The sequence below is a fragment of the Synechococcus sp. R5-13 genome, assembly GCF_047462015.1.
In the GTDB taxonomy this organism is placed as follows: Bacteria; Cyanobacteriota; Cyanobacteriia; order Thermostichales; family Thermostichaceae; genus Thermostichus.
Genome location: NZ_JANSIL010000119.1, coordinates 1 through 51,467 on the forward strand (window position 1 = coordinate 1; position 51,467 = coordinate 51,467).

43 protein-coding genes, 1 tRNA gene and 1 pseudogene are annotated in these 51,467 nt (G+C 59.0%); 20 read left to right on the plus strand and 25 right to left on the minus strand.

The window, feature by feature from the left end; all coding sequences use genetic code 11:
* The first annotated feature begins 236 nt into the window (after positions 1-236).
* Positions 237-1,679, plus strand: a complete 1,443-nt coding sequence (gene murD, locus NW840_RS09410) for a UDP-N-acetylmuramoyl-L-alanine--D-glutamate ligase (RefSeq protein ID WP_414343847.1) — start codon at positions 237-239, stop codon at positions 1,677-1,679.
* The gene (locus NW840_RS09415; RefSeq protein ID WP_414343848.1) at positions 1,624-2,748 is read left to right on the plus strand and encodes an FtsW/RodA/SpoVE family cell cycle protein; all 1,125 of its coding nucleotides are present in this window, start codon (positions 1,624-1,626) and stop codon (positions 2,746-2,748) included. Before murD ends, NW840_RS09415 begins: the two co-directional genes overlap by 56 nt.
* A gap of 457 nt (positions 2,749-3,205) precedes the next feature.
* Here NW840_RS09415 and NW840_RS09420 read toward each other — a convergent pair whose 3' ends face one another.
* A complete protein-coding gene (locus NW840_RS09420) occupies positions 3,206-3,817 on the minus strand; it encodes a hypothetical protein (RefSeq protein ID WP_414343849.1) in 612 nt (203 codons plus the stop codon).
* Between the two features lie 331 nt (positions 3,818-4,148).
* On the opposite strand from NW840_RS09420, the gene NW840_RS09425 reads away from it, so the two are divergent.
* The gene (locus NW840_RS09425) at positions 4,149-4,328 is read left to right on the plus strand and encodes a hypothetical protein (protein WP_011431964.1); all 180 of its coding nucleotides are present in this window, start codon (positions 4,149-4,151) and stop codon (positions 4,326-4,328) included.
* 204 nt (positions 4,329-4,532) lie between these two features.
* Here NW840_RS09425 and NW840_RS09430 read toward each other — a convergent pair whose 3' ends face one another.
* Positions 4,533-6,119: an NAD(P)H-quinone oxidoreductase subunit 4 gene (locus NW840_RS09430; protein ID WP_414343851.1), complete on the minus strand. Its 1,587-nt coding sequence runs from the start codon at positions 6,117-6,119 to the stop codon at positions 4,533-4,535.
* A gap of 253 nt (positions 6,120-6,372) precedes the next feature.
* Positions 6,373-7,374 carry a pyruvate dehydrogenase (acetyl-transferring) E1 component subunit alpha gene (pdhA, locus tag NW840_RS09435; RefSeq protein WP_414329458.1) on the minus strand — a complete coding sequence of 334 codons (1,002 nt, stop codon included), beginning with the start codon at positions 7,372-7,374 and terminating at the stop codon, positions 6,373-6,375.
* A 326-nt stretch (positions 7,375-7,700) separates the two neighbouring features.
* Between pdhA and NW840_RS09440 the strand changes: the two genes are divergently transcribed.
* The gene (locus NW840_RS09440; protein ID WP_414329457.1) at positions 7,701-8,513 is read left to right on the plus strand and encodes a phosphatidate cytidylyltransferase; all 813 of its coding nucleotides are present in this window, start codon (positions 7,701-7,703) and stop codon (positions 8,511-8,513) included.
* A gap of 60 nt (positions 8,514-8,573) precedes the next feature.
* On the opposite strand, the gene NW840_RS09445 is transcribed toward NW840_RS09440, so the two are convergent.
* A complete protein-coding gene (locus tag NW840_RS09445) occupies positions 8,574-8,828 on the minus strand; it encodes a hypothetical protein (protein WP_414343852.1) in 255 nt (84 codons plus the stop codon).
* 501 nt (positions 8,829-9,329) lie between these two features.
* Here NW840_RS09445 and NW840_RS09450 point away from each other — a divergent pair.
* Complete coding sequence (locus NW840_RS09450; protein ID WP_414343853.1) at positions 9,330-12,068, plus strand: valine--tRNA ligase; 2,739 nt, start codon at positions 9,330-9,332, stop codon at positions 12,066-12,068.
* A 246-nt stretch (positions 12,069-12,314) separates the two neighbouring features.
* Positions 12,315-12,638: an RNA recognition motif domain-containing protein gene (locus NW840_RS09455; RefSeq protein WP_011431969.1), complete on the plus strand. Its 324-nt coding sequence runs from the start codon at positions 12,315-12,317 to the stop codon at positions 12,636-12,638.
* Positions 12,639-12,869: 231 nt separating this feature from the next.
* Here NW840_RS09455 and cobN read toward each other — a convergent pair whose 3' ends face one another.
* From cobN to NW840_RS09500, 9 genes are all read right to left on the minus strand, one after another.
* A complete protein-coding gene (gene cobN, locus NW840_RS09460; RefSeq protein ID WP_414343855.1) occupies positions 12,870-15,083 on the minus strand; it encodes a cobaltochelatase subunit CobN in 2,214 nt (737 codons plus the stop codon).
* 11 nt (positions 15,084-15,094) lie between these two features.
* Positions 15,095-15,601: a GNAT family N-acetyltransferase gene (locus NW840_RS09465; protein ID WP_414343856.1), complete on the minus strand. Its 507-nt coding sequence runs from the start codon at positions 15,599-15,601 to the stop codon at positions 15,095-15,097.
* Positions 15,602-15,819: 218 nt separating this feature from the next.
* Positions 15,820-16,596, minus strand: a complete 777-nt coding sequence (locus NW840_RS09470; RefSeq protein WP_414343858.1) for a gamma-glutamyl-gamma-aminobutyrate hydrolase family protein — start codon at positions 16,594-16,596, stop codon at positions 15,820-15,822.
* 167 nt (positions 16,597-16,763) lie between these two features.
* Positions 16,764-17,828 carry an ABC transporter permease gene (locus NW840_RS09475; protein WP_011431976.1) on the minus strand — a complete coding sequence of 355 codons (1,065 nt, stop codon included), beginning with the start codon at positions 17,826-17,828 and terminating at the stop codon, positions 16,764-16,766.
* A 43-nt stretch (positions 17,829-17,871) separates the two neighbouring features.
* On the minus strand, positions 17,872-19,665 hold the full coding sequence (locus NW840_RS09480; protein ID WP_414343859.1) for an ArnT family glycosyltransferase: 1,794 nt from the start codon (positions 19,663-19,665) through the stop codon (positions 17,872-17,874).
* A gap of 61 nt (positions 19,666-19,726) precedes the next feature.
* Positions 19,727-21,454: a DUF2254 family protein gene (locus NW840_RS09485; RefSeq protein ID WP_414343861.1), complete on the minus strand. Its 1,728-nt coding sequence runs from the start codon at positions 21,452-21,454 to the stop codon at positions 19,727-19,729.
* Between the two features lie 27 nt (positions 21,455-21,481).
* On the minus strand, positions 21,482-22,975 hold the full coding sequence (gene ftsY / locus NW840_RS09490) for a signal recognition particle-docking protein FtsY (RefSeq protein ID WP_414343863.1): 1,494 nt from the start codon (positions 22,973-22,975) through the stop codon (positions 21,482-21,484).
* Between the two features lie 103 nt (positions 22,976-23,078).
* A complete protein-coding gene (locus tag NW840_RS09495; RefSeq protein WP_414343865.1) occupies positions 23,079-23,906 on the minus strand; it encodes a DUF2993 domain-containing protein in 828 nt (275 codons plus the stop codon).
* Positions 23,907-23,974: 68 nt separating this feature from the next.
* The gene (locus NW840_RS09500; protein ID WP_011431981.1) at positions 23,975-24,442 is read right to left on the minus strand and encodes a hypothetical protein; all 468 of its coding nucleotides are present in this window, start codon (positions 24,440-24,442) and stop codon (positions 23,975-23,977) included.
* Positions 24,443-24,769: 327 nt separating this feature from the next.
* On the opposite strand from NW840_RS09500, the gene NW840_RS09505 reads away from it, so the two are divergent.
* The gene (locus NW840_RS09505; RefSeq protein WP_414343867.1) at positions 24,770-25,135 is read left to right on the plus strand and encodes a hypothetical protein; all 366 of its coding nucleotides are present in this window, start codon (positions 24,770-24,772) and stop codon (positions 25,133-25,135) included.
* A gap of 119 nt (positions 25,136-25,254) precedes the next feature.
* On the opposite strand, the gene NW840_RS09510 is transcribed toward NW840_RS09505, so the two are convergent.
* Positions 25,255-25,899, minus strand: coding sequence for a M48 family metallopeptidase (locus NW840_RS09510; RefSeq protein ID WP_414343869.1), 645 nt, complete (start codon positions 25,897-25,899; stop codon positions 25,255-25,257).
* A 215-nt stretch (positions 25,900-26,114) separates the two neighbouring features.
* Positions 26,115-26,420, minus strand: coding sequence for a hypothetical protein (locus NW840_RS09515; RefSeq protein WP_414343871.1), 306 nt, complete (start codon positions 26,418-26,420; stop codon positions 26,115-26,117).
* 172 nt (positions 26,421-26,592) lie between these two features.
* Between NW840_RS09515 and minC the strand changes: the two genes are divergently transcribed.
* From minC to NW840_RS09535, 4 genes are all read left to right on the plus strand, one after another.
* The gene (minC, locus tag NW840_RS09520; RefSeq protein ID WP_414343873.1) at positions 26,593-27,327 is read left to right on the plus strand and encodes a septum site-determining protein MinC; all 735 of its coding nucleotides are present in this window, start codon (positions 26,593-26,595) and stop codon (positions 27,325-27,327) included.
* Complete coding sequence (gene minD / locus NW840_RS09525; protein WP_414343874.1) at positions 27,324-28,130, plus strand: septum site-determining protein MinD; 807 nt, start codon at positions 27,324-27,326, stop codon at positions 28,128-28,130. Before minC ends, minD begins: the two co-directional genes overlap by 4 nt.
* An 89-nt stretch (positions 28,131-28,219) precedes the next feature.
* Positions 28,220-28,522, plus strand: coding sequence for a cell division topological specificity factor MinE (gene minE, locus NW840_RS09530; RefSeq protein WP_011431985.1), 303 nt, complete (start codon positions 28,220-28,222; stop codon positions 28,520-28,522).
* Between the two features lie 397 nt (positions 28,523-28,919).
* Entirely contained in the window at positions 28,920-31,268 is a 2,349-nt protein-coding gene (locus NW840_RS09535; RefSeq protein WP_414343875.1) for a cation:proton antiporter, read from the plus strand.
* Here NW840_RS09535 and NW840_RS09540 read toward each other — a convergent pair.
* The 5 genes from NW840_RS09540 to NW840_RS09560 all read right to left on the minus strand — a co-directional run bounded on the left by NW840_RS09540 (position 31,246) and on the right by NW840_RS09560 (position 36,138).
* Complete coding sequence (locus NW840_RS09540; protein ID WP_414329655.1) at positions 31,246-31,614, minus strand: gamma-glutamylcyclotransferase; 369 nt, start codon at positions 31,612-31,614, stop codon at positions 31,246-31,248. The two genes, NW840_RS09535 and NW840_RS09540, sit on opposite strands and share 23 nt — an antisense overlap.
* A gap of 42 nt (positions 31,615-31,656) precedes the next feature.
* Positions 31,657-32,268 carry a glycerol-3-phosphate 1-O-acyltransferase PlsY gene (gene plsY, locus NW840_RS09545; RefSeq protein ID WP_414343876.1) on the minus strand — a complete coding sequence of 204 codons (612 nt, stop codon included), beginning with the start codon at positions 32,266-32,268 and terminating at the stop codon, positions 31,657-31,659.
* Positions 32,269-32,490: 222 nt separating this feature from the next.
* Complete coding sequence (gyrB, locus tag NW840_RS09550; protein WP_414343877.1) at positions 32,491-34,419, minus strand: DNA topoisomerase (ATP-hydrolyzing) subunit B; 1,929 nt, start codon at positions 34,417-34,419, stop codon at positions 32,491-32,493.
* Between the two features lie 201 nt (positions 34,420-34,620).
* On the minus strand, positions 34,621-35,160 hold the full coding sequence (gene rimM, locus NW840_RS09555) for a ribosome maturation factor RimM (RefSeq protein WP_011431990.1): 540 nt from the start codon (positions 35,158-35,160) through the stop codon (positions 34,621-34,623).
* Positions 35,161-35,172: 12 nt separating this feature from the next.
* Entirely contained in the window at positions 35,173-36,138 is a 966-nt protein-coding gene (locus NW840_RS09560) for an SPFH domain-containing protein (protein WP_414343879.1), read from the minus strand.
* A gap of 206 nt (positions 36,139-36,344) precedes the next feature.
* On the opposite strand from NW840_RS09560, the gene NW840_RS09565 reads away from it, so the two are divergent.
* The 3 genes from NW840_RS09565 (at position 36,345) to leuC (ending at position 40,128) form a co-directional block, all read left to right on the plus strand.
* Positions 36,345-37,379 carry an NAD(P)/FAD-dependent oxidoreductase gene (locus NW840_RS09565; RefSeq protein ID WP_414343880.1) on the plus strand — a complete coding sequence of 345 codons (1,035 nt, stop codon included), beginning with the start codon at positions 36,345-36,347 and terminating at the stop codon, positions 37,377-37,379.
* A gap of 64 nt (positions 37,380-37,443) precedes the next feature.
* The gene (locus tag NW840_RS09570) at positions 37,444-38,535 is read left to right on the plus strand and encodes a polysaccharide deacetylase family protein (RefSeq protein ID WP_414343882.1); all 1,092 of its coding nucleotides are present in this window, start codon (positions 37,444-37,446) and stop codon (positions 38,533-38,535) included.
* A gap of 189 nt (positions 38,536-38,724) precedes the next feature.
* Entirely contained in the window at positions 38,725-40,128 is a 1,404-nt protein-coding gene (gene leuC / locus NW840_RS09575; RefSeq protein WP_414343883.1) for a 3-isopropylmalate dehydratase large subunit, read from the plus strand.
* Between the two features lie 18 nt (positions 40,129-40,146).
* On the opposite strand, the gene NW840_RS09580 is transcribed toward leuC, so the two are convergent.
* The 3 genes from NW840_RS09580 to NW840_RS09590 form a co-directional block, all read right to left on the minus strand.
* Positions 40,147-40,220, minus strand: a tRNA-Met gene (locus NW840_RS09580).
* Positions 40,221-40,233: 13 nt separating this feature from the next.
* A complete protein-coding gene (locus NW840_RS09585) occupies positions 40,234-41,313 on the minus strand; it encodes an XdhC family protein (protein ID WP_414343884.1) in 1,080 nt (359 codons plus the stop codon).
* A 55-nt stretch (positions 41,314-41,368) separates the two neighbouring features.
* Positions 41,369-42,520, minus strand: a complete 1,152-nt coding sequence (locus NW840_RS09590; protein WP_414343886.1) for a serine hydrolase domain-containing protein — start codon at positions 42,518-42,520, stop codon at positions 41,369-41,371.
* Positions 42,521-42,644: 124 nt separating this feature from the next.
* Here NW840_RS09590 and NW840_RS09595 point away from each other — a divergent pair, with 124 nt between their 5' ends.
* Positions 42,645-43,607 (plus strand): LysR family transcriptional regulator, encoded by a 963-nt coding sequence (locus tag NW840_RS09595; RefSeq protein WP_414343887.1) that lies wholly within the window; start codon positions 42,645-42,647, stop codon positions 43,605-43,607.
* A 108-nt stretch (positions 43,608-43,715) separates the two neighbouring features.
* A complete protein-coding gene (locus NW840_RS09600) occupies positions 43,716-44,747 on the plus strand; it encodes an anthranilate phosphoribosyltransferase family protein (RefSeq protein WP_414343889.1) in 1,032 nt (343 codons plus the stop codon).
* 102 nt (positions 44,748-44,849) lie between these two features.
* Here NW840_RS09600 and NW840_RS09605 read toward each other — a convergent pair whose 3' ends face one another.
* On the minus strand, positions 44,850-46,130 hold the full coding sequence (locus tag NW840_RS09605; protein ID WP_414343890.1) for a DUF4912 domain-containing protein: 1,281 nt from the start codon (positions 46,128-46,130) through the stop codon (positions 44,850-44,852).
* A 454-nt stretch (positions 46,131-46,584) separates the two neighbouring features.
* Here NW840_RS09605 and NW840_RS09610 point away from each other — a divergent pair, with 454 nt between their 5' ends.
* From NW840_RS09610 to NW840_RS09620, 3 genes are all read left to right on the plus strand, one after another.
* Positions 46,585-47,391 carry a hypothetical protein gene (locus NW840_RS09610; protein ID WP_414343891.1) on the plus strand — a complete coding sequence of 269 codons (807 nt, stop codon included), beginning with the start codon at positions 46,585-46,587 and terminating at the stop codon, positions 47,389-47,391.
* Between the two features lie 127 nt (positions 47,392-47,518).
* Positions 47,519-48,640 (plus strand): glycosyltransferase family 9 protein, encoded by a 1,122-nt coding sequence (locus tag NW840_RS09615; RefSeq protein WP_414343892.1) that lies wholly within the window; start codon positions 47,519-47,521, stop codon positions 48,638-48,640.
* 248 nt (positions 48,641-48,888) lie between these two features.
* A complete protein-coding gene (locus NW840_RS09620; protein ID WP_238376852.1) occupies positions 48,889-49,830 on the plus strand; it encodes a DMT family transporter in 942 nt (313 codons plus the stop codon).
* Positions 49,831-49,854: 24 nt separating this feature from the next.
* On the opposite strand, the gene NW840_RS09625 is transcribed toward NW840_RS09620, so the two are convergent.
* A complete protein-coding gene (locus tag NW840_RS09625) occupies positions 49,855-50,982 on the minus strand; it encodes an iron-containing alcohol dehydrogenase family protein (RefSeq protein ID WP_414343894.1) in 1,128 nt (375 codons plus the stop codon).
* A 223-nt stretch (positions 50,983-51,205) separates the two neighbouring features.
* Between NW840_RS09625 and NW840_RS09630 the strand changes: the two are divergent.
* Positions 51,206-51,467 (plus strand): annotated as a pseudogene (locus NW840_RS09630) (hypothetical protein); the annotation flags it as partial.

Sequence of the window (51,467 nt, forward strand, 5' to 3'; positions counted from 1 at the left end):
TCCGTACTGAACATATTATACATTATTTTCAGTATAGTTGAGCTTATTATTGACTAGAGTCATGCTCCAACCTATTCCCAAGTTAGCCATCCAGGCGGCCAAGAAAACTCCACCCACGCCACCAACTGGCCACCCCCGTAAGCAAGGGGAATGTCGAACAAAAACATGCGGGTCAAGGACGTGACCGGTAAGATCCAAGCAGGGATCCCCAAATAAAGAAAGAAGTAGAAACCAACGTGCAACATCAAGTTTTGGGGTTAGGCATTGCGGGGCTGGCGGCAGCGCGACTGTTGCGGGCCCAGGGCTATGAAGTGCTGGTTTGGGATGAGCAAGATTCCCCTCTTCTCAGACAGCGGCAGGCCGAGCTCAATCAGGAAGGGATCCCGGTTCGGCTGGGGCAGCCTTTTCAACTGGCCGAAGGGGTGAAGCAGGTGGTGGTCAGTCCGGGCATTGCCTGGGATCACCCGCTGCTGCAGGCGGTGCGTCAACAGGGAATCCCGGTGGTGGGAGAGGCGGAGCTGGCCTGGATCTATCTTGACCACCTACCCTGGGTGGGGATCACCGGCACCAACGGCAAAAGCACCACCACGGCTCTGGTGGCGGAAATGTTCAAGGCGGCGGGGTTGCAAGGGATCCCCTGCGGCAACATCGGCCTGCCCCTGTCGCAGGTGGCTTTGGAAACGCTCCAGAGAACGCTAGAGCCGGACTGGATCGTGGCGGAGCTGAGCAGCTATCAGTTGGAAGCCAGCAGCCGCCTCATGAGCAGTACTCCTGGAGGGCCGCCGCGCATTGGGGTGTGGACCACCTTCACTCCCGATCACTTAGAACGGCACGGGACGCTGGAGCGCTATGCCAGCTTTAAGGCTCGCCTTTTGGATCGGGCCCAGTGGCGGGTGCTCAACGGCGAGGATCCCTACCTGTGCCGCCGCCGGCAGGACTGGGAAAAGACCTATTGGATCTCCCTTGCTGCCCCGCAACTCTGTTGCGATCAGGATCCCACCGCAACCGTTGACCTGCGGGAAAACCGCCTCTACATCCAGGGGGAGATGGTGGCGGAGCTGGAGGACTTTGCAGAACGCTGCCCTGGCCAACACAATCTGCAAAACCTGCTCTTGGCGGCAGCAGCAGCGCGTCTGGCCGGGATCCCCAACGTTGCCATTCAAAAAGCCATCCGATCTTTTGCCGGCATGCCCCATCGACTGGAGCGGGTGGCGCAAATCCAGGTGGGAGCCACCCCCATCCGCTTTGTCAACGACAGCAAGGCCACCAACTACGAGGCCGGCTGGGTGGCGCTCAACGCCCTTTCCCCACCCATTATTCTGATTGCCGGAGGAAGGGCTAAGCAGGGGGATCCCGGCGCCTGGTTGCGGTTGATTCGGGCCAAGGTGGCCCGCGTGGTGCTGATGGGGGAGTCTGCCCCAGCCCTGGCGGAGGCCCTTCAGGGGATCCACTATACTGACGTTGAGCTGGTGCCAACCCTAGATGTAGCGGTGGAAAGAGCCTTTGCAGCGGCTTGTTCCCTTTCGCGTCAAGCTCAGAGCTTGGGGAAGCCCGCTCAACCCATCACCATTTTGCTGTCCCCCGCCTGTGCCAGTTTTGACCAGTACTCCAGCTTTGAACACCGTGGCAACCATTTCCGAGCCTGCTGCCAAGCCCTCCAGGGATCCCTGGAATGCTGAAGCTCGCTGGCTGCGCTGGCTCACCTTGATCTGGCTGGTGCTGGGGCTGCTGATGCTGTTTTCCGCTTCCTACCCGGTGGCTCAGCGGATCACCGGCGATGGCCTCTACTTTTTCAAGCGCCAATTGCTCTGGGCCGGGCTGGGTCTGGGCTGTTTCTGGGCTCTGGTGCAGATCCCGCTGCGGCGCTGGTTCCCCTGGGCCGGGATCCTCTGCTTGCTGGGAGTTGGCTTGGTGTGGGCCACCCAGGTGCCGGGGTTGGGGGTTTCCCGCCTGGAAGCCAGCCGCTGGCTGGATTTGAAGGTGATCCCTGTTATCCAGCCCTCGGAATTGCTCAAGCCCCTGTTGGTCTTGCAGGGATCCTGGATCTTTGGCCGCTGGTTTCACCATCCTCCCTGGTTCCGCATCCTCTGGGTGGTTATCTTCGCCTTTGCGCTCTTGGGGATCCTCGCCCAGCCCAACCTGGGCACCACGGCCATCTGCGGCCTCACCCTCTGGGCTATGGCTTGGACCGCCGGGATCCCAGCTTTCACCCTTTTGGCCACAGCGGGGCTGGGGATTCTGGCGGCTGTGGTGAGCATTCTCAGCAAAGATTACCAACGGCGGCGCATCTTGGCCTTTTTGGATCCCTGGGGTAACGCCCAAGGGGATGGCTACCAGCTGGTGCAAAGTCTGTTGGCTATTGGCTCTGGCGGCCTGTGGGGCAAGGGATATGGCCTCTCCCAGCAAAAGCTGTTCTACCTGCCCATCCAATACACCGACTTCATCTTCTCGGTGTATGCAGAAGAGTTTGGCTTGGCCGGATCCCTGTTCTTTCTGGGGTTGCTGACCTTCTACACTCTGCTGGGCTGGCGGGTGATGGGGCGCTGTCGAGAGCTGACCATTCGCTTAGTAGCCTGCGGCTGCCTGATGTTTCTGGTGGGTCAGTCACTGATGAACATCGGCGTGGTCACCGGGGTTCTGCCCACCACAGGTGTGCCCCTGCCTTTGTTCAGCCATGGGGGTAGCTCCATTCTGGCAGGGCTGATCACAGCAGGATTGTTGGTGCGGGCAGCCCGCGAAGCAGGGTAAAGTAAGGCTGCATGTTGCCAACCCAGCAAAGGGATCCTTTCACCCAAGCAGCAAACCCAGAGGGCCAGGGATCCCTATCGGATTGGTTAGTCTCTGCTTTAGAGCGGCTTCTTATGCAGCAAAACCAAAGCTGAAGTTGAAACCGAGCCTAGATCCAGCCCATTTCATCCAAAACGAGGGTAAACACCGTCGCGCAACAGGCCACCAACAGCGACACATAAGCCGGCTGACCGTGGGCAATGCAAACACCGGCTGCCACCGAAGCGCCCGCAGCTGCAGAAAAGGTACGACCTGCCCAATTGCCTTTGGAGGGTTTGTCAGAAGGATTGAATTTGTTAAACATTTTTACAGCAGAAAGAGGATTCAAAGGGAATCAATTCCATAGGAAACGGCCTCAGGTTATCACCCCCCGACTCGATTCCAGAGGGATCCAAGGCCATTCTCAATATTTCTTCGCTTAGGCTTCAATCTTTCGTAAAATTGCGCTGAGATGCTCATAATCACCCCGCAACAGACAGCTCAACTGCCGACCTGCCTGTAAAAGCCAGTTGCGATCTCGGTTCAGGATTCGGTAAGTCTGGCGGATCACGGCAGCCACCAGCTCATCGGTTGGGATCCCGTTGACCCGTAGCAGGGTGCGCAAAAACTCGAAAGAGCGGCAAAATTCCCTCACTTCCGTATCGGAGCAGAGATAAACCGGCTGGTGAATCTGGGGAGGCCGTGGCGGCAAGTACTGGTAGACTCGTCCCCCGCTGACAAAGCCGACAATGGCCGCGCGAAAATCGGTGCGCAACATGGCAAAAATCTGGGGCTGTTGCTCCCGCAGCTCCTGAGGGGAGAGGCCCAAAGCCCTGGCGCGGTGGACGGTGTCGATGGGGGCGATGGCGGCATAGCAAACCACGCCATAGATCAGGTTGCCGGTCTCTTCGTCTTGGGAGCGCGTCCAACTGCCGAGAGCAGGCATGGGCGGGAAGGTCAGGCGTTCCGGCTCGAAGCACTGGGCCACAAAGGTTGTGGTGTCGGCCTCCACCACTTCTCCAAAAGCAGAGGCAGGCTGGGGGGCTCTCATCGGGATCTCAGACTTCTCAAGGGTTGCTGCTGCAAAGGCCGACGGAGGGAGACAGAGGAGTCAGGAGAAAATGGAATTTTTCCAGGTTTTAAGACTTGTGAAGATAGGGGCATCCCCTTGCCCAACATTTTGCCCCTTTTGCAACGTTTTGTCCGATCCCCGGACGGCAACTCAGCAACTCAACGGCTTATGAGATCCTCATTGCTAAGAAAGTTAGCCGACTCTGGGGATCCCTGCGTAATATATTTTTTCACACGCTCCCGTGCAAATTCGCCATCCTAAATATTAGCCATTCTAAGTATTGAGCAGTTGGCGAGCGGAGGGAGAAACAATGAATGCTCAGCAACGCGGCCAAATCATCGCTTCTGAGTGGATGATCGACAGCCAAAACCCAGTACACTCCATTTCTCGGCTCAAGCGTCGGGCGACCTACTCCGATGTAACCCTCTGGTGGTTGGTGGTGCAACTCAACCTGATGGAACAAAACTCTATCCACACCGATCACCGATAGGATGGACGGCACAAGAACAATCGGCTGCACGAAAATCCCAGCCCAGGAACATCCCGGATCCTAAATCCAATCTTAAAACTTAAAAAAAACAAAAGAAGAGCTGAAAGTTGAGTCGGGTTGCTCCTCAAACACCAGCTCTTCTGGACAGAGAAGAAGTAGATAGAGAAAGACCGAACAAAGGGAAGCCGAGCCCTCGACCTCCTTTCAATCCTCCAGGGGCAGAGCTGCCACCTGGGCCGGTTGCACTGGCGAGGGGAAGAAAGGCCGCTGCACGATTTCAGTTGCCAACACACTGCGCAACTGGGCAGCTACCGCCACCGTTGTGACATCGTAGGTTTGGGTAGCCAGGCGCGGGTAGAAGCCAATGCCGAGAATCGGCAACAGCAGACAGAGGGCCACCGCCATTTCCCGCGGGCGCATATCCCCCAGGTAATCTTCCAAAACCAAGCCGGGATCCTGAGCCCCGTAGAACACCTGACGCAGCATGGAGAGCAAGTAAATGGGCGTCAAAATGATACCCACTGCCGCCAGCAGGGCAATTCCCGCTTTGAAGGTCGGCGCATAGGCATCGCTGGTGGTCAAGCCCAAGAACACCGTCAGCTCACCCACAAATCCGCTCATCCCCGGCAGCGCCAGAGAGGCCAGGGATCCCGCTGTAAACAGGGCAAAAGCCTTTGGCATCTGCTTGGCCAACCCTCCCAACTTGTCGAGGGCAAGGGTGTGGGTGCGCTCGTAGGTGATCCCCGTCAGGAAGAACAGAACCGCGGCAATCAGACCGTGGGAGATCATCTGCAGCACTGCCCCATTGATGCCCAGCTCCGTGAAGGCGGAGATCCCGATCAACACAAAGCCCATGTGGGCAATGGACGAATAGGCCAAGCGCCGCTTGAGATGGTTCTGACCAAAGGCCGCCAACGCCCCGTAAATGATGTTCACCACACCCAACACCGCCAGCACCGGGGCGAAGTACACGTGGGCTTCCGACAACATGCCCACATTCATGCGGATCAGGCCATAGCCCCCCATCTTGAGCAGAACTCCCGCCAAGATCATGGAAATGGGAGCAGAGGCTTCGCTGTGGGCATCCGGCAGCCAGGTGTGCAGCGGAAAAATCGGCAGCTTCACCCCAAAGGCAATCAGCAAAGCCGCATAGGCCAACAGCTCCAAGGCCAGTGGGTAAGACTTAGCGCTCAGCTCTGCCATCTCCAGGCTGAAGCCCTCGCCGTAGAAGGCCATTGCCAGGGATCCCACCAGGATAAAAATAGAGGCGGCAGCGGTGTAGAGGATGAACTTGGTGGCGGCGTACTGGCGCTTCGGCCCACCCCAGATGGAGATGAGCAGATAGACCGGCACCAGCTCGATCTCCCACATCAGGAAGAATAGAAGCATGTCCTGCGCCAGAAACACGCCCACCTGGGCACCGTACATCAGCAGCAGCAAGAAGAAAAACAAACGCGGCTTATGGGTGAGATTCCAAGCCGCTACAATCGACAGGGTAGTGATCAAACCCGACAGCAACACCAGCGGGAAGGAGAGGCCGTCCACCGCCAGCGACCAGTGGAACCCAATTTGGGGCACCCAGGCGTAGCGCTCCGCCAGTTGCAGAGAAAAGTCCTGCAGGTCATAGTGCCGCGCAAAGACATAGGCCATCAGGCCCAAATCAAAAGCCCCCACAGCGAGGGCATACCAACGCACCCAACGGCTCTGGGGGATCAAGGGGATCCCGAAGGCTGCCAGCAGAGGCAAGAGCACCAGCACCGACAGCCAGGGAAACTCAAGAGGATTGCTCATGACCGGGAATAAATACTCATGCTCGATACCTCAATGATATGAAGCTGTGTAAACAAATGGGAAGCGATATTTACAAAAAAATCTGCGCAATAGCGCAGATCTCGAGAAGGTTTCTCCAATGCCAATCATCGAGGATCCTCAAGGGATCCGGCGCGATAGCGCTCCGTCGGGTGGATAGGCCGCCCGAGCTGGCCAGGGATCCTCCGGCCAAGCAAGATCTCGGCTCCTGAACTCCCCCGGTACCTGGGGGGGTCTACTCATCTTCGGCAAAGACAAAGCGGTGCAGCTCGTCCAGGGTTGGCTCTGGGCTTTCCAGAGCAAAAAGAACCGCGTCCTCAATCACGGCGCTGACCTCCGCGTGGATGGCTTGGAAGTCTGCCTCGGTCATTAGGTTGTGCTCCAGGGCATAGCGTTCCAGTTGCTTGATGGGATCCCGCTGCCGCCAGAACTCTTTTTCCTCAGGACTGCGCAGCTCGTCAGGGTCGGCCAGAGAATGGCCCCGGAAACGATAGGTGATGCACTCCAGCAAGGTGGGGCCTTCTCCGGCACGGGCGCGGGCGATGGCCTGTTGGGCGGCCTCTCGCACTGCTAGCACATCCATCCCATCCACCTGGTAGCCGGGCATGCCAAAAGCCGGGCCTTTGCGGTAAATATCGGTGTCGGAAGTGGCGCGTTCATGGGCCATGCCAATAGCCCAGAAGTTATTTTCCACCACATAGACGATGGGCAACTTCCAGAGGGCGGCCATGTTGAGGCACTCGTAAAACTGGCCGTTGTTGCAGGCTCCATCCCCAAAGAAGCAGGCGGTTACCTGGTCAGTGCCCCGGTATTTGGCAGAAAAAGCAGCCCCCGTCGCCACTGGGATCCCTTCGGCCACAAAGGCATAGCCCCCCAAGAAATTGTGCTCCGCCGAGAAGAGGTGCATGGAACCACCCCGACCCTTGCTGCAGCCGGTGGCCTTGCCGAACAACTCTGCCATGACCGCCCGCGGCGGGATCCCGGTGCTGAGGGCATGCACATGATCGCGGTAGGTGCTGCACACGTAGTCGGTGGGCTTGAGCGCCTTGATCACCCCCGTAGAGACGGCCTCTTGGCCGTTGTACAGATGCACAAAGCCGAACATCTTGCCCTTGTAGTACATTTCGGCGCACTTGTCTTCAAACAGGCGGCCCAGCACCATGTCTTCATAGAGAAGACGAGCCTCTTCGGCAGAAATGCGAGCAGTTGTGGAGCGCGAAGTAAGTTCTTGAACCATGCTGCGGTGCAACGAATCAGAGGTATCTTAGGTGGTCAGCAGTGAGCTTTGCGGTTTGCCCATTATCTCATGCTCCAGTCTGTCTGCCACCTTACCTGGAAATCCCATCCTGCAGGGCCGAAAGCGGTTGTTTCGAGGCCAAGGGAGTTAAACTGAAAGGCTAGGGCAAGAGGCGTTTCCATTGCAGCAGCCGCATCAGGACTCCGTCCCGCAAACGCGAATCTTGAACACCAGAGGGGGGGTTTCTTCTGCTCTCGGCTTGGACGTCGATCTGCTGGAGCCGGGGGCAAGAGGTATCTGGCCAGCCAACGTGACGGGGTGCGCCCATGGGAGCCCGTTGGGTTAGCGGTTTTGCGGCGGTGTTGTTTGCGTTGGCGGTCACCCTGCTAGGGGGCTGGTATTTTACTGCAGCCATTGGGCTAATCATTTTTTTGGCCCAGTTGGAGTTTTTTCGCTTGGTGCAAGCCAAAGGCAATGCGCCGGCCATGCGCACCACCATGTTTTCCAGCCAGGTGCTGGTGATTTTGCAGCAGGTGAGGCCGGAGTGGACCAGCCCTGCCTTTATCGTGGCGGGATCGATCATCTGTTTTTATTTGCTCTTTAAGCCCAAGGTGGCCACCATTGCCGATATTGCCACCTCGATTTTGGGGTTGTTCTACTGTGCGTTGCTGCCCAGCTTCTGGATTCGGGTCAGGGCCTTGTCTTTTGCGCAAGGGCTGGGCGAAGGGCTATGGATTACGCTGTTGGCCATTGGCTGCGTGATCGCCGCAGATGTAGGGGCCTACCTGTGTGGTCGGGCCTTTGGGCGCACCAAGCTCTCCATCCTCAGCCCGAAAAAGACGGTGGAAGGGGCGGTAGCCGGGATTGCCGCCAGCATGACCCTTGCGGTGGTTGGAGCCTATTACCTGGGCTGGCCGTGGAGCTGGTTGAGTGGGGGCATTCTGGGGTTTTTGATTGGGTTAACCAGCCTGCTGGGAGATCTCACAGAATCTCTGATGAAACGGGATGCAGGGGTGAAAGATTCCGGGGATCTAATCCCGGGCCACGGTGGCATCTTGGATCGGGGAGACAGCTATGTGTTCACCGCGCCACTGGTGTTTTACTTCATGGAATGGCTCAACGCTTACTCTGGGCTCTAGAGCCATCTCGTAAGCCTGCCAAAACCCAAGAACGCACACCAGTTACAAGTGGAGGAGTCCTCAATTCAAAATGGCTTGGCACTGGGGAGCCTCTAAAGACTCGTCCGGCAAAATGAGGTATCCTGGAGGCGCAGTCACAGGCACGAACCCCTCCAAGTTCAACTCGGTTTCGTCGTAAACCACCAGTTGGCTGAAACCGGCAACAGGATCCCCAGGATCCCCCTCCACCTCGAGAATGCGGGCCTTCTGCCGGATAATCTGGGGGGTTTCTACTTCTAGTTCAGAAGGGGCCAGAGGGCGATCTAGGCCAAACACGAACTCTCCACTTCGACCGACGAGAATTGCCTCCAGGCTACCGGGCTTTCCTGCACCTACAAAGCAAAAAGAGTAGTCAGAGTGCGGGGTAAAATACAGGCCTATCAGGGGTAGTAGAGGCGGCCAGGATTGTTCATCCGGATGAAGGCGAGCACTGAAGCAAGCTTCATAACCTGCCAGAGAGCCTGGTTCAAAAGGCTCCCCACGACAAAGTAGGATGTCTCTCTCTGATCTCTTCCAGTCCTGTTGCGCCAAGGCAGGGATCCCAGGGGATAGAGCCATCAGAGCCATCAGGACCGTTGCCGTCAATGATCTGGACATAACGCCGTACCCAAACGCTGAGGATGTCAGTACCCTAGCTCGGAATCCCTCTCTAGCTGTGTTGATCGGGGTCAAGACCGATGGGCCACTCTACCCCGAAGGGCAAAGGGTTGAACTGCTACTCTATAAAGTGATTCATCAAAGTGATTCATCCTTCTCAGCCGTTGGCCTATTCTCCCCATGACTGCTGCAATTTCCTCTGTCAACCTGCCCAGCCAGTACAACCCCTTCGAGACCGAGCCGAAGTGGCAGCGCTTTTGGGAGGAGAAGGGCTTTTACGTGGCGGATCCCAAGGCGCCGGGAGAGGCCTTTAGCATGGTGCTGCCCCCGCCCAATGTGACGGGCAACCTGCACATGGGCCATGCTTTTGCCTTTACCCTGCCGGATGTGGTGACGCGCTACAAGCGCATGCGCGGCTACAACGTGCTCTGGCTGCCCGGCACAGACCATGCCAGCATCGCCGTGCACACCATCCTGGAAAACCAACTGCGCCAAGAGGGCAAGACCCGCTTCGATCTGGGCCGCGAGGCTTTTCTGGAGCGAGCTTGGGCTTGGAAGGAGCAGTCGCAGGGAGCTATCAAGAGCCAGTTGCGGCGGCTGGGCCTATCCCTAGACTGGACGCGGGATCGCTTTACCCTCGACGAGGGGCTGAGCCGGGCGGTAACCGAGGCGTTTGTGCGGCTATACGAGGCGGGGTTGATTTACCGGGGCGAGTATTTGGTGAACTGGTGCCCGGCCACCCAGTCGGCGGTGTCAGACATTGAGCTAGACGACAAAGAGGTCAAGGGCCATTTGTGGCATTTTCGTTATCCCTTGGCCGAGGATCCCAGCCAGTATCTGGTGGTGGCCACTACCCGGCCCGAGACGATGCTGGGGGATACGGCGGTGGCGGTGAACCCCCAAGACGAGCGCTATTGCCATCTCATCGGCCAGTTCATTCGCCTGCCCATCAAAAATCGCCTCATCCCCATCATTGCGGATGAGTATGTGGATCCCTCCTTTGGCTCCGGGTGTGTGAAAATTACCCCGGCCCACGACCCCAACGACTTTGAAATCGGCAAACGGCACCAATTGCCCTTCATCAACATCCTCAATAAAGACGGCACCCTCAACGAAAACGGGGATCCTTTCACCGGCCTAGATCGCTTTGTGGCCCGAGAAAAGGTGGTGCAGTGGTTTGCCGAACATGGCCTGCTGGAGAAGGTGGAGGACTACACCCACACCGTTCCCCACAGCGACCGCGGCGGCGTGCCCATCGAGCCTTTGCTTTCCATTCAGTGGTTTTGCGATGTCTCGGGGATGGGGGCTCGCTGTTTGGAAGAGGAATACCAACGAAATAGCCCCCGCTTTATCCCTGAGCGCTGGACCAAGGTTTATACCGGCTGGCTGGAAAAGCTGCGCCCCTGGTGCATTTCTCGGCAGTTGTGGTGGGGCCATCAGATCCCAGCTTGGTATCCAGTCCTCAATGGCCAGCTTCTCGAGGATCCCCAAGCTTTTGTGGTGGCCCGCAACGGCGAGGAAGCGCTGCTCAAGGCACGGGAAAAGTTTGGCCCAGAAGTTGAGCGGGTGGAACAGGATCCCGATGTGCTGGATACCTGGTTTAGCTCTGCTCTGTGGCCCTTTTCAACCCTGGGCTGGCCGGAAGAGACCGAGGATTTCAAACGCTACTATCCCAACTCCCTGATGTCCACGGGCTTTGACATCATTTTCTTCTGGGTGGCCCGCATGGCCATGATGGGATCCCAATTTACCGGCCAGATCCCCTTCAAAGATGTGTACATCAATGGCCTGGTGCGGGATGAGCACGGCGCCAAAATGTCCAAGACCAAGGGGAATGGTATCGATCCCCTGGAGCTGCTGGACAAATACGGCACCGACGCCCTGCGCTATGCCCTGGTCAAGGAGGTGGTGGGGGCAGGGCAAGACATCCGCCTGGCCTATGACCGCAAGACCGGCGAGAGCGCCAGCGTAGAGGCCGCCCGCAACTTTGCCAATAAGATCTGGAACGCCTCCCGCTTTGTGTTGATGAACTTGGAGGGGCAAACCCCTGCCCAACTGGGATCCCCTGCCCCCGAAGCGCTGGAGCTGGCCGATCGCTGGATCCTGTCGCGGCTGCACTCCACGGCCACCCAAGTTATCGCCGAGCTGGAAGCCTATGGCCTGGGCGAGGGGGCGCGCCTGCTCTACTCTCTCATTTGGGATGACTTTTGCGACTGGTACATCGAGCTGGTCAAGCCCCGGCTGCGGGGAGAAGACCTGGCTTCCAAGCGCACAGCGCAGCAGGTGCTGGCCACCGTTTTGGAAACCATTCTCAAGCTGCTGCACCCCTGGATGCCCCACATCACCGAGGAGATCTGGCAGCTGCTCACCCAGGTCAATCAAACCACTTCCATCTCTGTGCAGCCCTATCCCACCCCGGATCCCAGTTGGATCGACCCTCAACTGGAGCGGGAGTTTGGCTTGGTGATCCAAACCATTACCAGCCTGCGCAACCTGCGGGCAGAAGCCGGCCTCAAGCCCCAGCAGGCCGTCACCGCCCTCCTGGTTACCGACGATCCCACCCAGCAGCAAATTCTCAGGGCTGCCCAAGCCTACATCCGGGATCTGGTTAAGGCTGAGGCTTTGGAGATTACGGGATCCCTGGCCACGGAGCCCAAACAGGTGGCGGCTGCAGTGGTGGGCACGGTGCAGGTGCTGATGCCCTTGGCAGGACTGGTGGATGTGGAAGCGCTGCGGGCCAAGCTGCAAAAAGACCTGGCCAAGCTGGAAAAAGAGGCCCAAGGGATCCGCGCTCGCCTAGAGAACCCCAATTTTCTCAACCGGGCCAACCCTGAAGTGGTGCAAGCCAGTCAGGAGCAACTGGCGGAGCTGGAAGCCCAGATGAGGTTACTGGGATCCAGGCTGGAGAAGCTGGGCTGAGGTGGCGTCAGCGCAGGTAGGGCAGCGGAGTGTTTGGGCCGGGCCAGTTGGGGTGTGAAGGCAATGTCCCCAGAATTTCGCGAAATCGAAGTGGTGAACCCCTGCTTCTGTGTTAGGATAGAAGCTGAGATTGTTATCGGTTGTAGTGCTCGTTTCTTCTGGTCTTGACGGATTTTCACGTTTTGTATTGGCAGACGGCTCTCCGAACATCTCACCCTTTGTTACTCTCTCTTTCGGAGATCGTCTATGTCGATTTATGTTGGCAACCTTTCCTTTAAGGTGACAGAAGCGGATTTGACCGCTGTTTTTGCTGAGTACGGTTCTGTCAAGCGGGTGCAAATCCCCACTGACCGCGAGACAGGCCGCATTCGGGGCTTCGGGTTTGTGGAAATGAGCTCTGAAGCAGAGGAGCAAGCTGCCATTGCTGCGCTGGATGGGGCGGAATGGATGGGGCGCGACCTCAAGGTGAACAAAGCTCGCCCGCGAGAAGAACGCCCCACCTCAGGTTTCCGCTCTGGTAACGCGAACAGTGGCGGTGAGCGGCGGCGGAGTTTTCAATCTCGCTATTGAAACGCCTGCTGAGGCTTCCCGGTGCTGGGCAAGGGATTCTCAGTTGAGCTTGTTTTGAAGCGCAGCACCAGGATCCAGCCGTCTCTCTAGGTTGCTTCAATTTTTGTTCAAGTGGTAGCTCAGGAGGAGTTGAGAGGGGATCCCAATCAACTCCTTTTGAATCTCTCACCGCCGACCTCTCTCTCAGAGGGAGAGGGGAGCTAAGGCAAACCGTATTTGAAACTGGAATAGCTACTGGGCTGGCGGTTTGTCTGGCCAGGGATCCGTTAGATCGGCGGTCAAGGGATCCCAGTCCCATCCCCAATCGCGGGCAATGGCCTGAGTAATCCCCAGTTGCCCGTGGCCAGGGTAGCGGGCCAGGGCTACCACCAGATCAACAAGCTGCTCACCGGCAGGGATTCGACCAAAGATGTGCAGCCCATCGCGAATCTGGGATTCTTTTAGCTCGCAAAGATAGCCATCCAGGCGATTCCAATCTTCTTCTTTTTCCAGGTTGAACTGTTGGTCTAGATGCTCTGCTCGAACCAGCTCCTGAATCTGGGCGCGAATCAGGGGACAACGACTGGGATCCAACTGTTGGGCCTGCACGTACTCATCCATCAGCCGTTCCAAATCCGCCAGGGGGCCGTACAGCTCGGCGCGGGTAAGGGGCGGGGTGAGGTGGTCGATAATCACTGCCTGGGCTCGCCGCTTGGCCTGGGATCCCTCTCCTGGGTCGTTGACGATGAAGGGGTAGAAGTGGGGCATTGGCCCCAGAGCAACCTCCGGGTAGCAGATGGCGGAAAGAGCGGATCCCTTGCCGGGCAGCCATTCCAAGTTGCCGTGCTTGCCCACATGCACCACCGCTTGAACGGCGAAGACCTGCCGCAGCCACAGGTAAAAAGCCAGGTACTCATGGGGGGGCACCAGATCCGGGGCATGGTAGTTCAAGGACGGATCCCGGTCATAGCCTCGCGGGGGCTGAATGCCTACAAACACCTGCCCTAACTGCAGTCCCACCACGGGAATATCTCGAGAGGGCGGATCCCCCCACTGCCGGACGAGGTCGGTCTGGATGGGCTCAGGCAAGCGGGCAAACCACTCTCGATAAAGGGCAGCAGAAAGGCATTGCCGAGCCGGGCGCAGGGATCCCAAGGGGTCGTAGGTCTGGCCTTCGGTTAGCCAATGGATGAGTTCATCTCCAGTCTGGGGCAGGGGATCTACTGAGTAGCCAGCTCCCGCCAAAGCTTTGAGAATTTCCACACAACTGGCAGGGGTATCCAGACCCACCCCATTGGCCAGTCGCCCGTCCCGACTGGGGTAGTTGGCCAGGATCAAAGCCAGTCGCCGCTGGGAAGGGGGGGTGCGCCGCAATTTCACCCAGTTGGCCGCCAAATCGGCTACAAACTCCACCCGATCCGGCACAGCCACGTAGGCCACCACCTCCGTTTGCAAGTGGGGATCCCGCTGTTGAACCGCCTTGAAGGAAACGGCGCGGCTGATGATGCGCCCATCCACCTCCGGCAAAGCCACATTCATGGCCAGATCCCGCGCCCCCAATCCCCGCGTGGAGTTCTCCCAGCTCTGGCGGGATCCGCTGCTAAGGATTACCTGCAAAACAGGCACATCCAATTCCTGCCACAGGCTTACATCGGGCTGGTGGCTGTCCAACCGCGCCAGAGAAAAGCTGGTGGTGTTGAGCAACAGGTCAATCTGGCTGCCAAAGTGATCCCGAATGGCCTGGGGCAAGTCGGGATCTTGAAGGCTGTAGGTGTAAAGGCACAGAGGCTGCAGCCCCCGCTCCACCAAGGCTTTTGCCAATTGATCCACCGGCTCTGTATTCCCCGCCAGAACATGGGCCCGGTAGAGTAAAATCCCCACCTTGGGAGCTTGGGGATCCGTCGGCGAGGCTACGGGAGGTTGGTAGATCCCAAGACGAGGCAACCCTTGTGGATCCGGCGCCGAATATTGGCCCCCTAGGAACTCCCCAGCCAGCAACAGCAGACAGGCAGCCACATTCTCCGCTCCCCCCTCCAGCCAGTACCGCCACACCCGATCCGCCACCGCCAGGGGCACAGTGGAATGGCTCACCAAATCCCAGTCGGGGCGATCGTCCCCAGGAATGACGATCAGGGTGGATCCCTCCTCGGCGGCCACCTGCTTGGCTACCTCCAGGCCATAGCTCCAGTAGGCCCTTCCCCCCAACAGGCGAAGGAGCACCACCTGCGCCCGCCGCAGCACCCTCTCGGCATAGTCATCCAGGCTTAGGGGCTGTTGCAACTGCAACAAATTGGCCGCCCGCACCGCCGGAAAATCCTCAGGCAACAGGCGCATAGCCGCGCTCAAAGCCGTAAGATCTGTATCGGCTGCCGAAAGGACAACAATAGGAGCGGGATCCTGTTCTAGGAAAATGACCCCCGATTGGGTGGGATCCCATCCCCCTGGCAAAGCTGCTATTCGGTGCATAAAATCCTAGCCTAGTTCACCCAATCCGCTCGCTCCAGACGATACACCATACAATCATCCTGGCCAAACTGACGACGTTCCACAGGCTTAAATCCAAGTCGCTCATAAAATCGTCGGGCACGGGTATTGCTCACCAAGGGATCCACCAAGACCGCCTCAACCTCTGAGGCAGCAAAGCATTTACTCAAAGCTAATCGCATCATTTCGGTTCCATATCCCTTACCCAGATAGGATCCCTCTCCGATCCAAATGTCGATAGCGCGCAGATGAGGAGATACCTCGCCCCAGTAGTGACTTTCCTCTTGGGCAGGATCGATGATCTCCACATAGCCAATCGGGACACCATCCACCTCGGCAATCAGTTGCTCCCTCCAGGAACAGCTCTTGCCCAACTCTGTTTCCCAGCCCCAATCATCATTGGGATTAGAGGCAACAACATGAGGTTCTTGATCCCAGCCCTGTAACAGTGCCAAATCTTCGAGGGTGGCAAGGCGGAACTTTACAACAACAGACGACATTTCGCTGACAGTCTCGTAAGGTTTTTGTGGAGCTGGAGAATCCATGAGAGAAGCGTACCTTTGGCAATAATGGTTTTTACAACAATAATGGTTTTTACAATCGGATGCAACAGACCCAACAGCAAAGCCAGCCCCACCGCTGCCCCTGCTACCCAACGACCAGCCTTTACGTGTTCTTGTCCCACTAAACAAAAGAATGGGTTTGAGCTAGCAACCGATTAAGCTACTTGTGCCCTAGGTTCTGCACCCGAAAGAGTCGCTGCAAAACGCGGGGAAAAACGCAGGGCTGCCTGCACAAACTCTTGAAAAAGGCGAAAATGCTCGGCTTCTTCAAAGGTGAACTCGGGGTGCCACTGCACGGCAACAGCCCAGGGGTGGGTTTCGTGTTCAATGGCCTCGATCAGCTCATCTCGAGAACGGGCAGCCAAACGCCAACCTGAGGGCACATCGCGGATGGCCTGATGGTGCCAAGAGACCACAGAGATTTCTTCTGCGCCGACGATTTGGTGTAGCCGTGTGGAGCGGATCAGGCTGACATTGTGGCGAATGGGCTTGCGATCAGCGGGGTTGAAGTGATCCAGCTCGTCGTACACATCAGGCACATGGGGGATCAGCTTACCGCCACTCACCACATTCAGCAACTGCATCCCTCGACAAATGCCCAAAACAGGGATCCCCTGGGCCAGCACGGCCTGAGCCAAGGCCACCTCAAATCGATCCCGCTCCGCGTTCACATAGCGCACCTGGGGATGTTGCGGATCTTCTCCGTAGGTGCTGGGGCAGAGGTCGCCGCCACCGGTCAACACCAGGCCATCCACCCAAGACAGCAAAACCTGGGGCTCGCTTTCGCCTGGGGGAAAAAGAACAGGGATCCCTCCGGCAGCACGAATGGCATCCACATAGCGGCCTGGCGCTACAAAGTCTCCCTCGTCATTGCGGTTGCGGGTGGTAACGCCGATGAGCGGTCGATTTGAAAAAGGGGATGTCCGATTCATCCTTCTACGATAGCCTCATTTCCCAATGTTGATGGTGCTATGCCTACGGCAGAGGAACCGCACCACTGTCCTGAGCAGAAAAATCCAAAGTTTTCCCCCGCGATAGGAGTTAAATCTCGTTGTTGCGCAACGCTAACGCAAAGGGATCCCAGAAATCGCCGAAGCCATTAACCTTTCCCAAGGAAATAGCGGCGGCTGATCCCTTGGGCCAGCAAGACGAACAACACCAGGGATCCCTGAATCACACCGGCCAAAGAAGACTCCAATTGCAAAGAGAGAGGCAGTTGCAAGCTGCCGATGTTAAGACTGCTGAAGAAAAAGGCAATCGGCAGAATCAGCAGGGGGTTAAAGCCTGCCAGCATCACCACCAACAAGGCCAGAAAGCCCAAATTGCTGGAGATATTGGGGATGAGGCGATGGAACAGAGCCAACACCTGCAAGGCGCCCGCCAGCCCTGCTAAGCCCCCACAGCAGGCAAATGCCATGAGCAACCTGCGGGTAGCCGGGATCCCCAACCGGAAAGCAGCTACAGGGTTTTTCCCCACCGCCCGCAACTGCAGGCCGAAGCGAGTGTTGCCCACCACCAGCACCGTCAGGGCCAAAGCCAACAGGGCCAGCAGCAACGCCACCGGACTGGCCTCTGACCGCCCCCAGGTGGGCAACCACAGACGGGGATCCAACACTTCCGTCCCGCTCATGGAAGCCACCCCCGGCCTTTTCCAAGGGCCGAAGATCAGGTAGAGCACCCAACCTTGGGCAACAAAATTCAGCCCCAGCCCAGCGAAGATCTCGTTGACCCGCCCCCACACATTCAGGATCCCGGCCAACAGGCCCCAGCCCGCCCCCCCCAGGATCCCGGCCAAAAGCGCCAAGGTAATGGCCAGTGGCGGCGGCAACCATCCCGCTTCCAGACGCACCAGAAACGTGGCCGCAATTGCCCCGACCACCATTTGCCCTTCGATGCCCAAGTTGTAGAGACCGGCAACAAACGTAAACACCAGCCCACAGCAGCAGAGGACAAGGGGAGCCAGCGTTGCCAAAACCCGGCCAAACTGAGCTTCAGTGCCGAAGGCCCCCTGCCACATGCTGGCCGCCACCTGGAGAGGTGAAGCCCCCGCCAGCAGGATCACCCCCGCCACAAATAGCAGCGCTGCCAGCCAAGCCAATCCCTGGATTACCCAGGTACGCTCTAGAGACACCCACGACCGGCCCGATTCCGCTATTCCCGCCATGCTTTAACACTTCCTAGGATTCTTAAACTTAAGATTTTTAAACTCAAAGAGGCTCCCCGCTGCCCTGCTCCAAGAGGGGATCCAAACGGCGCACCAGTTGCCAGCCCTCTACCTCCGCCAGAGGTTGTAACCCCAAATCCCGGATCTCCACCTGTTCTGCCTGCACCGGAGAAACCCAAAGGTAGTCTCCATATTCCCCTCGTTGCAGAGCCTGATCATCCACCCATCTCCCCGGATTAGGGGTATAAAAAGCGATGGCCTGGGCCTGACAGACATCCGGCAAGCCGCTGCGGCCAATATCCACCACCGTCTCCCCAGACTCTGTCGAGGACTCCGTCCGAATAGCGCGAACGGACGGGGGCAGCATTTGGTTCCAATCCATTTGGGCAAAAGCAGGGCTGAAGTTGCCGAAATCAGGCCGCAAGACGATGGTGATCATGGCGAGGATCCCGGCCAACAAGAGGATTCCCACCCACAGACTGCCGGCACAGCGCAACACCCGCCGCCAACTCCAGATCCCCGGCAGCAAGAGGTACAAAAGACCCATCGCCACCAGCGGCCAAGCGTGGGATTGCAGAAGCTCCAGACCGTCTACGCCCAGCCGGACGGCCACCCCCAAACCCAACAGCAGCAGCCCCACCGCTGCCAGGCCCCAAGAGATCACCTGAGCCAGACGGGGCTTTAAGTGCAAGGACTCCGTCCCGCTAACGCGATCCGCACCGCTGACGCGACCCCGCATAGCCAACGCTTGATCCAAGGCTACCCCGGCCAAGAGAGCCAGCCAAGGGTAAAGCTGCACGGTGTAGTAGGGGGTTTTGGTGGGATAAAGCTGCAACAACAACAGCAGCAGCAGGGGGAAAGACCAGATTAGCAGCGTGGATCCCGGCTGCTGGCGCACCAGGAGAAAGCCACCCACCAAAGCCAAAACCGTCCACGGGAAGCCATGAACGGGAATGTGCCAAAAGTAGTACCAGCCGGTGGCATCCGCATGGAAGGGCTCTTGCCCCAGATCCCACACCTTCCCCACCAGGGTGGTCAGCACCTGTGGGCCATACACCTGCATGGCTGGACCTAGCCAGAGGCCAAAAATCCCCAAGCCCAGCCCAAGCGCCAGCCAAAATGGGGCGGATCCCATCCAGCGGCGCCGTTGCTGCACGAGATAGGGGATCAAAGCCGCCCCCGGCAGCAGGATCATGGCACTTTTCATCAGCAGGCCCAGCCCGAAGGCCACTCCGGTTAGCCAAAACCAAACCCTGTGGCCGAGGATACCGTTGACCAGCCCCAGGATCCCCAGCAGCTCCAGAAAGGTCAAGGGCACATCCTGCCCCACCAGCCGCCCCTGCTGCACCCAGAGGTAGCACAGGGGCAAAACCGCCATCCCCAAAAAGGCCGCCCGCATCGGCAAAAAAAACCACCCAATCCAACCCACCAGGGGAATGGAGAGCAAAGCAGCGAGGATCCCTGGCAGCCGCGCTGCCCACTCGTTTACCCCGTACAGGGCAAAACTGAGGGCCACGCTCCAGGTGAGCAGAGGGGGTTTCTCGAAAAAAGGCTCCCCCAAAAAAGTGGGCCCCAGCCAATGCCCTCCCCGCAGCAGCTCGCGGGCCATTTGGGCATAAAAGCTCTCGTCGCAGCCAGCCAAACTGGGATCCGCCCCCGAGAGCACAAACAGAGGCACTGCCAGGCCCATGACTAGTAGGCTTAGGCCCCAAAAGGGCACTAGGTGCGGGTCGCGGCGAAACTGAACGAAGGAGCTGGATCCCGGCAGGGATCTGCGGCTAGGAGAACTGCCCAGACGGTTGGGGTTGCCGAAAGGACGCATGGGACAAGTCAGCAAGGGGCGGCTCTAACCAGACTAGACAAGGACTCCGTCCCGCTTACGCGAGCGGCAGAATTTTTTAGGGAAGCTCCAGAGATCCAGAGGAGCTCTTCAGCTTATCTGCCGGCAAGGTTAAGCCCTGAAACCAGCTAAAAAACTGCTCGGCATAGGGCCAAAGAGCGGGCTCCAAGTAGTAGAAGTTCTCCCCCCGGTCGGTAAACTCCCAAAACTCTGCAGCCGTAGAGAGCAGCTCTTGGTGGATGCTCTGCAGGCGCGCCAGGGGCTCGTGCTGCATATCCTGATAGATCAGCCTGGCCCAGTCCTCCCGGCCACGACTGAGGAAATAGGCTGCCAAGCGGACTTGGGTTTTGCGGATCCCACGCAGGGTGGTTTCCTGTTGCTCGCTTTCGGGATCCTGATCCAGACGTAACAAGGCTTGCACAATGGCTTCCGTTGTTTCAGAGCCCAGAGCACAGCTCGACTGGGCCAACATTCCCAGATCAAAGCCAAAGGTTTCAGATAGGAAAAAGAGGCCAGCTTTGTAGGCAATTAAGCTGTAGTAGCGAAAGTAGCCAACAATCTGCAAGACCAGAGCCGACTGGCGGTGTTGTAGGGCTGCCTCGGCCAACAAGCGGTACTGCTTGAGCAGGTTGTAGCCGCTGCGGATGTCTCGCGCGTTGATGACGGCCCGCAGATAGGTGTTGAAAAACTTGATCACCCACCCCGCTACCGTGAGTTGTTGGGCTTCCAGGGCGCGGATCCCCAGCTCCCGGCTGTGAATGGCCACCAGGGTGCTCGCCTGGCGCATGCCGTTTAGCCCTTCGGCAAATAAGGCTTGATACTGCCGCAGGATCTTCAGCTCCAGCCAGGATCCTTCTGCCTCGATCCGGCCCAGCAGGCCCCTATCCACCGAAGCAAAGTCTGGATCCCGCCGCAGAGCCGGGGTAAAGAGAAACCAGGCAGGGGGCAGTTGTGCTTTGTGAGCAGCATAGAAGACCCACAGAGACTTCAAGCTGTCCAAGGCTTCCAAGAGAATGCTTCCCTCCTGTTGGCGGAGAGCGCTGGTGGCGATGCTTTTGATCTCATCGAGGGCAGACAGGCAGCGCTGATGAGCTGTCACGCAAGGTTCTGGCGCAGAGGGCTGCTGCCAGGAGAAACGGCGCTGTTCGGAGCTGGAGGTAGATCCCAGTCGTCTGGAAAGTGCTCCGCACCGCTGACGCGAACGTCGGGATCTGGAAGCAAGGGATCCCAGGATGACCTGCCGCACTTGCTGCTCAATGCGATGGATAATCGAAGCCGGCTGCAAAAAGTGAGACACGAAGCGAAAGTAGGGGATCAGCATCAAAAACGAAGCTGTGCCCAGCAGCAGATTCAGCCCGACGAGCAACCCTGGAGGGTGTTGCTCCGCAACGCCAACACGAACGTAAAAGCCCAGGGCTGCCGAACTCCACAAACTGACCACATTGGCCAAAATCAGGAAAAAGAAGAGGTAGAAATTGACTTTCTCGCGCAAAAACAGCTCCGTGACCTTTGGCGTGAAGCGATCCGCGCTCAACTGCACCACAATGGCCACCACCGAGAGGGTAAAGCCCAGCACCCCCGACAACACCTGAGCCAAGGTGGTTACAAATTCCTGCAAAGCTTCTGTATCCTGCGTGGATCCCGCCCGAACCAGGTTCAACCCGCTCTGGATCCAGCGGTGCCCACCCCAAGCCCAAAGCAAACCTGCCCCCACCACTGCAGCACTCCAGGGCAGAAAGCGGGGGTGACGCCCAACAAAGCCTGGATCTGTGTGTCTCTCTTTCACAATGGCCCTTCTCAGAGAGGGGGTGCCTCAATACTCGCTTAGAAGAGCTTCCACAAACTCGTAGCTGGAAAAAGGCCGCAGATCTTCTAGCCCCTCGCCGGCGCCGATAAAGCGGATGGGCAGGTTCATCTGCTGCGTAATGGCCAGGGCAATCCCCCCCTTGGCGGTGCTATCCAGCTTAGTCAGGATCACACCGCTCAACTTGGCAGCCTCGGCAAACACCTCGGCTTGGCGCAACCCGTTTTGCCCTTGGGTGGCATCCAGCACCAGAAGGCTTTCTACTTTGGCTTCGGGAGCTTTTTTATCGACGATGCGGCGGATCTTGGCTAGCTCGTCCATCAGGTTTTTCTTGTTTTGCAGACGGCCTGCCGTGTCCACCAACAGCAGCTCTGTGCCCCTGGCCTTGGCGGCTGTGATGGCGTCAAAGACCACTGCTGCCGGATCGGCATTGGGAGAGGGATTGGCGATTACCTCTACCCCTGCTCGCTCTGCCCAAACCTTGAGCTGCTCCACAGCAGCAGCCCGGAAAGTATCAGCAGCAGCAATCAGACAGCGGTATCCAGACTTGCGGGCGACATGGGCAATTTTGCCAATGGTGGTGGTTTTGCCCGCCCCATTCACCCCGACAATCAGCCAAATGTTGAGCGTGTCCCGTTGTGGGGCAAAGGTGGGATTCCCCACCGTCAACATCTGCCGCATCTGCTGCTTGAGGTATTTGACGGCCTCCTCTGGGGGCACCACCTCCTCTCGCATGCGCTTTTGTAGGGCTTGGATGATCTGCTCGGTGGCGTCGATCCCCACATCGGCCTGCAGCAACAGGGCCTCAATTTCTTCCACAGCCTTCTGATCCAGAGGGCCGCGGCCTACCAGGGCTTTCAACTGGTTGATCAGGTTAAGGCGGGTTTTGCCCAAGCCTCGCCGCAGCTTTTGCAGCCAGGAGATTTCCTCAACGGAAATCTCTTCCGGTTTGCGCCCTTGAGCCGCCAGGATCTCGGCTGACCAGCGGAAGCCCTCATCGAAGACCAGCTCTTCCGGCCCCGTCTCTGGAGAGGGAGCAACGGCTGGAGTCACCGGCTCGGGTTTGGGCTCATCCACGGCGCTGGCTTGCAGGGCTTGGAGACGCTCAGCAGCACGGGGAGCCAGATCAAAAAACGAGGGAGCTGCCGCCGGCTGCACAGGGGGCGATTCTGGAGATGCTGGTTCTTGTGTTGGAGTGGAGGACTGGACGGGTTCACGGGGTTCTGCTTGGGCAAGTGGGCCGGAGTCCTCAGTCGAGGCCGGTGGCTGCAGCTGGACGGATTCTGCTCGCGCAGGCGGGGCGGACTCCTCGGTTGCCGGTGGGGCTTGGGCAGCGGTACGGGCCTTCAGGTTGGCATAGGCGGCTTTGGCAAAAGCCAAATAGTCTTCAGGGGAGATCTCCGCCGGTTCTGTGGCTGGCGCGGGGGCTGGTGGCGAAGACTCCGCTTCACCAGGAGAGTCGGTAGAGTCGGTATAGCGGCGGCGAAACCAATCGAAGGCCATAATCCCATCTCCAGCCTGGCTGATCTTTATCCAGTTTGACAGAGCAGCTCTCCTGCTAGAGCGCAGCCCTGGGGAGCTCATCCCTGCTCAATGGGGATCCCCGTTAGCGGGACGAGGTCCTTTCCAACCCTTCCACCCGCACAAACCCAATCACCTGCAACTGGTCAGGCTCTATCTCTAGGCTGAGCACCCGCATCAGGATCCCAATCTCTTCCAGCTCTTGCAGGTCAAGCACCTCATTGAGCCCGCCCAAAAACGCTGCTGAGATCTCATCGGGAACCCGCACAGAACCGATCACAAACTCCGGATTCTCCAGCTTTAGGCTGCGCCCTTCTTCCACGCGGATCCCGGTGTTAAACACCACCTCCACCGCTCGCGTTAGCGGGACGGAGTCCTTTTGCTCAGTACCGCCGTCTTTCTCCACCAAGAGGGCAGAGAGCTGAATGCGGCTGGGATCCGAAAACTCGACTCGAGGCTGACGCAGATCGAAACGGCGAGCTTCCCTTCCCGCTCCCCCAAAGGGCAGATCGGCGCGGATATCCTGAAACTGGCGGAGCACCTCTGGCTTGTTGAGGGCAGCATTCAAGTCCTCTTCCCGCACCACCACCCGTACCGCCGCTTGCAGAGGTCGCGCCAGGCGCAAGGGAGCCCCCTGGAAAAAAGAGGGGTCAATTGCCACCGGATCGGTTTCCAGCTCCAGAAGCTCGATGCGGGGAAAGGGCGCTCGATAGAGCCCGCGACCGGCAATCAGCAGGCGATCCGCTTGGCCATTCAGCAGTCGGTAATTGGGCTGGCTTTGAATACGCACCTCCAAAACCTCTGCCCGATCCAACTGATCCAGCAAAAGCTGCCGCGCCGTCTGATCCGCCAGATAGCCCGCTCCTCCTCCCAAGCTCGCCAACAGCCCCAAGAGAACCGCCAGGATCTCCATGATCACTAACTGGATGTGCCCCAACCCAGGTTAGCAAGGGGATCCCTGGCCCCCCTTGGGGATCTGGGCTAGCGCAGCACCTTGAGAGGGCTGGCCTCAATGGGTCGGTTGCCCATAAAGGTTTTGGCAATTTTCAGGCCATCGGCCATTATCGGCCGATTGAGCGCGGGGTCATGGATGAATTTGGCGCCAGAGGCAACCGTTGGGCGTCCCTCCCCCCAAGTGTCCACGACTTTGAGAGTTGCAGCAGCAACTGGACGTCCGTCGGCATAGTAATCCACCACTTTCAGGGTCGAAGCCCCGACCGGACGGTGGTCAATCTCAATTTCGCTGAACTTGACAGGGCTGGGAAACACGGGCGGGCCGGATTTCTCCCCCAGCAGTACCGGCATCTGAGCAGCCGCAGAGGCCCCATCAGCAGGCAGGGGAGCCAGGTTTAGAGCGTTACCCGTTTGCGTTAGCGGGAGGGCGTCCTTTCCCATAGAAGAAGCCTCTTGCTCTGGAAGCGTGCCGGAATGACCATTTGGAACGGCCATAAGAATCTCCTGAGTTGGTAGAGATAATGAACAAAACAGGACGGGAAAGGGCAGGAAGCTAGATCCCAGCGGAGCGCTGCAGAAGAGGGATACCCTTGGCAAGGCTAAAGGTTGGCCTCCCCAAGTTCAAATGAGTGAGACTGAATCTCGAATCTAAAGATATTCTAAACCAAAGTTTGGCATGGGATCCGCCGGCTGTGACCCAACGGTTCCTGAGACGATGCCGGCCAGTCGCGTTAGCGTTGCGCAGCTATGACGTCCTCTTCGCTTCAGCCACTCCCTGGCAAAATCCAAAGCGGACGGTACACTAGTGAGTTAGCAAAGTCTATGGCAGGGATCCCCTATTCCTATTGGCGCTGGGCAAGGTGGGCTACACCGGCTCTGTGGGTGTTGCTTCTTTTGTCTGCTCCTGCGGCTTGGGCTTCTGCCCCGGATGCGCCCCCATTTGACTTGGGTGTCGTCCGCTCCCGTTCTTTGCCGTGGAGACATCCTCTCCTTGTTCCCGAGCAGAAGGATCCCATCCCAGCCACTCGCGTTAGCGGGACGGAGTCCTGGGTTGGGGTCGAGGTGACAGAGCATCCCTTTCTGGAGTTCACCCTTGAAGAAAGCAACGCAGCTATTGCCCTATTCGGCTGTGATTGCCCGGCCCACCTCAACCAGTTGCGGAGACTGCGTGGCCTGCCTTTGCTGTGAAGCATAGCTCCACCAGTAGCCATCCCCGACCAAGAAACACAGGAAGTCATCAAGGCCAAAGATTGGGAGCGAGGGCCATTTCAGCCGGCCTTGGGCAGAAGGGATCCCCCTGGGCCGGGTTAGGGCAAGGCAGGGATTACCGGCAGGATCTCAATCTCGGTGCGTTGGGTTTGTTCGGGGGATCCGGAGGGCCAAATGGAGCCGCCGGAGCCGCGGAGTGGAACAGTCTGACCGGCTGGGCTGACCATGCCGTGCTGAATGATGAGCTGGTTGAGGCGGGCAATGCGCTCCGAGACAGGGGGATGGGTGCGCAGGAACTCTGGCACAGATCCGCGGGATTGCAACTTGGCCAAAAATTGCGGCATGCCCTGCGGGTCAAACCCGGCGCGATAGGCTGCCCCCAGACCTTTTTCATCGGCGATAAACTCGTTTTCACGGCTCTGCGGGCGCCGTACTCCCAATTCCAGGGCCAGAGCGGCCAGGGTACTGTCGTTGAGCCCCAACAATTGAGCCCCAAACTCGGCAGTGGCAGCCTGCTGCAGTTGTTGCAGGCCGTGGCGTTCGCCGATGTGGGCCACCTCGTGGGCCAGCACGGCGGCAATCTGGTCGTCGTTGTCGGCGGCTGCGAGGGCACCAGTGGTGATGTAGACAAAGCCTCCCAGTGTGGCAAAGGCGTTGATGTCGGGATCTTCCACCACTTGAAAGGTGTAGGGCAGATGGGGCCGTTCGCTGTGGGCGGCCACCCGTTGGCCAATGCGGTTCACCCGCTCGACCCAGTAGGGATCCGAACTGAGGCGAAGTTGTCCCCGCGCTTTCAGCTAGAAATCGCAGGAGCCCCGCACTGTACCCGTAGGTTCAGTGTTGGGAGGAATGCGCTTTGATGAAGTATAATGGACCTTAATGGTGCAAGCGTAATTGCGCTTTTTGGGGCTGCTGTAAACCAGCCTAGAGGTCCGTGGTTGGCTTGCCAACTGCAGGGCTACTGAAAGCCCGCCCTGTACCGCTTAGCGGTCAGAGTCGGGTAGTTTACTTGTCGATCGATCTGGCGGCCTAAGCTCACCTCTTGGGCATCGTTCAACTGGCTCACCTGCAGCCACTGAAGGCCATGAATCAGCAAACGGCCCAGATCTTGGGCATGGGCAGGGGATCCCATCCCAGATGCCGCAAGAATGCTGAGTAGGGCAATGGCGACCGGTCTCACCGCGCGAGAACTCCACCCCTTGGAGAGGAGAGGATCCTGTCCTGCTGGCGCGAGCAGCCTGAGGGTGTGGCGAGGTTTCAACATCAGGAATTGGCTCCATCAAGTACCCTCAAGTTAGCGATCCCGAAGCAAGATTGTCCTGCCACCCAAGCGAAACCGCTTTGCTATCAAGGGCAACCGCCGAGAGAGTTTCCCCTGGCTTGGGGGAATGGAATAGGATAGGGCTCTATATTCAGGCAGACGTTTAAGGGCGGTCATGACGGGATCCCCTACATGGAACCCTGAAATCTCCCCATCTCCAGACTCCTGGGCCACGGGCAGCGTTTACTTTCGGTCGGATGCCCAGGGGATCCATCTGCACTTGCCCAGCACCTTGCCTTGGGAGGAGCTTTGGGAAAACCTGGTTTGGCAGTTGCGCAGCCGCAAACCCTACTGGGCCGGAGTCGCTCCCCTCACCCTCTGGAGCCAGCAGCGAGAGCTGGACATGCCCACCCTACAACTTCTTGCTGCCCTATTGTCTCAGCATGGACTGCAACTGTGGCGCGTTCAAACTCGATCCCGCTCGACAGCGATTGCAGCAGCGACGTTGGGGTATTCTGTGGAGCAATCTTCCCTTTTGGGGGCAGTTCCCCCTGCTCCCCCAGACACCACACCTCTGTACCTACGTTCGACGGTGCGCTCTGGCATGTCCGTGCGTCACAGGGGCTCGGTATTCCTGTTAGGGGATCTCAACCCCGGCGGCGAGATCATTGCTGGAGGAGATATTTGGGTTTGGGGACGCTTGCGGGGCCTGGTTCACGCGGGGGCCGACGGCGACAAGGGAGCTGTAATTTTGGCTTTGCAGTTGGAGCCCACTCAGTTGCGCATTGCCGATCAAGTGGCCCGTCCGCCAGAAGGTGGATCCCTGCCCAACACCCCTGAAGTGGTTTACCTGCAGGAGGATGTCATCTGCGTCGCCAGCCTTCAGGATTTTCTGCGGAGAGGAGTATGAGCCGAGTCATTGTCATAACCTCTGGTAAAGGTGGAGTCGGCAAAACCACCGTGACGGCCAACCTGGGCACTGCCCTGGCGCGCTTGGGTCGCTCGGTGGTGGTGGTGGATGCAGACTTTGGCCTGCGCAACCTGGATTTGCTGCTGGGGCTGGAGAATCGGGTGGTGTACACAGCCCTAGAGGTGATCGCCGGGGAGTGCCGCCTCGAGCAGGCTTTGGTGAAAGACAAGCGCACCCCCCATCTCTCGCTGTTGCCGGCAGCCCAAACCCGCAACAAAACGGCGGTGCATCCGGATCAGATGCGCCAGTTGATCGAGAAGCTGGCCAGCAGCCATGACTACGTGCTGATCGATTGTCCGGCAGGGATCGAACAAGGGTTTCGCAATGCCATCGCCGGAGCCAACGAGGCCATCATCATCACCACCCCAGAAGTGGCAGCGGTGCGGGATGCAGATCGCGTGGTGGGCCTGCTGGAAGCTGCACAGATTTCATCGACTCAGCTGATTGTCAACCGCCTGCGCCCGGACATGGTGGCAGCCGGCCAGATGATGTCGGTGGAAGATGTGGTGGAGGTGCTGGCCATCCCGTTGGTGGGTATTATTCCAGAAGACCGCGAGGTGATCGTCTCCACCAACAAAGGGGAGCCCCTGGTTCTCTCCGCCAATCCAACTCTGGCTGCTCAGGCCATCCAGCGCATTGCCCGACGGCTAGAAGGGGAAGCGGTGGAGTTTCCCAAGCTGGCCAGCTTGAGCGAGTCTTTTTGGGAGCGGGCCAAACGGTTTTTAAACCAAAAGGTGCTCTGACAACTGTTTTGTCGTTTTTCCCCACTTTATCCAGATTGGAATGGCAATTTTGACCTGTTTACAACTGAGTAACAAAGCCAACAAAACCTATGCTCCTCGATTTTTTGGATCAGCTTTTTTCTCGGCACTCCGGCAACAGCCGCCAGCAAGCCAAGCAACGGTTGAAGCTGATCTTGGCCCATGACCGCGCTGACCTCACCCCGGCGGCGCTGGAATCAATGCGCCTGGAGATTTTGGGGGTGGTGTCCCGCTATGTGGAGCTGGATTCAGAAGGGATGCAGTTTCACTTGGCCACGGAAGGGGGAACGACTGCTCTTATTGCCAATCTGCCTATCCGTCGCGTTAAGCCCTTAGAGACCGGTCTCAGCCGCTCAGAAGGCGAGAAAGCCTAGAAGGGGAGATTTCTGGCAGCATGTTAATTGGCCTTCATTCCAACAGGGCTCCCAATGCCAGAGTGGTCGTCAAGCTCGCTCTGTGATAGGTTGAGGTAAGTCGTGTGTACTGTAGAAAGAGTGGAGCTGGGTGTAGCTTTTGCAACTTTATGGAGCCAGCACACAGAGATTAACTAAATGTTAACTCTGCATGTTCGAGCTCATGAACTGCTGACGTGATGGGCAGAGCCCCCTTGACAATTGGAGACTTTCCAGCAGTCTGTATTGGCGTTAGCGTTGCGGAGTAATAACGACGTTAACGATGGAAACAAAACGATGGAAACAATGAGAGGGTTGGCGTTCAGTAGCTGGAAAGGTAAGGGCTCCGTCCCGCTATTGCGTTCGGTTAAGCCTCAATATGCAAGATTCATTTGAGCTGACGATCCTGTTTACGCTAGCCCTGGTGGCTGGGATCGCTGCTCAGGTGCTGGCCAATTTTGTCAAAGTGCCCAGCATTGTATTCCTGCTGCTGTTTGGCCTGTTGCTGGGGCCAGATGGTTTGGGCTGGGTTCATCCCCAAGTCATGGGATCCGGGCTGGAAGCGCTGGTGTCGTTGGCGGTGGCTCTGATCTTGTTTGAGGGGGGACTGAACCTGCGGCTGCAACGTCTCAATCAGGTATCCGATAGCCTGCGCAATTTGGTTTTGTTGGGATCCCTGCTGACCTTGGTGGGGGGAGCGGCAGCAGCTCACTATCTGGGGGAGTTTCCCTGGCGGCTGGCTTTTTTGTTTGGATCCCTGGTGGTGGTGACGGGGCCGACGGTGATCAACCCTATCCTGAAGCGGGTACGAGTCGATTCGGCAGTCAGCACCCTCCTGGAAGGAGAAGGGGTGCTCATCGATCCCATCGGGGCCATTTTGGCGGTGGTGGTGCTGCAGGTGGTGCTCTCTGGCCATCCCAGTTTTCTCATGGCCTTGGAACAGTTGTCCAGCCGTCTGGCCATCGGGTCGGCGGTGGGAGCGCTGGGGGGCTGGCTGATGGGATCCTTCCTGCTTTGGTCGCGGCAGTTTTTAACCGAGGAGCTGCGCAACTCGGTGGTGCTGGCGGGGGCCCTGGGGGTGTTTGCCTTGGCCCAGTCGCTGCGATCGGAGGCGGGGCTGATGGCGGTGGTGATGGCGGGCCTGGTGGTGCGGCAGAAGGCGGCCATTGCCGAGCGGGGTGTGCGGCAGTTTCACGGCCAGTTGGTGGTGTTGGCCATCTCTGTGATCTTTATCCTGCTGACTGCCACGCTCTCCCTCAAGGCGGTGTTTGCCCTGGGCTGGGGATCCCTGGCCACAGTGCTGTGTTTGATGCTGGTCATCCGTCCCTTGAGTGTGTGGCTGTGTACCTGGCGCAGCGACCTGAATTGGCGGCAGAAGCTGTTTGTGGCTTGGCTGGCTCCTCGGGGCATTGTGGCGGCTTCGGTGGCCTCCTTGTTTGCCATTCTGCTGACAGAACGGGGCATTACTGGGGGGGATGCCCTCAAGGCGCTGGTGTTTTTGACCATCTCGGTGACGGTGACGGTACAGGGGCTGACCGCGGCTTGGGTGGCCCGTTGGCTGGGTCTGGATCAGGGCAGTTCCACCATAATCATCGGCGATCATCCCCTCACCAACCAATTGGCCCAGTTGATGCGCTCGCTCAACCAGACGGTCGAGGTGATCCCGTTGGTTTCTGGGTCTTCCAAAAATGGGCACGGCAGCTACAAAGCTCCCCACCCAACAGACGGTAAGGACTCCATCCCGCCATCCCGTAAGTCCTCCACATCCCTGTCAGGAACGCCGAAGCGTCGTCCAGCAGATGGCTTGCCCCCACAACTTCATTCCTCTGACGGCAACGGCACCCACAAGTCTGCCCCAAGCCAGGAAGTCGGCAAGCCAGAAGCCATCCCCGGATCCCTGCAGGAAGCTGTACTGAACGAGTCTGCTTTGTTGAAGGCCGATATCGACCATGCGGAAACTCTGTTGATCCTGACTCTGGATCCGCAGGTGAACTGGGCCATTGCCGAGTTGATGGTGAAACTCTCGGTTTCGGCCACCATCTGGACGGTGTTGCTGCCGGATATGCCCATCTCAGAAGGGATCCGCACCTTGCAGCCTTCCTTCCCCCAACTGCAGCGCTGGGCCGGCTATCTGGAGGCCAACCGGGCTGAGCTGCGCTCGATCACCCTACCCACGTTGGCAGACCTGGGCCTGCCTCTCCCTTTATCGCTACGTGACGCTTCTGCGAATGCGGCCTCAACCCTGCCGGAGGCAGTGCGGAGCAATAGAGCTGATGTCTTGACGGCTCAAGAGTCGTTCCCGACAGCGGTGCGGAGCGCTTTTTCAGCACCAGCGCTGCCCAATCCCTTCCTGGCCCAGATGGGACTGGAGGATCCCACCCTTGAACGGCTGCGGGATCAGTTTGCCTATCGAATCAAAGCCGATCTATGCCTGCCCTTGTTGTTGGTGCGCCCGCAGCGGCTGAGGAGCGGCTCATCTCGACCGGGTCGGCTCTTCTACCTGCCTGAGCCAGACATTTGGCGACGCGGGGATCGCATCTACTACCTGGAGCGCGTTTCCAGCCCTGTGGATGCCGGTGCTCTCTCCGCCAAAGAGTCTGATTCCCAAGAATGGGATCCGTCGGCAGCCGTTCGCGTTCGCGACAGCGGTGCGGAGCACAACAGTGGGATAGAGTCTTTGGTGCTGCCCCAGTATGTTGAGGGCGTCAAGCTCCACTTTGATCTCTAGCCAGCCAGCGGCCACTGGGGATGAGGGAACACCCCTGCACCTGCTCAGGCCGACCCAGATAAACCCAGGCAAAGGTGCCGCTATCCAGTTGCACCCACTGCCGTTCGTACACCCGCGGGTGGTCTTCCAGCTCGTCCAATCGGGGCAATAGACTCAAGGGGATGCGGTAGCACTCGCCGTAGAGCCGGTTTCGGCCACGAACTGCCATCGGGTAGGGGCCGAGACTGTAAAGATCAATGTGGTTGAGGCTGTCTGTCCCCAAAAATTCTGCCCCCTGCAGCAAGCTGTGGTATTGGCCGCCCCGCAGCAGGGATCCGTAGACAAAAACCACTGTGGTCGGTTGCATAGCGTTGCGGAGTAATACAGCTGCTTCACAGTGCCTTGAAAATTAGGGAGATTGCGTCCATTTTTGGCCAATGCGCGGCTCCGACCCGGCCAGTAGGCGCTCGATATTGCGCCGATGAGCACCGATCACATACACCCCGCCCGCCAACGCAAACAACAAATAGGGCAAAGGTTGAGCTGTTGCCCACATCACCACCGGAGCCGCCACTGCCGCCAGCAGGGAGCTGAAGGAAACGATGCGGGTGAGGGCGAGCCCCAGCAGCCAGACGCCGAAAGTTGTCAGGGCTACCGGCCAAGCCATAGCCAACAAGATCCCCAGGCTGGTGGCCACCGATTTGCCCCCCCTGAAGCCCAGCCAGCAGGAACGGCTATGGCCGATCACTGCGAACAATGCCGCCAAAACCACCCACCACGCGGATCCCAAGGCCGATCCCAGAGCCACTGCTGCTGCCCCCTTGGCAGCATCCACCAGCAACACCAGCAGGGCGGGCCCCTTGCCCAACGTCCGCAACACATTGGTTGCTCCGGTAGAGCCGGATCCCTGTTGGCGAATATCGATGCCTCCCCACCAACGACCTACCCAGTAGCCGGTTGGAATGGATCCCAGGAGATAGCCCCCCAGCGCAGCGAGAAGAGTGGTAAGGAATGCAGGCATGGCAGGATCTTGAGCGCTCCTCCCTCACTTTGCCACAGGGTCTGAGCTGCAGCCGGGATCTTGCCCCGTCCAGGAGCTTTTGGCTGTTTGCGGCCTCGTCTGCAGCACCGTCACGGTTTCCCTTAGCACCGTCGCGTCAACGTTGTGGAGCAACATAGGGCGCTGCAGACATAGCAACAACCCCGGCAGAGGCGGGACGGAGTTCTTTCTCTAAATATCGCTCTAGATATCGAGGGCTGTCAGATCCAAATGGGCACTGTGGGCCTCAATAAACTCCCGTCGGGGGCCAACGGCATCTCCCATCAAGATGGTGAAAATGCGATCCGCCTCCACCGCATCTTCGATGGTGATTTGTTTGAGGGTGCGCGTTGCCGGGTTCATGGTGGTCTCCCAAAGTTGTTCAGGCATCATTTCCCCCAGACCCTTGAACCGTTGGATGGTGTACTTGGCGTTGGCAGGCAGCCCCCGCAGGATCTGGTCTTTCTCGGCGTCGCTGTAGCAATAGCGAACATTGTTGCGGCCCCACTCGATTTTGTAGAGCGGCGGACAGGCGATATAGACATAGCCCTGTTCCAGAAGCGCCTTTTGATAGCGGTAGAAAAAGGTCAGCAACAGGGTGCGAATGTGGCTACCGTCCACATCGGCATCGGTCATGAGGATGATGCGGTGGTAGCGCAGTTGGCTGGGATCAAATTCATCGCCTTTAACTCCCAAACCCAGCGCTGTGATCATCGCCTGAATTTCGGCGTTTTTGTAGATCTTGGCGGGATCCGCCTTTTCAATGTTGAGGATCTTGCCGCGCAAGGGCAACACCGCCTGAAACTGCCGATCCCGACCCTGTTTGGCGCTGCCGCCTGCAGAGTCGCCTTCCACCAAATACACCTCAGACTCCGCCGGGTCGCGGCAACTGCAATCGGCCAACTTCCCCGGCAGCGTGGAAGATTCCAGGGCAGATTTGCGCCGCACCAATTCTCTGGCCCGCCGGGCTGCCTCGGCAGCATTGAAGGACTGGATGGCCTTATCGACGATCCCCCTGGCCACGTTGGGGTTGAACTCCAAGTACTCCGCAAGCGCTTCGGAGACGAGGGTTTGCACAATGCCCCGCACCTCGGTGTTGCCCAACTTGGTTTTGGTTTGCCCCTCAAACTCGGGGTTAGGCACCTTGACCGAGACGATGGCCGTCAACCCCTCGCGCACATTTTCTCCAGCCAGGTTGCTGTCGGAATCTTTCAGCTTGTTGAGTTTGCGGGCTTGGCTGTTGATGGTGAGGGTGAGAGAGGTTTTCAGGCCCTCTAGGTGGGTGCCTCCTTCGCTGGTGCGGATGTTGTTGGCAAAGCCAATCAAAGTATCGGTGTACACATCCGAGCACCACTGCAGGGCCACTTCCACCTCCACGCCATCCCGCTCCCCTCGGATGTAGATGATGTCGGAGTGGATGGGCGTTTTTTCGTGGTTGATGAAGGCCACATATTCCTTGATGCCGCCTGCATATTGATAGGTTTCGCAGTGAGGCGGATCCCGCCGCAGATCGCTGAAGGTGATTTTCAAGCCGGCATTGAGGTAGGCCAATTCGCGAAAGCGGGCCGCCAATACGGCATAGTCAAACTCTCGCTCGGGAAAGATCAGCCCATCCGGCTTGAAGCGCACCTCTGTACCCCGCCGGTTGGATCCCTTGGGTTGGGGTTCAGATTTCAGGGATCCCACCACCGCCCCGCGCTCGAAACGTTGAAAGTAAACCTTGCCCTCTCGCCAAACCGTCACCTCCACCCATTCGGAGAGGGCATTCACCACCGACACGCCCACCCCGTGCAGCCCACCGGAGACTTTGTAGCCGCCACCGCCAAACTTGCCCCCCGCGTGCAGCACCGTCAGCACCGTAACCAGAGCCGACTGCCCGGTTTTGGGGTGGATGTCCACCGGAATGCCGCGGCCATTGTCCAAAACGGATACCGAGCCGTCGGGATGCAGGCTGATCTGAATATCATTGCAATAGCCGGCCAGGGCCTCATCCACAGAGTTGTCCACCACCTCGTACACCAAATGGTGCAACCCCTTCGGCCCAGTGGAGCCAATGTACATGCCAGGGCGTTTGCGCACAGCCTCCAAGCCTTCCAAAACTTGGATCTGCTCTGCACCGTAGTTTTCCGTCATTCCCAACTCCAATCCCGAGGAAGGCTCCCGGCCAAGATCAACAGAAACCCAGAAAAATTGACCTTAAAGGCCAGGAATCAGCTTATCATCAAAAAACTGTCCCCATGATAGCACAAAAGGCTAGAACGGCCACACAGACGCTTCTGAGGGCCAAGTTCAGGATGGGATGCAGGTACGGAAGTCAGGCCGTCTTGCCGAACTCTAACCCAGAAAGCTCTCCACCAGCCCCGGCGGCGGCTGCACGTGCAGTGCGCCTTTTTCCAAGTCCACGACAGGCACCAGGGCTTTCACAAAGGGGATCAACACCTGCCGATGGTCAGAGGTCGTTATCTCCAGCACATCCTGGCCGGCTGCCAAAATCCCCGAAACCTGTCCCAGCAGCTCCCCTTGGTGATAGACGGCCAAGCCGATGAGATCGCGGTAGTGGTACTCTTCCGGCTGCAAGGGCAAGCGGTGGGAAGCCGGCACCAGCAGCCTAGCCCCCACCCAGGTCTCAGCCACCGTTCGATTGGGGATCCCTTCCAGTCGCACCAAATAAAGACCCTTAGCCGGGAAAAACTGCCCCTCGATTAAGGGGTGCAGCAGGGGCTCGGGATCCGTATCCCGCTGCAACCAGCGTGGTCCAGGCTCTGTGAAGCGCTCTGGAAAATCCGACCAGCACCTAACCCGCAGCCAGCCCCGCAAGCCGTGGGCCGCCACCACCTGTCCCACCAGCAGCCAATCGGGATCCCGGGCCATCATGGTCGGTCAAACTCAGTCGAGCCGCGGAAAGTCCACTTCGGTTGGGAAAGAAGCCGGGGTACGCAGCTTCTGAGAGGCCGCCGCGCGAGATCCTTCCCCACCCTTGGCCACGTCCACCATGGAGAGCAGCCCTTGCAGGGTGCCAGGGATCGAATTGGGATCCATGAAGATTACCTTGGCGCTGGGACTGCTGCCTACCTTGAAGCCCATGTCGATATAGTTTTGCGCCATCAGGTATTGCAACGCATTGGCTGCCTCTGGATTCTCTTGCAAAGTGGCGGCGATGGTCTTGATGGCTTCAGCCGTGCCCTCAGCCAACAGCAGCCGCTCCCGTTTCTCCGCTTCTGCCCGCAATAGCTGCGCCTTGGCGGCCCCAGCCGCTTGGTTGATGCTGGCCTGCTGCTCCCCTTCTGATTTCAGAATGGCGGCCCGCTTCTCCCGCTCGGCAGCCATCTGCTTTTCCATCGAGTCTTGCACAGTCTTAGAGGGTTGAATGTCCCTGACTTCCACGCGCGTGATCTTGATCCCCCAGGGATCTGTGGCCTCGTCCAGCTCTGTCAAAAGGCGGGCGTTGATCTCGGCGCGGGAGGAAAAGGTTTGATCCAAATCCATGCGGCCAATCTCTGCCCGCAGAGCCGTCAGCACCAGGTTAACCAAAGCCCGCTGCACGTCCTCCACCGCATAGCGGGCCTTGATCATGTCGGTGATGCGCCAGTAGACCACCGCATCGGCCATCAAAGAGACGTTGTCGCTGGTGATGCACTGCTGAGGAGGCACGTCCAACACCTTCTCGCGGATGGTTTCCTGGAGCACAATCCTATCGATAGGGGGAAGAATAAAGTGCAATCCTGGGGTCAGCTTGCGATGAAACCTGCCCAAACGCTCCACCAATGCCTCATACCCCTGGCTGATGATTTTGACCGAGTTGAACAGGTAGCCGACAAAGATCAGGGCAATGGCCGCTAAGATACCTGGCATAGGGCTTTTCTCCTAAGGGGGAGTTCAGTCCCCATTCTAGACGGTTGCTGGGACTGCTCCCTTCACTTGGATCACGCCTCAACAGAAATGTGGTGGACTCAGCAGGATAAGCAGTCCTCGGAACATATAGAGTTTCTTAAGATTTTTCAGGCCGCAGCCAACGACCTGAGATCACCCGGCAAAAAGCTCGTGAGGGGATCCCGTCTATGAAACTGAGCAGCAGGAATCTAGAGGTTGGTTTGGGCAAAATCTATGACGTGATTGTGGCCGGAGGGGGAGCAGGGGGGTTGTCGGCGGCAATCTATCTGGCTCGTTATGGATTGAGTTGCCTGGTGGTGGAGAAGGGCAGAGGCCGCTCTTTTTGGATGCAGGATTTGCGCAATTATCTGGGATTGCCTCCGACCACTCCCGGACGAGAGCTGTTGCGACAGGGAACAGAGCACGCCCTCAGTTTAGGGGTAGATTACCTGCGCGGTTTTGTGGAAGATGCCACCGATGAGGGAGACCTCTTTGCGGTCAAAGTCAAGGTGGGAAAAGTTAACAGCCTCTACCCCATTTTTCGGAGCAAATATCTGATTGCAGCAACCGGCATTATGGACGAGCTGCCTCGGTTGTCGGATATGCAGAATGTTTACGACTACGCCGGCTATTCACTGCATGTCTGTATGATCTGCGACGGCTATGAAATGCGGGATCAAAAGTCAGTGTTGATCGTCAATTCGGAAGATCGGATCAATACAGCTTTTGTCCTCAACTGGTTTACACCCTATATCTCGGTGTTGACCCACGGCCTCTGCTCGGTCGGCCCCGACATGCGCAAAAAACTGGCGGATCATGGCTACCCCCTCTACGAATCTCCTATTCGCCGCTTTCTTGGAGAAAACCATCAATTGCAGGGTGTGGAGTTGGAAGATGGCACTTACATCGAAGCAACTACCGGCTTGGTGGCGATGGGCGCCAGATACCACAATGCCTATTTGAAAGGGATCCCCGGCTTGAAATGGCAAGGGGAAAACCTGCTGACCGACGAGTGGTGTCGCACTGCCCATCCGCGGCTGTTTGCACTGGGCGATTTGAAGCAGGGCCTGAACCAGGTGGCGATTGCAGTTGCCGATGGTACCTTAGCTGCCACAGCCATTTGGCGGGACATCCGACGGGCCTCACCTGCACGTAAATGGGAAGAGCGCCTGCTCTCGCCACCCAGAAGCCCAGCAGGGCCTTCCGGATCCTCACTAAATTGATGGGCTCTATCGAGCTTGGGTGGCTTCTGTCCTATGATTGGTTGCGAAGGCTTAAGCCATTCCTATGCACTCTCTGAAAGCGTTGATATTTTGCCTGGTTTTCCTACTGGTTGGACTGATCTACTACTGCACGGTAGAGGCCCAGCCTCTTTTTGAGCTGAACCTGACGGCCACCTCGGAATACAACCTCATTCTCCCCATCGAAAGCATTCGGGTGGTGCGCGGTGCCAATCCCCAAGATTTGCTCATTTATCTATCAGCTCCTTCGGCAGCCTGGATCCATCAAGAAGAGGTGAACGGGCATTATGTGATCGACATCCCCTACGGAGTCATTACCCATACAACAACCGTCGAGGTCGCTTCGGATCTGCTCTATCGGCTGAGCTGGGGCAACCAAAATGAGCAGACGGGGCGTTTACTGATTACCCCTGCTCCCGCTCATGTGCAGGTGTTTCTGCAGCATGGCTGGATCCCGGATCCCGACTTTCTCGATCCGGCGGAAAACAGCCAACCTTTGCAACTGCCCTTGGAAGAAATGCTGGGGCCTTTACTGGAAGTGCCACCTCGTTCTGCCTTTCTGACCATTGACGATGGCCCCTGGCCCCAATCCACCCCCCGACTTTTACAGGTTTTGGATGATCTTCAGATCCCGGCCACTTTCTTTGTTATCGGCACCCACGTTTCCCGATTTCCTGAATTGGCTCAATTGATCCAGGCCCATCACCACACCATAGCCAATCACACTTTTACCCACGATTATCAACGTCTCTACGGAAGCAACGAGCTGTTTTATGCTGAGGTGGATCAGACAACCCAACTGCTCAAAACGCTGAACTTGGATCCCCAACTGGTTGTTCGCCCACCGGGAGGTTTTCGCCTAGACTCTGCTTTGCGCCATTCTCTAGAGCAGGCAGGGTATCGCGTTCTTTACTGGAACATGAGCGCAGAAGATGCCTACGCCGGCCAAAGTGCAGCCCAACTTTTGGAGCGCATTCGAGCCCAGTTGCCGGCGATCCAGGCTTCCGATCAGCCCCTGGTTTTGCTGCTGCACGATCGCTGGCCCCACACCGCAGAGGCCCTGCCGGATATCGTCGCCGCCATTGAAGGGGCGGGCTATCGCTTTTTGCCCTGGCCGGCCATCAGGGATCCCGTTTGAAGGGCTGGCAACAGGTTTTCTGGCTTGAGGACTCCGACCCGCCTTTGCCGGCTGGGGATGTTCAAAGAAGGGCTGCATCTCGCTCAGCTCAGCAACGTTGCCCAGAGATAACGGAGGCCTGTGCCTTGACAAGCTTTTCCCCAAGTAGCACATTGAAAGTTTACAGGACTTGGCTGCGGGCCGAGGAAGATGAGCGAGAGGACATTATTCGATAAGGTGTGGGATGCCCATACGGTGCGGATTTTGCCCTCTGGGCAGACGCAGTTGTTCATCGGCCTGCACCTAATTCACGAGGTGACCAGTCCGCAGGCTTTTGCCATGCTGCGGGAGCGTCATCTGCCGGTTCTGTTTCCCGAGCGGACGGTGGCCACCGTGGATCACATCATTCCCACCGACAACCGGGCACGGCCTTTTGCGGATCCCTTGGCAGAGGAGATGATCCAGGAATTGGAGCGCAATTGCCGGCAATACGGCATCCGCTTCTACAACAGCGGCTCCGGTCGGCAGGGGATCGTGCATGTGATTGCCCCGGAGCAAGGGTTAACTCTGCCGGGGATGACCATCGCCTGTGGGGACAGCCACACCTCTACCCACGGGGCCTTTGGGGCCATTGCTTTTGGGATCGGCACCAGCCAGGTGCGAGACGTATTGGCCACCCAAACTTTGGCTTTGTCCAAGCTCAAGGTGCGCCGCATTGAGATCCACGGCAAGTTGGGGCCGGGAGTTTACGCTAAGGATGTAATTCTGCACATCATCCGCAAGCTGGGGGTCAAAGGCGGGGTGGGCTACGCCTACGAGTATGGGGGCAGCGCCATTGAAGCCATGAGCATGGAAGAGCGCATGACCCTCTGCAACATGTCCATCGAGGGAGGGGCCCGCTGCGGCTACGTCAACCCCGATGGGGTGACCTTTGAGTATTTGCGGGGGCGAGAGTTTGCCCCCCAGGGATCCGATTGGGAAGAGGCGGTAGCCTGGTGGAGAAGCCTGGCCAGCGATGGCGATGCCCGCTACGACGATGTGGTGGTCTTCCAGGCCGCAGATATTGCGCCGACGGTTACTTGGGGGATCACCCCCGGCCAAGGGATTGGGGTGGATGAGCGGATCCCTGCCCCCGAGGATCTGCCGGAAAGCGAGCGGGAACTGGCCAAAGAGGCCTACGCCTACATGGACTTGCAGCCGGGGGATCCCATTGTAGGGACACCGGTGGATGTCTGCTTCATCGGCAGTTGCACCAATGGCCGCTTGAGCGACCTGCGGGAGGCAGCCAAGATTGCCAAGGGGCGGCGGGTGGCCCCAGGGGTGAAGGCGTTTGTGGTGCCCGGCTCAGAACGGGTAAAGCAGGAAGCAGAACAGGAGGGCTTGCGGGAGATCTTCGAGGCGGCGGGGTTTGAGTGGCGGGATCCCGGTTGCTCCATGTGTTTGGCGATGAACCCGGATCGGCTGGTGGGGCGCCAGATCAGCGCCTCTTCTTCCAACCGCAACTTCAAGGGCCGCCAGGGATCCCCCAGCGGGCGCACCCTGCTCATGAGCCCGGCCATGGTGGCAGCAGCGGCAGTCAGCGGCAAGGTGGTGGATGTGCGGACACTGCTTTAACCAACCGTCTCTCAGGCATAGCGGGGACTGGATTTGAACCAGTGACCTTCGGGTTATGAGCCCGACGAGCTACCAGGCTGCTCTACCCCGCGGCGCTTTTCTAGCCTAGCTTGTCCTCCGGCTAACCGGCAAGCCTACACCTTGAGTTTCGCCGGGCATTCTCTTCGGGGATCCCCGTCGCACCTGGATGAGCTGGGCGGTGATGCTGATGGCAATCTCGGCGGGGGTTTCGGCGTGGATCTCCAGACCGATGGGGGCAAAGAGCCGACTGAAGGCGGTCTCCGGGATCCCTTCCTGGGCCAGGGTTCGCAGTACGGTTTGTACCCGCTTGCGGCTGCCGATCATCCCCAGGTAGTGGGGGGTCAGGCCGGAGTGGTAGATGGCCCGCAGGATTTGGCAATCGAGGCTGTAGCTGCGGGTCACAAGAGCGATGTAGAGCTGCGGGATCCTGTGCAGATGGGGGATAAGTTGGGCAAAGGGTTCTGAGCACAGCCGCTCGGCAACGGGAAAGCGCTGAGGGGTTACCCAGTCCGGGCGATCGTCCTGAACCCAAATGCGAAAGCCGGCCAAATGGGCGATCTGGGCCAGGGACAGGCCGCAGTGGCCCGCTCCGACGATCAGCAGGGTGGGGGAAGGGAGGAGGGGCTCGACCCAGGATCCCGCGAGGAGCTGTGGGCGGGATGGCAGGGGGGCAAAGTGCTCCGCACCGCTGTCGCTAAGGCTGAGGTAGGGGAACCCCTGAGGATCGAGGGGGGTGATCAGCCAAGCCCTTTGCCCTTGGGTCAGAGCCTGGAGGATCTGGGCCGCCAACGTTTGGGCAAGGGATCCCTGCCATCGCTGTAGCCAAATGTGCATCCGTCCCCCGCAAACGCCCAAGGGAGGGCTGTTGAGATCGAGGGAAACCGGCATCCCAGCCGGCCAGGACTCCGTCTTGCCGAAGTGCTCCGCGCTGCTCTCGCCATCGCCAACGGGAACGGCAGCCTGCAAAAGGGTTTGCGCTCGGGCAATGACTTCCGCTTCGGCAGCTCCACCGCCAATGGTGCCCAACAGGGTGCCATCGGATCCCACGGCCAGTTTTGCCCCCGCCTGGCGAGGCACAGATCCCTGGGTGCGGATCACGGTGGCCACCACCAGCGGCCCGCGGGAGAGCATATCTGCCAACTGTCGGTAAAAGGTCTCGTCCACCTCAGCCTCGGTTATGCCTACGGCACCCTAGCGGGAACGGTCAGGGACTCAATGATCAAGAAAGCCCCTCTAGGATGGCCTGATGGAAGGCAACCCGGAAAGCCTGGAATCCGTTCTCCTGCCGACCGTGGTAGACGGCGTTGGTGAGCAGCGCCACCACCAGTTCCCGCTCTGGATCGATCCACAGAGAGGTTCCGGTGAAGCCGGTGTGGCCGAAGGCGCTGGGGCTGAACGGGGAGCTGCTGGCCAAGGGATCGGGAGAGCGCAAGGCAAACCCCAAACCCCGGCGCTCGTGACAGCAGTGCGCATCCCCTTGCTGAGGCAACTGCTCGCGGGTCATTTCCCTCACCGTTTGGGGCTGCAGCAGGGATCCCGTCAAAAAACTCTCTCCGAAAGCGGCTACTTCCTCTGCCGTGGCGAATAGTCCGGCATGGCCGGCGATCCCGCCCAGGCGGGCGGCATTTTCGTCGTGAACCTGCCCCTGTAGGCGGCGCTTTCGCCAAGGACACAGCTCGGTGGGGGCACAAGAGACAGAGACAGGGGGTGGGTCGAAAGGATCCCCCGGATAAAACTGAGTTTGGCTCAGGCCCAGAGGCCGCAAGATCCGGGCATGCAAGATCTGATCCAGAGGGGTTCCGCTCAGACGTTCCAAAGCCAGCCCCAGCAGGATCAATCCAAGATCGCTGTAGACTGTGCGGGATCCTGGTCTGTAGGCCAAAAAGGTGTGCAAAGCCATGTGCCGGGCCGATTCGGCATCGGGCTGTCGAAAAAGGGGCCGCCAGGCGGGCAAACCGGCGGTGTGGGCCAGCAACTGCCGCACCGTCACCTGTTCTGTTGCAACAAGCTGGCCTAAGGATTCCGGTTCCACAGCAATCCATTTCCCCGGCTGCAGAGGATCTTCATAGGGGGCAATGGGGCGGGATCCCTGAAACTCCGGCAACAGGAGACTCACCGGTTGATCCAACAGCAACACTCCGGCTTCCACCAGGGCCATGCAGGCGGTGGCGGTGTAGAGCTTGGTCAGCGAGGCCAGGTCAAAACGGGTGGCCGAGGTTGTTGGTTGGCGCCGGGTCTCAGGGTCGAGATAACCTGCCGCCCTTGAGTAAATACACCTTCCCTTGTGGCGGATGGCCACTTGGGCAGCGGGGAAAAGGTGCGGAATGGCAGAGTTGAGCAGCCCCTCCAGCAAGGCTGGATCCCAACCCATCTGCTTCTCCTCCTGGCTTGGGGATCCCCAGTCCAACAAACAACTTGTAACGGTGTTTACAAAAGCCTACCGCTTCCCCAGCTAGGATGCCACCACGGCAGGCTACATCATCAAGGGATCCCAGGTGCGGCTGGAGTTGTTGCAAGCCTTTTTGAACGTGGTGGAAACGGGCAGCTTTTTGGCCGCTGCTCGCCTCAGCGGTCTGACCCAATCGGCCATTAGCCGCCAGATCCAGGCCCTGGAAGAAGCAGTGGGCGCTCCGCTGTTGCATCGCAAAAGCCCGGTGGCTCTAACCGTAGCTGGGGAACGGCTTTTGCCCCATGCCCGTCGCATCTGTCAGGAATGGCAGCGGGCTCAGGAAAGCATTCGAGAATGGCTGCAGGGCCAGCAAACTGAGCTCTGCATTGCTGGGATCCATTCTCTGATCGCCCATCAACTGCCGCCGGTGCTGCAACAGTTTTGCCGGGAGTACCCAGAGGTGCAGTTGCGGGTTACCGCTCTAGGCAGCGACCGCGCCTTGAAGGTGCTCAGGGATGGGCTGGTGGACGTGGCCCTGGTGATGGAGAATCCCCTGATGACCCGGGGGGCAGAACTGGTGGTGGAGCCACTGTACTCGGAGCCGATTCAAGTGTTGATGCCCGCCACCCATCCCCTCAGCCGCTACGAGCGGATCCCCTGGAAGGTGCTGGCAGAGTATCCCCAGGCTGTGTTCAAAGATGGCTATGCCATGCGCTCCTTGGTGGGATCCCATCTGGCCCGACAGGGGCTTCCCCTGAAAGCAGCCCTGGAACTGAACACCTTGGATGCCTTTCGGGGGGTGGTGCGACAGGGGCAGCTCATTGCCCTCCTGCCGGAGTCGGCCCTGGTGGACTGCTGCGCCGATCCGGATTTGCAGGTGCGGCCCACCGAGCCCCCCCTCTTGAGGCGACAGGTGGTTATGGTTACCACCAGCGATCGCTATCGGATCCCTCCCATTCGCCGGTTTTTGCAGTTGGCCGCCCAGCTGATTAGGCAGTCTGGTAATGCTGAGCCTGCTTCCGGCGCAGATCCCCATTGGCCCTCTGCTGGGCTGTTGTCGGTTTTGTAGAGACCTTTTGTAGAAATTTCTGGTCAAATACCCATATCGGTAGTTTCAAGTGTTCCGCCCTTATCTCCCCCTATCCTGAGTAGCCCAGCGCTCCCGACCGCCGATGCTATGAGCCAAGAGTTTCGCGAGCTGTTGAAAAAAATCGGCAGCGGCACCCACACCCACCAGGATCTCAGCCGGGCAGAGGCCGCCAGCGCTGCTCGAATGCTCCTGCGGGGGGAGGCCACTCCCGCCCAGATCGGGGCTTTTTTAATTGCCCACCGCATCAAGCGCCCCACTGCCGAGGAGCTGGCCGGTATGTTGGATGCCTATGCAGAGTACGGCCCTCTTCTGCCCCGGCAGGATCTGCCTCATCCCTTGATCATCTTTGGCCATCCCTACGATGGCCGCTCGCGGACGGCACCGCTGGGGGTGCTGGTGGCTTTGCTGCTGGCAGCGGCAGGGTCAGCCGTTTTGCTGCATGGCTCTGGCTTCTGTCCCACCAAGTATGGGCTGCCCTTGGAAGCGGTGTGGCGGAGCTTGGGGGTGGATTGGCGAGGGCTATCCCTGGAGCGGGTGGGGCAACTGCTGGAACAAACCGGGCTGGGATTTTTGTATTTGCCCACCTGTTTTCCCCAGGCTCAGGCTCTGATGGACTACCGGGATCAAATCGGCAAGCGCCCCCCCTTGGCCACCTTGGAGCTGGTCTGGACGCCCTACCAAGGCCCCTTTCACCTGGTGGCCGGCTATGTGCATCCTCCCACCGAGGCCACGATGCTGGAGCTGTTTGCCCTGCGGGAGATTCGGCAATTTACCACCGTCAAAGGTTTGGAAGGCAGTTGCGACCTGCCGCGGGAACGGGCGGCCATTCTCAACCAGGGCGGGAAACGGCTGCTCTTGAAGGCTCGCGATTGTCACTTGGCAGGCCCGGAGATTCCCCTCTCCGGCGAGAAAGAGCTGCTCCAACAGATGCAGCAGGTGCTCAGCGGGGATCCCTGTGAACTCACCCCAGCCGCTCTCTGGAATGGGGGTAGCTATCTGTGGCTCCTCGGCCACGCCCCATCCTTGCCAGAAGGGATCCAACAGGCGGAAGACCTGCTTCGCTCTGGACGGGTGATGGAGAAGCTGAAACAACTGATCCGGGTGATCGACCTCTCCTAGGGCTGGGATCCCCTGTTTCGATGACTAGAGTCAAGCTCTCCAGCCCAGGAAAGAAAGCCCCCCGGCCAGCTCCAGGGGGCGAGAAGGGAAAGGTTGGATCCTTCAGGGCAACAACTCTTCGATGGCCTCTTCTTTGGTGTTGGTGCGGCGGGAGAGGGTGCGGCGGTCGAAGGTCATGTGGATCTCCCGGTTTTGCTCGCCATCGGCAGCCACCGCAAAGATGGGGAAGTCGATGTTGCCGTCTGGGAAAGCCATGTGGAAGCGGAAGGTGCCATCGGGGTTGAGCTGGATCTTGCGCCCGCCAATGGTAACGGTGGCATCCGGCTCTGTGGCCCCATAGACAATCAGCTCGGCATCGGCCACCAACCAGAACTTGCGAGAGCGCTGCGGCAGCACTTCGGAAGCCCCCGAGAACAGGCCCAGGCCGGATCCTGAAGCCATCCAGGGAGCAGCGGGCACCTCCGCCATGGCCATCCCCATCATGCCCACACCCGAGGGGATGATAAACGAGCTGATGGCCTGCTCCGGCACCAATTGGCGGCTGCCCATCTGGTGGCTGCCAAACAGGGATCCCGCCACCCGCATCGCCTCAAAGCCACCCACCATTTCCAGGAAGGGATCGACCGTGGCACCCTGCTGCGGCTCATCGCCTTTGTAGTCCACCACGCCCATGCCGGTGGCGCTGCGCTTGTAGGGCTCGCTGAGCTGGTAAAGGGTGCGGCCCTGCAGAGCCATGTCGAAGGGCACCGTCAGGAAATGCTCTTCAAACCAGTCGGAGGGAAAGACTGGCGGCACCATCACCGCCGCCGAGCGGGCCAACATCAGCCAGCGGCCATCTGCCGTCCGGTAGCCAATTTCCACAATGTAGGAACGATCGCTCACCGGGATCGGCAAATACCACTCCCGCGCCAACTCATCACAGGGGTACTCCTGCATGCTGTGGGCCGGCTGGTAGCTGAAATCGATATCCGTCACATCGTAGAGGCGCAGCGCCAACTGTTGGCCGCCCTCGCGGCGCTTGCTTTCTTTAGCCTCGTTGGGCACATCCCAATAGGCGTAGGCCCACTGGGGATCCCGCGGCAGCAAAACGATGCGGCTTTCCCCGTAACCGCCCGGCAAATCGCCCAGCCCTTTGTCCACATCGGCCAGATCCGTCTTGCCGGCAACCTCTTGACCCCTAAACTTCGTTTGGGTGACCGATTCTTGCCCCTTGGGCTCCGGCATGGCATCGACAGGGCGGCCAGCTTTGACTTGGGCCTCTCGAATGGCCTCAATCAGCTGGTCTTTGGTCATGCGGCTGTACTTGGGGATCTGATAGCGGGCAGCTTCTTCCCGCAACTGCCGGATGGTCATTTCTTCCAACGGGATCCGCTCTTGTGGCATGGTCGGGGTCTCCTGTCTTCGACAAATCGGGCTTCGTGCAATGCTCCAGCTTTTGTCCTATGGGCCGATCCCAGCTTGTGGTTCTGAGGACAACCTTGAACCTGCTGATGTATCGGCTTGCCTCGGGCTCTCCAGCCGCTGATGACCACAGGTGGGGATCAACGGGGATCATCAAGAATGATGAACCCATGTTTGCGTATTTTTGCCTGTCGGTCAAGACCCTGGGGATCGCTGGGGATCAATCTCTTGTTCTCCGACCCACCTTTAGGGAGAGGCCAGGAGCCCCAGCTGCTCTCAAGCCAAGGGGAAGACTGCGCGGGATCCCCTGCCGAACCGGCCCTGCCTGGGTAGCATGGGGGAGGATGAGCGGTTGCCGAGCGGGCCGCAGGTTTTGAGGCCAAGAGGTGTGGGCATGAGGTGGTGGAAGTATAGGATTCAAGGCATACGGATCCAAGTGAGCTGGGCAGCACTGGGGATCCTGCTGGCGGGGCCGGTCTTGCCGGTGGAAGCTGTGGATGCCCAAACGCTGTTTCCTCCCCTTTACCGCTTGCAAGGGGGATCCCCTACCCTGCCCGCTTCTGAAGCAACGCCCTGGCGTCCAGTAACCCAGGATTCTGTTCCGCTCCCACAAACAGATCAAGCCGATCCAAAAGTCCAGCCGGCCCAACCCGGCCATGGAGAAGTGGCAGAAGGCCCGGTTTTCGATCTGGATCTGTTGCGGCAGTTCGGCACCAGCCCCGGCGGCAGTGGCTCTGGATCCCGGCAGGGGGAAGTGGTCGGGCCGGGCAGCGGCCAGAGTGGGGTGCGCGGAGCCAGCCCTGGCTCAGGGATGGGCACAGGCCAAGGGCCAGGGGGTGGAGCGGGTCTGGAAGCGGGATCCCAGCGGCGGGAACCGCAAGTGACAGGGTTGATTGTGGATGCGCGGGGCTTAGATTTCTTGCCTAGCCAGTCAATGCGCTTGTTTGATCCCGATGGCAATCAAGTCTATACCCCCGTTACTCTTGGCCAAGACCTCAACGCGGCCTTTGTGGGCAGCGAGGGCACAGCTGCCTATGCCACCTCGGAAGAGCAGGCCCGCTCACTGGTGAACCGCATCGGGGAACGGCCTCACCGCATTCGTGCCATCCGCACCCTGGGCTACGACCTGGTGATTTCCGCCGAAGATGCTTTTAGTCTGCGCCAGATGAATGCGACAGATGGCTTTCTGGATCGCTTTGCTGTGGTGGTCATCTGGGATGGCAGCCAAGCCAGTCTCCCCTGAGGCCCAGGGATCCCAGCATGGCCATCAAAGCACAGGACAGAGGAATGCTAGCCTAGCAAAAGTGCTCTGTCTGCACCACCCGCACCACCTCCAGCGGGGTTGATATCTTCCTGGGGATCCCAGCCTTATGCAACGGTTTGCCAACCAACCTCTGCGGGAACATCCCCACCTGGCGGTGTTTTCCTCCAGCAAGGTGGGCAATTTTGTGGTTACCATCCCGCTGTTGCGGGGCCTCAAGGAAAAATACCCCGGCTGTGTGCTGGATTTTTTTGGCAGCGAGATTACCCGCGACTTTGAGCTCCACTGCCCCTACATCGACTTCAGCTTTCCTCTCTACAGCCGTCGTCCCGATTACCTCGAGGCCCTGACCGCTGCTGTGCGAGAACGGGTGGCTCAGGCCGGGCCCTACGATCTGGCCATCAACTGCGACGAGTTTAGCGAGCTCAACCTGGTGGCGGTAACGGCCCTGCGCCCCCAGTACATTGCCGGGGCCGGCTTGACTCTGGATTTTCGCCGCAAGTTGGACCCCGGCTCCGACCCGGTACAGCGCATGCTCCAGGATGACGACTGGAACGGCCTGGAGTTTTTGCAGCGCTACAAAGATATCCTCACCAGCAACTACATCGCCGAAATCTTCTGTCGCCTGGCGTACGTGGAGACGGATTTTTTCCGCCTGGAGCTGCCCAGCCGGGATCCCGGTTTTCCGGTGCCAGAGGTCTTGGTGCACATCACCACTACCCGCCGCGCCAAGATGTGGCCTCTGGAGTACTGGCGGCAGGTGATCCAGTGGTGCCAAGGCCAGGGCCTGCAGGTGGGGCTAATCGGCAGCGCGCCGGAGCTGCAGCGATCCCTCTACCACGGCGGCAGCAGCGAAGACGAACTGCTGGCGCAAACGGGAATGGTTGACCTGCGGGGCAAAACCAGCCTCATGGAGCTGGCGGGGGCCCTGAAGCGGGCGCGGGTGTGTATCTCCGTGGATGCGGGGCCGATGCACATTGCGGCGGCAGTGGGCTGTCCCACCATTGCCCTGTTTGGCAACGATGCCGATGGGGATGGGGCCAGCCCGGTGCGACTGTGGGCTCCTCGTCTGCCCCACGTCTATCTCACCCAAACCGCCTACAAGTGCCGGGTCTGCGCAGAGAACAAGTTCAAAAACGAAACCTGCCTGGTGGAGGGTCATCCCTGTATGGCCCATCTCAAGCCGGAAACGGTCATCGGCTACTTGAAAGAGATTCTCAAGCAAACCTAGAGGTTCCACGCCCTCACCCCCAGCCCCTCTCCCAAAGAGAGAGGGGAGCTATGGAGCGACGGGGTGAGTTGTTTCATGGCTACTTGAAATGGCCATGTCTTGGGATCCCCATCTTTTTCCCCCTGGGAATCAGGGGGGCCGGTGGGCAGCAAGGAGTGCCCAGGGGCGCAGTTCGGATCCCTGGAAGTCCGTTTAAGCTGAGAGTTCAAGGCTGAAAACTTAGTGCCTAAACCATTTGGGTGTGAGCTGTGACTTTGGAGATGTGGTATCGCCACCAGCTGAGCCGCTTTGCAGAGTGGGGAAAAATAAGGCTCTGGCAAGGAGTTGCCCTGAAGCTGCTGGCCACTGCTTGCTTTGCCTGTTTAGGCGCGATCATCCGGCTCAACACTCCCGCCCTTCACCCCTTTCAGATTGTGTTTTTGCGCAACCTATTCGGGTTTCTCGCCCTGTCGCCGCTGGTGTTGCGGGCTGGGATCCAGTCTCTGCACACCGCCAAGATGGAGTTTTACCTCCTGCGCTCGGCGATCAGCACGGTGGGGATGTTGCTCTCCTTTTGGGCAGCCAGCCTGTTGCCTCTGGCAGAAGCTACGGCGCTGAGCTTTGTTCAACTTTTGTTTGCCGGCACGATGGCGGTATGGGTGTTGGGCGAGCAGATGCGCTCGTCCCGCTGGCTGGGATTGGGCCTGGGGTTTGCCGGGGCTTTGGTGATGTTGAGGCCAGGCTTCCGAGAGTTTTCTCTGGGAACAGGGCTGGCCTTGGGGGCGGCAGCACTCTTTGCCTGGGTGACCATCGTGCTCAAGATCCTCTCCCGCACCGAGTCCAGCCTCACGATTACGGCCTACATGGGCCTGCTGCAGACCCCCCTTTCCTTTCTGGCTGCCGTCTGGGTTTGGACCTGGCCTTCTCCTGAGCAGTGGCTGTGGATGGTGGCCATGGGGCTACTGGGCAGCATTGGCCAGGTGGCCCTCGCCCAGGCCTACAAGCTGGCTGAGGTGACGATGCTGCTGCCTCTGGATTTCTCCCGTCTGCTCTGGGCCAGCCTAATCGGGTTTTGGGTGTTTGCCGAGATCCCGGATGGGTGGACTTGGATGGGCGGAGCCTTGATCTTGGTGGGCGCCACCTCTGGAGCCTACGGCGAAGCCCGCCTGCCCACAATGCCGACCCAGGCCCGTACCGGCGGAGTTGGATAGCAGACAGATATCCTCTGCCAGGACTTACAGCCGAGGGAGAACAGGGCTGGAGCTGGTCAGGTCTGTGGTGGTAAGGGCCACCAACAGGGCTTCTGGACTGACGGGGAAGGGCAGGTGGTGGATGTCGGATCCTGGCTGGCAGGCCACTTGGGCAGCATGCAGCAGGTCGGCGGATCCCAAGTGACCTAGCTTGAGATCCCGCAAGTTGAGGGGCAACCCCACCTGGCGGTAGAACTCCAGCAACTGGGTACGTGCTGCCAGCGCCAACTGGCTTCCCTGCAGGATCTCTTCTAGGCGGAGCTGGGCCAAAATGCCGAAAGCCACCTTCTCGCCGTGCAGGGTGGCCCGGTGCCCCGACAAGTGGGTTAGCCCGTTGTGGACAGCGTGGGCGGCCACGGTGCGACACTTAGCCCCACCCATGCCGCCGACGATCCCCGCCAGGCAAATGCAAGCATCCACCACCTGCTTCCAAGCGGTTCCGCCCGGCTCCCGCAGGGCCGCCGCCGATTGCTGGAGAAGCAAATCCCGCAAGACACGGGCTTGCTGCACTGCCCCAATCACCAGGGCATCTTCCGATGCGCCGCTGCTGACAGAAGACTCGTACCACTTGGCCAAGGCATCTCCGATCCCGGCTACCAAGGTGCGAGGGGGAGCCTGACGAATGAGGTCGTAGTCCAAGATCAAGGCGGCTGGGGCCTGATCCAAGGCCACATCCCGCTGAAAAGCGCCGCTGTTGGAGTAGATATTGGATAGGGCACTCCAGGCGGCACAGGTGGCAGCAGAGGTGGGCACGGTAACCACGGGGATCCGCAGCCGGTGGGCCACCAGCTTGGCCGTATCCAGAGCCTTGCCCCCGCCTACCCCCAAGATGCCGGTTGTGGACTCCGCCATGGCCAGCGCCTGCAAACGCGCCAGCTCGGACTCGCTGCAATCTACCCCGTAGGTAGTCCAGTGAACTTGGAGGGCGGGATCCCGGGCGAAATTGCGCTCCAGGGGGGCCTCAACTACAGCCAAGGAGCGTTCCCCCCCGATCACCAGCACGCGGGATCCCAGTACCGCAAGGGGCACAGCTTCCAGAATGCCGCTGCCGCGGTACAGCCGACCTGGGGCCAGAATGGCAAGATCCAATTGGCAAGGAGAGGCGCTCAGCATTGCAAGAATGGGCGAGAAAAAGGACTCCGTCCCGCTATCGCGGTAGCTCAGTGTCCGTGAATACAGATAACGATTCTAGCCGCAAAAAGGGCTGCGCACCGCTGGCGCGAATGCAGATGGCTCACCTAAGGTCTGGCTATAGTTGTTGAAGCTGGTCATCCCCTCAACTCTTCAGCCTCTAAGGCCTCCGGATCGCTGACAGTTCTCAGCAAGGGATCCCGTTATGAACCCTGCGACCCAACACCAGCTCATGCTCAAAATTGTGGCCGGCTCTGCTTGGGCCGATGGGCATTTGGAACCCCAGGAATTGGCCTACTTGGGATCCCTGCTGCGCCGCTATGGTTTGGAGCACGATACCGAGCTGCGAGAAGTAAACTACCCGACCCTGACCTTCGCAGTACAGGGCGGGCTTTCGGTAGCCCTGCAGTTGGCAAGCCAACCACGAGCCTCTGGGGTGGTTTACAGCACCCCCAATCGACCGTTAC

Bases quoted from the DNA above. Each gene is read 5' to 3' on its own strand.
- NW840_RS09560 (WP_414343879.1), bottom strand. From the start codon at position 36,138: ATGCCAGGTATCTTAGCGGCCATTGCCCTGATCTTTGTCGGCTACCTG.
- cobN (WP_414343855.1), bottom strand. From the start codon at position 15,083: ATGCACCGAATAGCAGCTTTGCCAGGGGGATGGGATCCCACCCAATCG.
- NW840_RS09465 (WP_414343856.1), bottom strand. From the start codon at position 15,601: ATGTCGTCTGTTGTTGTAAAGTTCCGCCTTGCCACCCTCGAAGATTTG.
- NW840_RS09495 (WP_414343865.1), bottom strand. From the start codon at position 23,906: ATGGAGATCCTGGCGGTTCTCTTGGGGCTGTTGGCGAGCTTGGGAGGA.
- minD (WP_414343874.1), top strand. From the start codon at position 27,324: ATGAGCCGAGTCATTGTCATAACCTCTGGTAAAGGTGGAGTCGGCAAA.
- NW840_RS09440 (WP_414329457.1), top strand. From the start codon at position 7,701: ATGGGAGCCCGTTGGGTTAGCGGTTTTGCGGCGGTGTTGTTTGCGTTG.
- NW840_RS09505 (WP_414343867.1), top strand. From the start codon at position 24,770: ATGGCAGGGATCCCCTATTCCTATTGGCGCTGGGCAAGGTGGGCTACA.
- NW840_RS09615 (WP_414343892.1), top strand. From the start codon at position 47,519: ATGCAACGGTTTGCCAACCAACCTCTGCGGGAACATCCCCACCTGGCG.
- minC (WP_414343873.1), top strand. From the start codon at position 26,593: ATGACGGGATCCCCTACATGGAACCCTGAAATCTCCCCATCTCCAGAC.
- NW840_RS09430 (WP_414343851.1), bottom strand. From the start codon at position 6,119: ATGAGCAATCCTCTTGAGTTTCCCTGGCTGTCGGTGCTGGTGCTCTTG.
- plsY (WP_414343876.1), bottom strand. From the start codon at position 32,268: ATGCCTGCATTCCTTACCACTCTTCTCGCTGCGCTGGGGGGCTATCTC.
- NW840_RS09425 (WP_011431964.1), top strand. From the start codon at position 4,149: ATGAATGCTCAGCAACGCGGCCAAATCATCGCTTCTGAGTGGATGATC.
- NW840_RS09570 (WP_414343882.1), top strand. From the start codon at position 37,444: ATGCACTCTCTGAAAGCGTTGATATTTTGCCTGGTTTTCCTACTGGTT.
- rimM (WP_011431990.1), bottom strand. From the start codon at position 35,160: ATGATGGCCCGGGATCCCGATTGGCTGCTGGTGGGACAGGTGGTGGCG.
- NW840_RS09455 (WP_011431969.1), top strand. From the start codon at position 12,315: ATGTCGATTTATGTTGGCAACCTTTCCTTTAAGGTGACAGAAGCGGAT.
- NW840_RS09600 (WP_414343889.1), top strand. From the start codon at position 43,716: ATGAGCCAAGAGTTTCGCGAGCTGTTGAAAAAAATCGGCAGCGGCACC.
- NW840_RS09515 (WP_414343871.1), bottom strand. From the start codon at position 26,420: ATGTTGAAACCTCGCCACACCCTCAGGCTGCTCGCGCCAGCAGGACAG.
- NW840_RS09420 (WP_414343849.1), bottom strand. From the start codon at position 3,817: ATGAGAGCCCCCCAGCCTGCCTCTGCTTTTGGAGAAGTGGTGGAGGCC.
- NW840_RS09535 (WP_414343875.1), top strand. From the start codon at position 28,920: ATGCAAGATTCATTTGAGCTGACGATCCTGTTTACGCTAGCCCTGGTG.
- NW840_RS09565 (WP_414343880.1), top strand. From the start codon at position 36,345: ATGAAACTGAGCAGCAGGAATCTAGAGGTTGGTTTGGGCAAAATCTAT.
- NW840_RS09450 (WP_414343853.1), top strand. From the start codon at position 9,330: ATGACTGCTGCAATTTCCTCTGTCAACCTGCCCAGCCAGTACAACCCC.
- NW840_RS09625 (WP_414343894.1), bottom strand. From the start codon at position 50,982: ATGCTGAGCGCCTCTCCTTGCCAATTGGATCTTGCCATTCTGGCCCCA.
- NW840_RS09590 (WP_414343886.1), bottom strand. From the start codon at position 42,520: ATGGGTTGGGATCCAGCCTTGCTGGAGGGGCTGCTCAACTCTGCCATT.
- gyrB (WP_414343877.1), bottom strand. From the start codon at position 34,419: ATGACGGAAAACTACGGTGCAGAGCAGATCCAAGTTTTGGAAGGCTTG.
- NW840_RS09500 (WP_011431981.1), bottom strand. From the start codon at position 24,442: ATGGCCGTTCCAAATGGTCATTCCGGCACGCTTCCAGAGCAAGAGGCT.
- minE (WP_011431985.1), top strand. From the start codon at position 28,220: ATGCTCCTCGATTTTTTGGATCAGCTTTTTTCTCGGCACTCCGGCAAC.
- pdhA (WP_414329458.1), bottom strand. From the start codon at position 7,374: ATGGTTCAAGAACTTACTTCGCGCTCCACAACTGCTCGCATTTCTGCC.
- NW840_RS09475 (WP_011431976.1), bottom strand. From the start codon at position 17,828: ATGGCGGGAATAGCGGAATCGGGCCGGTCGTGGGTGTCTCTAGAGCGT.
- leuC (WP_414343883.1), top strand. From the start codon at position 38,725: ATGAGCGAGAGGACATTATTCGATAAGGTGTGGGATGCCCATACGGTG.
- NW840_RS09470 (WP_414343858.1), bottom strand. From the start codon at position 16,596: ATGAATCGGACATCCCCTTTTTCAAATCGACCGCTCATCGGCGTTACC.
- NW840_RS09605 (WP_414343890.1), bottom strand. From the start codon at position 46,130: ATGCCACAAGAGCGGATCCCGTTGGAAGAAATGACCATCCGGCAGTTG.
- NW840_RS09540 (WP_414329655.1), bottom strand. From the start codon at position 31,614: ATGCAACCGACCACAGTGGTTTTTGTCTACGGATCCCTGCTGCGGGGC.
- ftsY (WP_414343863.1), bottom strand. From the start codon at position 22,975: ATGGCCTTCGATTGGTTTCGCCGCCGCTATACCGACTCTACCGACTCT.